We start from the raw sequence: 57,328 nt of genomic DNA on the forward strand, positions 1-57,328 counted from the left end.
AGGCGCTGGCGGCGGAGAAAACCCGCGACGCGGCGCTGGCTTACCCCGGCTATGCCTCCGCCTTTCTGAAAAAGGTGTGGGCGGACGCGGTCGGCTTCTGCGGCAGCGAACTGATCCGCCGCAGCGTCGGACTGTCGCACGTCGCGGATATCGACACTATCCAGGACGACGCCATGCGTCATGAGTGCCTGCGCCACGCCATTACCCTCGGCAGAGCGCTGATCGTGCTGGCCGAGCGTATCGACAGCGTCGACGAGCTGCTGGCGCGGGTGCGCCAGTACAGCTGAGTGCGGCATGTTTTCCCTCACCCCAACCCTCTCCCACAGGGAGAGGGAGCAAGCCCTAAAAAAGTGCAATTTTCTGGGATTGCCCGGCGGCGCTACGCTTGCGCGGGCCTACAGATAACCGCATAACGGTTTGATGTTGCAGTCTTTCGTAGGCCGGGTAAGGCGAAAGCCGCCACCCGGCAGAAATGCGGGCACAATTTTGCGTTGACCTTGCCCTCACCCCAGATACTCAATCACCGACAGCCCGCCGTTGTAATCGGTGCTGTAGATAATTCCCTGGGCATCGACAAACACATCGCAGGACTGAATTACCCGCGGGCGGCCGGGACGGGTATCCATCATTCTCTCAGGAGCAGCCGGCACCAGCGCCCCGGTCTCCACCGGGCGATAAGGATTAGAAATGTCGTACGCCCGCACGCCGGCATTCTGATACGTGGCGAAGATAAGCGTTGAGCTGACAAAGCTCCCCGGCCGGTTCTCATGCAGATTGTGCGGGCCAAAATGCGCCCCTTTCGCCACATAGTCGATTTCATCCGGCTGTGGGAAAGTCGAGATACTCACCGGGTTCGCCGGCTCGCGGATATCAAACAGCCAGATCAGCTTCTCGCCGTCCTCCTGGTTGTCGAGCACCGCTTCATCCAGCACCACCAGCAGATCGCGATCCGGCAGCGGCAGCGCGGTATGCGTTCCGCCGCCGAACGGCGGGCTCCAGTTGCGATGGCTAATCAGCGTCGGCTGGGTTCTGTCTTTGACGTCCAGCAGCGTCAGGCCGCCGTCGCGCCAGCTGCCGTAGGCGGTATCCCCGGCAATAATGGCGTGGTGCAGCGCATAGCGTTTGCCCTGCGGCCAGTCCGGTGTTTCGCCGCCTGCCTGGTGCATCCCCGGCAGCCACCAGCGCCCGGCAACCTGCGGTTTACGCGGATCGGCCAGATCGATGGTCAGGAAGATGTAGTCGGTAAAACCGTCGATCAGCGCGGACACATACGCCCAGCGGCCGCCGACGTACCAGATGCGGTGAATACCGATGCCGTTAAGCGACAGAAAGCCAATTTCACGCGGCTTATCCGGCGTGGAGATATCAAACACGCGCAGCCCGGCGCTCCAGCCTTTGTCCTGCACATCGCTGACTGTGTCACCCACCGATCGGGTGTAGTACACCTTCTCATCGGCAAAACGGGCGTCGGCAAACAGGTCCCGGGCGTTGATCACCAGCAGCAGATCGTCATGCGCCTGGAGGTGCACGTTCCAGGTGCCCGACGGCGCGGCAATATAGTTGACCGTAGTGGGCCGGGTCGGATCGCGAACATCGACCACGGAAAAACCCTGCGACACCATATGGCCGATATAGGCGAATCCGCGGTGCACCATCAGTTGCACGCCGTCCGGACGACCGCCCTGGTCGCTATGGCCAATCAGCCGCATATTGCGGCTGTATTCGGGGGAAGGTAATGCTGACATAGTGAATTCCTTACGCCCGGTGGCGCTACGCTTACCGGGCCTACGGGTGCAGTTGGTGTTCCCCCTCTCCCTGCGGGAGAGGGCCGGGGTGAGGGCACCAGACCGCCCCACCGCCACCCGGCTTCGTTTTATTTGTTTTTCGCTTCCAGCGTCGCGAACCACGGGGCGATAAAGTCTTCCGTCTGGCCCCAGCCCGGAATGATTTTCCCCAGCGAGGCCACGTTCACCGCCCCCGGCTGGGCCGCCAGCAGCGCCTGCGGGATCGCCGCCGCCTTGAAGTCGTAGGTGGCTGGCGTCGGCTCGCCGGCAATCTTATTAGCGATCAGCCGCACGTTGGTCGCGCCGATAAGCTTCGGATCCACCGCCACGCTCACTTTCCACGGGCTGCCAGCTTCGCGCATCAGCTGCAGATCCTGGTTGGAAATATCAATGCTGTAGAGTTTGATCTCGGTGCGGCCGTTCTCTTTCAGCGCTTTATAGGCCCCCTGGCTAAAGGCATCCCAGGTGCCCCAGATAGCGTCGATTTTCCCTTTCGGATACTTGGCGAGGATCGCCCCCACCTTGTTAGCGGTGTCGCCCTGCACATCGGATGAAACGGCGCCGATCGACTCCAGCTCTTTAATTCCCGGATTTTGCTTCAGCAGTGTCTGGTAAGCCGCCTGACGGCGCTCCATCGGCGGGAAGCCCGCCACCCACAGCTTGACGATGTTGGCCTTGCCGTTGAAGTCTTTCACCAGCTGGCCAAAGGAGAGCTCGGTCAGTGAGGCGTCATCCTGCTGGCTGACCGTCACTCCCGGGATCTCACCGCTCACCGCAGTATCGAACACCGCCACTTTGATCCCGGCGTCCACCGCCTTCTTCACCAGGGCCGTCGAATAGGGGTCACGCCCCTGGGAGAGAATAATGCCGTCATATTTCTGGCTGATCGCCTGGTTGACGAAGTCCTGGAACTTGGCGTCATCGCCGTTGCTCAGGAAGGTGCTGATTTTGAAACCGAGCTTTTTGCCTTCCTGCAGCGCCCCGGCGACAAACTGGGTGGTGTTATCGTCAGACCCCAGGTTGCGGATCACGGCAATGCGGATCGGGCCGTTGTGTTCGGCAATGGCCGCCGGCACCGGCGTCGGGGCGGTGGCCAGCGCCGCCGTCGACTGCAGCAGACCCAGCGTAATGAGAGAGAGTGCGATCTTTTTCATGCGGTTTACCCTGTAAAATGTTAAGTACGGCGCTGAAAATAGGTCAGTGCCAGCGCGCCAGCCAGTACCAGCCCTTTAATAATGTCCATCGCGTAATACGGCACCGAGAGCATCACCAGGCCGTTGGAGAGCACGCCGAGGATCACCGCCCCCACCAGCGTCCCCAGGGCGTTCGGTTTCCCGGAACCGGCCAGCGAAAAGCCGATCCAGGCCGCCGCCACCGCGTCCATCAGATAGCCGCCGCCGGCATTAACCTGCGAGGATCCGATGCGCGAGGCCAGCAGAATGCCGCCCAGCCCGGCCAGCAGCGAAGCAATCACATACGCCGCCACTTTATAACGCGTGATCCGCAGGCCGGAGAGCCTCGCCGCCTCCGGGTTGCCGCCGATGGCGTACATCCGCCGGCCGTGGGTGGTGAACGACAGCGCCAGCTGGGCGACCAGCGTTACCACCAGCATGATGATGACGATAGTCGGCACCTGGCCCAGCGCGCCAAACGCCGCCGGGATGGTGCCTTCCGCCATCTCGCCGCTCGGCAGCACCATGTTTTCGGTAATCGACCCGCCGTAGCTGTAGGTCATCGCCACCCCCTGAATCACAAACAGGCTGGCCAGGGTGGCGAGCATGTCGGGGATGCGCAGCACCACGATCAGAAAGGCGTTAAACAGCCCTACCAGAGTGCAGAGCACGAGGGTGATCAGGATTGCTTCGGTGGTCCCCAGGCCATGCCAGACGAACAGGGAGATCACCAGGGCGTTGGCCAGCGACGCCGTCGATCCGACGGACAGATCGAAGCCGCCGATGGTGAGGGAAATCGACACCCCAATGGCAATCACCGTCACGATGGCAATCGAGCGCAGAATGTTGATGATGTTGAACGGGTCAAGGAAATTGTCCGAGGCGAGGCCAAAGACCGCCACCAGTAGCACCACGGTCAGCAACATGCCCCACTTATAGAGAAAATCAAAAAATCGCTGACGGCCCGATACCGTCGCGTTCACTGCCAGGGCCTTGCTCACGCTGCCGCTCCTCCGGTTGAATAATAAAGCAGTGTCTCTTCCCGGGCTTCCGCGCCGGGGATCTCCGCCACGATCCGTCCGTCCCACAGTACGCAGATGCGGTCGCATAAACCGACCAGCTCGGCGAATTCACCCGAGGCATAAATCACCCCTTTGCCTTCCCGCGCCAGACCATCGATCAGCATGAACAGATCGGTTTTCGCTTTCACATCGACCCCTTTGGTCGGTTCGTCAAAAATCAAAACATTGGCATGACTGCGCAGCCATTTGCCAATGGCCACTTTCTGCTGATTGCCGCCGGAAAGACGGCGCAGCGTCTGACCGGGACCGGTGGCGCGCACGCCGAGGCGGGCAATCACCTCCTCCGCCCAGCGCCAGGCCTGCCGATGGCCGAACAGGCTCCAGCGCGAAAAGCTGTTATCGGCGCTGACCGCCAGGTTCATCGCGATCGGCTCTTCGATGAAAATGCCCTCTTTGCGCCGCTCCTCCGGGACCAGCGCCAGGCCGCGCCCTACCGAATCGGCCGGATCGCGCGGCCGCCACGGCTGGCCGTTCAGCTCGCCGCGCTGTACCCGGCTTTTGCTGGCGCCGAACAGCGCTTTGCACAGCTCAGTTTTGCCCGCGCCGGCCAGCCCAGCGATACCAAGAATTTCCCCCTTGCGCAGGCGCAGCGAGATATCCTGCAGCAGCGCCTCATCGTGCAGCCCTTCTACCTGCAGCAGCACTTCTTCACCGTGCGGCGGTCGCGGCGGCGGGAAGATATCGCTCAGCTCGTGGCCCAGCATCTTTTCGACAATCTGTTCCCCGCTCAGCGGCGCCATCGGGCCGCTCTCAATCAACCGCCCGTCACGCAGCACCGTCAGGGTGTCGCAGATCGCCTTCAGCTCGTGAATACGGTGCGAAATAAACACCACCCCGATCCCCTGCTGCTGCAGACGGCGCACCACCGCAAACAGGCGTTCGCTTTCATGCTGATCCAGCGGCGCGGTGGGTTCATCCAGAATCAAAAAGCGGCAATGGTGCGACAGGGCGCGGGCCAGCAGGATCTGCTGTTTTTCAGCAAGGGTGCAGCTATCAATAGAGCGCCTGACGTCCAGCGCCACGTCCAGCTGCGCCAGCGCCTCGCGCGCCAGCTGCCGAACCCGCGCCCAGCGGAAGGTCGTCCCCGGCTCAGCCAGCCTGTCCAGCATGATGTTTTCGGCAATGCTCAGGCCCGGCACCAGCGCCACGTCCACCTCCTGCTGCACCAGGTGGATCCCCAGCTGTTTGGCATCCCGCGGCGAACGAATGGTGACCGGCTGGTTGTTGATCGTCACCTCGCCTTCATAGTGGGCGTGGGTGCCGCACAACACGGCCATCAGCGTCGACTTACCCGCGCCGTTGGCGCCGGTCAGGGCATGCACCGACCCGCCATAAAGGGTGAAGGCCACCTTGTTCAGCGCCTGAAAGCCGGAGAAGGCCAGGCTAATGTTATGCATCTCAAGGCGATTCGCGCTCATCACTGCTCCCGTGCGGCAATTAATCTTCTGATTTAACGAATTTTTCATAGCCGCCGCTGGCTGACAACTGCGTAAAAAGCATAAGATACAACGAAATAATATTAGCCATCTGGATGTCCAGACATAACATCAGGTTAGCCCAACACCAATAAGGACAGCACCCATGAGCAACAGCGATATCCGCGTCGTGCCCGGCCCGGCCAACTATTACTCCCATTCTGGCAGCCTTGAGCGGCTGAGCGATTTTTTTAACGCCGACCAGTTGTCGCGGGCGGTGTGGGTCTATGGCGAGCGCGCCCTGGCCGGCGCCGAGCCTTTTCTGCCGGCGGCCTTCCACCTGCCGGAAGCGAAAAAGATCCGCTTTACCGGCCACTGCAGCGAACGCGACGTGGCGGGGCTGGTACAGGCCTCAGGTGACGATCGGGCGGTAGTGATTGGCGTCGGCGGCGGCGCGCTGCTCGACAGCGCGAAAGTGCTGGCCCGCCGCCTGGGGGTTCCGCTGGTGGCCATCCCGACCATCGCCGCCACCTGCGCGGCGTGGACGCCGCTGTCGGTGTGGTACAGCGACGCCGGACAGGCGCTGAATTTTGAGATGTTCGATGACGCGAATTTCCTGGTGCTGGTCGAGCCGCGCATCATTCTCAACGCCCCGGCGGAGTACCTGCTGGCGGGCATTGGCGACACCTTAGCCAAATGGTATGAGGCCGTGGTACTGGCCCCGCAGCCGGAGGCTCTGCCGCTCACCGTGCGGCTGGGGATTAACGGCGCGCTGGCGATCCGCGACGTGCTGCTGGACAGCAGCGAAACGGCGCTGGCGGACCAGCGCCGCGGCGAGCTGACCCAGGCGTTTCGCGATGTGGTGGATGCAGTTATCGCCGGCGGCGGGATGGTTGGCGGGCTGGGGGAACGCTACACCCGGGTCGCCGCCGCCCATGCGGTGCACAACGGGCTGACGGTGCTGCCGCAGACGGATAAATTCCTCCATGGCACCAAGGTGGCCTACGGCATTCTGGTGCAAAGCGCCCTGCTCGGTCAGGATGAGGTATTGGCGCAGCTGGTGCAGGCCTGGCAGCGCTTTAACCTGCCGGCGACGCTGGCGGCGCTGGAGGTTGATATCAATAACCGCGCAGAGCTTGACCGGGTCATTGCCCATACCCTGCGCCCGGGCGAGTCGATTCATTATTTACCGGTGACCTTAACCCCTGGGGTTCTGCGCGCGGCGTTTGAGAAGGTGGAATACTTCAGCCGTTAATCACCCCGACCGTCTATACCTAATGATGATGCTCACCACTCTCGCAACGAGGTCATCATGCAGATCGATTTAACAGGTAAGAAGGCGCTGGTTACCGGCGCCAGCCGTGGATTGGGGCGCGCTATCGCGCTGTCGCTGGCGCGCGCCGGCGCCGATGTGGTTATAACGTATGAAAAATCGGCCGATAAAGCCTAGGCGGTCGCCGAGGAAATAAAGGCGCTGGGTAGGCACGGTGAAGCGGTGCAGGCCGACAGCGCCAGCGCGCAGGCGATACAGGATGCTGTGACCCATGCGGCGCGGTCCCTCGGCGGGCTGGATATTCTGGTCAACAACGCCGGGATCGCGCGCGGCGGCCCGCTGGAGTCCATGACGCTGGCGGACATTGACGCGCTTATTAACGTCAATATTCGTGGGGTGGTTATCGCTATCCAGGAGGCGCTGGTGCATATGTCCGACGGCGGCCGCATCATCAACATCGGCAGCTGTCTGGCTAACCGCGTGGCGCAGCCGGGCATCGCGGTTTACTCAATGACCAAGTCCGCTCTCAACTCCCTGACCCGCGGCCTGGCGCGCGATTTAGGCCCCCGCGGTATCACCGTTAACCTCGTCCATCCCGGTCCGACCAACAGCGATATGAACCCGGAAGACGGCGAGCAGGCCGATGCTCAGCGTCAACTTATTGCGTTAGGCCACTACGGCCAGCCGGAAGACATCGCCGCGGCGGTCACCTTCCTCGCCAGCCCGGCCGCCGGGCAGATCTCCGGCACCGGTCTCGATGTGGACGGTGGTTTGAACGCCTGATCGCACATTTCCTGCAAGCCTCTGTCGTCCGGCAGAGGCCTTCCCGAGCACCCTCGACGGTTCCCGTTTTGCCGCTTTCTCCCGGTTTTTCTCCGCTCTACAGTAACCCATTAGAAATTCGGAATTTATCTAATAGTCTTATTATTTCCTTATATTCTGTGTGGGCGTACAGTGGAGGTACGGATGAAGATTGTCTGGTCAAAAATAGCAGAGAAGCAATTTTCTAAAATCGATACGCGATATCAGAACCGCATTAAATTCAGGCTGGAGAAGATGGATGATAAAACATCACCTGTCGCGGATATCAAGAAATTATCTTCTCCCGAAAACCACTACAGGTTGCGATTAGGTGATTACAGGGTCATTTACACCTTCGGAGACCCGCCGGGTGATACCTGTTACGTAGTGGCGGTAAAACGCCGGACAACCACCACCTACCTTCATGAGGAGCATACGGAATATGACTATTCAGTTCATAAAGGATGAAGAAGGAAAAAAACAGTATGTTGTCATTCCCTACGGTGAATATTTTCGCATGCGTTTAGCCATGCTTGAGTATGATGACGATGATGAAAACGACTGGGAAGACATCCCTTACGAATCAGATATCTACGATAACGTAGGTTTACCGGGTGAAGTGTGCGACATCATGCATAGCGAGAACGTCAGCCTGCAGGCCGCGTGGCGTATCCTGCGTGGGTTATCCCAGCAGGAGGTGGCCGACAAACTGGGCATCAGCCAGTCCGCCGTGTCACAGCTGGAAGCGCTGGACTCCCGGCCGCAGAAGCGCACCCGCGAAAAGCTGGCGGCGCTCTACGGCTGTAAGCAGGAGCAGATCAGCCTCTATCTGCCGAAAGAGGGTTAACAGCACTTTGCCCCGCCCTTGCCGCCGTAGCGAGCGTCCTGGCGTTCGCGGAAAAATTCTTCCCAGGTCATTGGCGTCTGATCCGGATGGTTGACGCGCATGTGCTCGACGTAGTTGTCGTAATCCGGCACGCCGATCATCATTTTGGCGGCCTGGCCCAGGTACTTACCTGCTTTGGAAAGGGTGTCAAACATAAGTCATTTCTCTTTTGTTTCCCTCACCCCGAGCCTCTGCCAAAGGGAGAGGGAGGATCAGAAAGACAGGCCGGGTAAGGCGAAGCCGCCACCCGGCACACAGGTTAATGCGCCCCTTTCGCCTGGGTCACCATCGCGTCCAGGTTTTCAGGCATTGGCTCATAGGGTGTCTCTTTCGCCGTCGGTTTATTCTCCTTCAGCGCCGCCAGCGCGGTTTTAATCGAGAACAGCGCCAGCACCACCACCACGATCATAAAGAAGATGGTCAGCCCGGCATCGAGACGGTTGTTAAACACCAGCTGCGCCAGCTGCGACTCGGTATACTGCGCCGGGATTTTGCCGCTGTCGATCATCGCCTGGAACTTGTTGGCAATCGCCAGGAAGCCCACTTTATTGTCCGGGCTGAAGGCTTTCTGCCAGCCGGCGGTGAGGGTACAGATCAGCAGCCAGGCCGTCGGCACCAGCGCCACCCACGCATAGCGCTGACGTTTCATCTTGAACAGCACCACTGCGCAGAGCATCAGCGCCATCCCCGCCAGCATCTGGTTGGCGATACCGAACAGCGGCCACAGGGTGTTAATACCGCCCAGCGGATCGACCACCCCCTGATGCAGGAAGTAGCCCCACGCCAGCACGCACAGCGCCGTCGCCAGCAGGTTAGCCGGTAACGAATCAGTACGCTTCAGGTTCGGGGAGATCACACCCAGCAGATCCTGCAGCATAAAGCGCGCCGCACGGGTGCCGGCATCCACCGCCGTCAGGATAAACAGCGCTTCAAACAGAATGGCAAAGTGGTACCAGAACGAGACGTCCATCAGCCCGCCCAGCGCGCCGTGGAGAATGTAGGCCATGCCCACCGCCAGCGTAGGCGCCCCGCCGGCGCGGGAGATGATGGACTGCTCGCCCACCTCATTAGCGATATGCGTCAACGTTTCCGGGGTAATCGCAAAGCCCCAACCGCTCACCACCTGCGCCGCCGACGCCACCACATCGGTGGTTCCCGCCGGCGCCAGCACCGCCATCGGGCTGTTCATCGCGAAGTAGACGCCCGGGTCAATGATACAGGCGGCGACCAGCGCCATAATCGCCACGAAGGATTCCATCAGCATGCCGCCGTAGCCGATAAAGCAGGCCTGATTTTCATTCGCCAGCATCTTCGGCGTGGTACCGGAGGCAATCAGGGCGTGGAAGCCCGACACCGCGCCGCAAGCGATAGTGATAAACAGGAACGGGAACAGGTTGCCAGTCCATACCGGGCCAGTACCGTCAATAAATTTGGTCAGCGCCGGCATGGTCAGGGTCGGACGCATAATCAGAATGCCGATCGCCAGACCGACGATAGTGCCGATTTTGAGGAAGGTGGAGAGGTAGTCGCGCGGGGCCAGCAGCAGCCAGACCGGCAGCACCGCGGCGACAAAGCCGTAGCCCACCAGCATCCAGGTGAGCTGGACGCCGGTAAAGTCAAAGAACGGCGCCCAGGTCGGGCTTTCCGCTACCCAGCCGCCGGAGATAATGGCGAACACCAGGAATATCAGGCCAATCACCGAGACTTCGCCAATGCGCCCCGGGCGCAGATAGCGAATATAGATCCCCATAAACAGCGCCAGCGGAATGGTAAAGGCCACGGTATAGGTTCCCCACGGGCTGTGGGTCAGCGCTTTGACCACGATCATCGCCAGCACCGCGAGGATGATCACCATGATCATAAAGGTCGCCACCAGGGCAATCACCCCGGCGGTCGCCCCCATCTCCTCTTTCACCAGTTCGCCCAGCGAACGGCCGTCGCGACGGGTGGAGACGAACAGCACCATAAAGTCCTGCACCGCCCCGGCCAGCACCACGCCGGCGAGGATCCAGATCATCCCCGGCAGATAGCCCATCTGCGCGGCAAGCACCGGGCCCACCAGCGGCCCCGCGCCGGCGATGGCGGCAAAATGGTGTCCGAACAGCACTTTTTTGTCAGTCGGGACATAGTCGAGGCCATCGTTATGCCGCACCGCGGGCGTCATGCGCGTCGAATCGACGCCGAGCACGGTTTTGGCGATATACAGGCCGTAAAAACGATACGCGATCAGATAAACGCAGACTGCCGCGACGACAATCCACAGCGCGTTGATCTGCTCACCCCGGTTTAAAGCAATGTAGCCGAGGGCAAAGGCTCCGATCACGGAGAGCAGTGCCCAGATAAGGTATTTCCCTGAATTATTCATTGTTGTGGTCCACCGGTAGGGTAATCAGGATGTTACATTTTGTTTCTAGATCACAACGCAGAATTTAACAACATCGAAACAGCGCAGATGCCGTCCACCCACAGAGATTTGTCTCACATTGCTAGCGAGATCACTTAAGGCTGGAAAATGAATGAAAGGATTATGCGGGTTGCCAGTCGATGACCGAATCGGTCCAGTTACGCCGTGATTTTGCCGGGTGGCGCTGCGCTGACCCGGCCTACAACGGCATCGATGCTGACTGAAACTGCCGGTGTTGGCGGTCTCAACATCGCTGAGACATTCCCGGAAGGCCGGGGCAGACCGTAGGCCCGCGCAAGCGCAGCGCCGCCGGGCGTCAAAACCGTAGCCCGGCTAAGCGTAGCGCGAGCCGGGGCAATAGCGGCTCCTTAGCCCAGCACCGCGGTGCCCAGACGACAGGTGCAGCAGCGCCGCCCCTTCTCGTCATACACCACAATCTCCCAGCTTTGGCTCTGCCGGCCAAGATGCAGCGGGCGGCACTCGCCGCGCACTTTCCCGCTGGAGACCGCCCGGTGATGGGTGGCGTTCAGCTCGGTGCCCACCACGCACTGCCCCTCTTCGGTCATCAGCCAGCCGGCCATCGACCCCAGCGTCTCCGCCAGCGCCGCTGAGGCCCCACCGTGCAGCAGGCCAAACGGCTGATGGGTGCGGGCATCCACCGGCATTTCCGCCTCCAGCAGCCCAGCTTCCAGCCGGGTGTAGACGATCCCTAGATGCGCCACCAGGGTGTTTTCGCTACTGGCGTTCAGCGCCGCCAGCGTGAGCGCTCGTTTCCAGGCCATTTACGCCCCCAGCGTCGAGCCGCCGTCTACCACGATATCCTGCAGGGTGATATGGCTGGCGTGAGAAGAGGCGAGGAACAAAATGGTATTGGCGACCTCCTGTGGGCGGGCAATCTTACCCAGCGGGATGCCGAGCTTAAACTGCTCGCCGAAACCGCGGATCCGCTGCTGCTCCGCATCGTCGCTGACCCACAGCGTGCGCTGCATATCGGTATCGGTAGAACCCGGCGACACCAGATTACAGCGCACCCCGCTGCCCGCCAGCTCAAGGCCGACGGTTAGCGCCAGGCTTTTCAGCGCCGCTTTCGAGGCGCCATAGGCGCTCATGCCGATACGCGGCGTATGCGCGGCATCGGAAGCGACGGTGACGATGGCCCCGCCCCGCTGGCGACGGAACTGGGCCATCGTCTGCTGAAACAGATTAAACGCCCCGCCGACGTTGACCGCGAAGGTCTGCCGCCAGTCTTCCGCGCTCAGCTGGTCGGTGGCGCCCATGCGCAGGATCCCGGCGGCGTTCACCAGCACGTCTAATCGCTCGGTGTTCGCCAACAGGCGGCTGCACACTTCGCGTACCCGGTCGGCATCGGCGACGTCCAGCGTTTCGGTGGCAAACGGGTAGCGTTCGCCGTCAAAGGCGAGGTCGAAACCGGTGACGTTGGCCCCGGCCTCCACAAAAGCCAGCGCGGTGGCATAGCCAATGCCTTTACCGGCACCAGTCACCCACACGGTCTGGCCGCGAAAATCCAGCGCCGCCATTATTGCACCTCGCGGGAAAGCAGCGCCCACCAGGCGTCGATGGTCGGGTTTTTCGCCAGCATCACGAAGTCGATATCGCCGTGCACTTTGCGCCAGCGGGCGGCGAGGGCCATCATCCGCACCGAATCCAGACCGTAGTCGATCAGGTTTTCATCATCCAGCGGTTCGTCGGATTCGTCGAGCAGCGGCAAGATCAGCGCGCGCAGCGCCGCTTTGCTGGCCGGCAGCGGCAACAGCTCTTCGGTCATCACCACGCGGCCGGAACGGCCGGCGACGTATTTCAGCGCCATCAGGTGCTCTTCGCGGCTGAAGTCCGCCAGCGCGTCGGCGACAAAGAACGGTTTGATATCGCGCATAAAGGCGTCGGTGGCGGTGGTCATGCAGCCGATATGGGCGTAAACGCCGGTGATGATCAGCTGGTCGCGGCCGCTCTCTTTCAGCATCTCTTCAAGCGGCGAGCGATGAAACGCGCTGTAGCGCCATTTCACCAGCACGGTGTCGTCTTCGTCCGGCGCCAGGGCGGCAATCACTTGCTGCTGCTCCGGCGAACGGGTCAGCCCCGGCCCCCACATATCATTCAGCAGGGCGCGGTCTTCATCGCTCTGCTCTTTCGGCTGGGCGGTGTAGTACACCGGAATGCCGTTCTGTTTGCAGAAGTCGCGCAGGGCGGCGATATTGGCCACCACTGTTTCCATCATCGCGCTGTTTTCGCCCCAGAAATTGAGAAAGTATTCCTGCATATCATGGATCAGCAGCGCGGCGCGGGAAGGTTCAAAGGCCCAGCTGACTTTGTTCGCCGGAATATCGCTGGCTTCCGGCAGCGCGTAAGCCTGTAATTTAGGGATTGCCATTTTCTGTTCTCCTTCAGCCCAGCTTGCCTTCGGCCAGCCACTGACGTAATTGTTTCTTATCGACTTTGCCCACCGGCGTCAGCGGCAGCGCGGCTACGCACTCCACGCGGTCCGGCAGTTTAAATTCAGCCACCCCCTGCTCGCGCAGGAAGCGGCGCACCGCGACGGCGCGCAGCGGCGAGGTCACCACGAGGTAAGCGCAGCTCTTCTCGCCCAGCAGATTGTCTTCAATGCTGACCAGCGCGGCGTGGATCACCGCCTCATGGCGCAGCAGCAGGTTTTCGATCTCTTCGGCGGCGATCTTCTCGCCGCCGCGGTTGATCTGATCTTTTTCCCGGCCCTGAACGGTGATATACCCGTCTTCATCGATCGAAATCAGATCGCCGGAGCAGTAGAAACCCTCGGCGTCGAAGGCTTCCGCGTTATACTGCGGGCTGTTGTAGTAGCCGCGGAAGGTGTAGGGCCCGCGGGTCATCAGGCGGCCCACTTCGCCGCGTGGCAGCGGGTTGCCCTCGGCATCTGCCACCCACACTTCATCGTCCGGGCACATCGGGCAGCCCTGGGTATGGATGATCCGCTCCGGGCTGTCGTTAAGGCGGGTGTAATTCACCAGCCCCTCCGCCATGCCGAACACCTGCTGCAGCTGGCAGCCGATTTCCGCCGGAATGCGCGCGGCGAGGGTCGCCGACAGGCGCGCGCCGCCGACCTGCAATAGCTGCAGCGATTGCAGTTGCGCGTTGCTGCCCCATTCGTGAATGGCCTGCAGCCACAGGCTGACCGCCGGCGGCACCAGCGAGGCAACGTTGATCTGATGTTGTTCAATCAGCGGGAAACAGAGGGTGGCGCTCGGGTCGGCGGCGAGGATCACCCGCCCGCCGGCGAGGAAAACGCCGAGCGAACCCGGGGAACTCATCGCATAGTTATGCGCCGCCGGCAGCGCGTTGAGGTAGCGCGTCTCAGCGTTGATCCCGCAGATCTCGTTGCTGCGGCGGATACTGTAGTCGTAATCGTTATGGGTGCGCGGGATCAGCTTCGGCGTCCCGGTGCTGCCGCCGGAGAGCTGGAAAAAGGCCACTTCGTCGGCAGGTGTTGGGTTGGCGATAAAGTTATCCGCCGGGCGGTTAATCTCCGTCGCCAGATCGCGCTCGCCGCCGTCGTTACGCAGCAGCGCCACGCGCAGGGAAGCATGTTCAGCAATAAACGCATGGAGGAAGCTATCGTCGGCAAACAGCGCGTGCTCGCGGTCGGCGATCAGCAGCGCCGGCTTAATCTGCGCGGCGTAGGCGTTAAGCTCGCTGCGCTGGTGGCTGAACAACGCGTTCACCGGCGCGACGCCGATGCGCAGCAGCGCGAAGAAGGTGATGTAAAACTCGGCGACGTTGCCCAGTTGCACCAGCGCGGTTTCTCCGCGCTTCAGTCCCTGACGCTGCAGAGAGCAGGCAAGGTTGTCCACCCGCTGGTTAAACTGGCGGTAGCTAATGTGTCGATCGCCATCGATAATCGCCACGGCGTCGTTTTCTGCGTGACGGGTGATCAGATTGGTTAACGGCAGATCCTGCCAGTAGCCTTTTTGACGATAGCGGGCCGCGAACTCATCCGGCCAACGGGTAAATGCAATCATCCTTGCCTCTTAATTCAAGCCAAATACGTTAAGCATGGTGGTCAGTTTGACGCCGGTTTCGCGCCATTCGCCCAGCGGCGAGGAGGCCGGAACAATGCCCGCGCCGGCAAACAGGCGCAGCGTACGCTGCTGCAGACGCGCGCAGCGGATGGTCACCACCCATTCGCCGTTGCCTTCATCGTCACACCAGCCGACGATGCCGCCGAACAGCTGACGGTCGAAGGGTTCCAGTTCGGCAATCAGGCGCTTCGCCGCCTGGTGCGGGAAGCCGCTCAGCGCCGGAGTCGGATGCAGCAGGCAGGCCAGCGACATGGCATTTTCTTCCGCCAGCGCCGTGCCTTCGATCGGCGTCGCCAGATGCCAGAGCGTCGGGGTGGTGATCAGCTGCGGCGATGACGGCAGCGACAGCTGGCTGCTGCGCGGGCCCAGCACGCTCTTCATCGCCTGGGTCACCAGCTCGTGCTCATGGCGATCTTTGCCGGACGCCAGCAGCCTGTTGCCCGCTTCGCGGTCCAGCACATCGTCAGGCTGGCGGCGGGCGGAGCCGGCCAGCGGCAGTGAGCTGAAGTGCGCCCCTTCTTTACGCAGCAGTAGCTCCGGGCTGGCGCCCAGCAGCACGCCGCCGTCGGCGAGCGGCACATGGAAGTTAAAGCTGGCGGGGTTCTGAGCGATCAGGCGCTCCATCAGGGCGCCGCTATCGACAGGATCGCGGGTGGTGATATCGATTAGTCGTGATAGCACCACTTTGTCGACTTCCGGGGTGGCGGTCAGCGCGGCGGTGCGTTCCACCATGGCTAGAAACGCGTCCTGCTCCGGGATCTCCCGGCGCTCCACCACCGCCATCGCCTCCAGCGGCGCGGCATAGCGGGCGGAACGCTGTTTTTCCGGTCGCGAGAACGCTTCCCAGCGCTCGGGGATATAAAGCTCGGAAGGCTGACAGGTGTCGAACGGGATGGCCCCGACCATCACCGGCTTGCGGATCCCCGCCGCCCGGGCCTCGGCAAAGGCGGCGGCCATCTGCTGCTGGAACTCGCCGTTCAGCGCATCGCCGCCGACAGCGGGCGCTGAGAGGCGGCGGAAGCAGCCTGAGGTGCTAAAACTGCGGTACGGCGACATAAAGAAGAAGCTGTCCGGCGACAAGGTCCGGGTAGGTTTCTGTACATCCTCAGCCAGTGACGTTTCCATATCATCCTCCAAAAACGATAAATATATTACGAATAATTATCATTTGTATTTTGGTTGGCTAACCTAAAAGGTATTGCCCGCCATGTCAACCGCGTTACGTCATCGCGCCGCCACTTTGGCTTGCATCCTGTCAACGCAAAGTTGAAAATGAGACGCATTTATTACCCTTCGAATCAGGATGCGTTGACGTGAACTTCTCTTCTTTTTGCCGCCGCGGTGCGCTGACCGGCATGCTGTTGTTTTTAGGAATTACCTCAGCCCAGGCGGCGGACTGGCCGCGTCAGGTCACCGACAGCTACGGGACACACACCCTGCCGAGCCAGCCGTTGCGCATTGTCTCCACCAGCGTGACCCTCACCGGCTCGCTGCTGGCGATTGACGCCCCGGTGGTCGCCAGCGGCGCCACCACCCCGAACAACCGCGTGGCCGATAGCCAGGGCTTTCTGCGCCAGTGGAGCGAGGTCGCCAAAGCCCGCAAGCTGGCGCGGTTGTATATCGGCGAACCGAGCGCGGAAGCGGTGGCCGCCCAGATGCCGGATCTGATCCTGGTGAGCGCCACCGGCGGCGACTCCGCCCTGCCGCTGTACGATCAGCTCAAAACGATCGCCCCAACGCTGGTCATCAACTATGACGATAAAAGCTGGCAAACGCTGCTCACCCAGCTGGGGCAGATCACCGGCCATGAGCAGCAGGCCAGCGCGCGCATCGCCGACTTCAATAAACAGCTCGTTTCGTTAAAAGAAAAAATGAAGCTACCGCCGCAGCCGGTCACCGCCCTCGTCTATACCGCGGCCGCGCACAGCGCCAATATCTGGACGCCGGAATCGGCCCAGGGGCAGATGCTCCAGCAGTTGGGCTTTAGTCTGGCGACGCTGCCAGGCGGCCTGCCCGCCAGCCACAGCCAGGGCAAACGCCACGATATCGTGCAGCTGGGCGGGGAGAACCTGGCGGCCGGACTGAACGGCCAGAGCCTGTTCCTGTTCGCTGGCGACCAGAAAGATGTCGATGCCATCTACGCCAACCCGCTGCTGGCGCATCTCCCGGCGGTCGAAGGGAAACGCGTCTACCCGCTGGGCACCGAGACCTTCCGTCTTGACTACTACAGCGCCCTGCTGGTGCTCCAGCGTCTCTCCAGCCTGTTCGGCTAACGCGGGCTGTGCCATCAGGACGGGAACCCAGCCTGAACGCTTTGCCGGGCGGCGCTGCGCTTGCCCGGCCTACAATGCCCCCCCCAGGCCCGGTAAGGCGCAGCCGCCACCGGGCAATCGCCCCCTACTTAACTTTCTTTGACGATTTCCGGGCGCTGGAAGCGGCGCAGCTCGCGTAGCAGCCCCACCAGCAGCACGCCGACGAGGGCCAGCGCCCAGCCGCTGGCGCTGGCGGAAGCGACCGGCGTCATCACCGCCCCTAACCCGCCGAGCAGCGCCGCGCCGATGGCGTCGCCGGTAACGTTCTGGGCGGTCCACAGACCGTTAATCCGCCCGAGCATATGTTCCGGCGTCTGGGTCTGGATCAGGGTGTACTGCAGCAGCGAGCTAATAGCGCTCAGCCAGCCAAACAGCGCCAGGCACAGCGCGCCCAACGCCCAGTGCGGCATCAGGCTGAACAGCGCAATGGCGACAAAGGAGCACACCGTCGTCGCCAGCATCAGCGCGCCCGGCCGCACGGTCTGGGCCAGCTGGCCGCTGGTCAACGCCCCCAGGGCCGCGCCGAGCGGAATCGCGGCGTACAGCAGGCCAATCTGTCCGGCCGACATCTGCCAGCTCCCGGCCAGCGCCGGATAGAGCACCCGCACCGCGCTGGCCATGGTCAGCAGGCCGCCGAGCAGCGCAATCCCGCCGATAAGCGGGCTCTGACAGAGGAAGGTCAGCCCCGCCAGCAGGGCACGCAGCGGATGCTCGCGCGGCTGCGGAGGCGGCGGCAGCTGCGGCAGACGCAGCAGGGTTAAGGTGGTGATAAACGTCCCCGCCGCCGCCAGGCCGAAGTTCCACGCCACGCCGCCGGAGGCCAGCAGCAGGCCGCCGATCATGGGCGAAATCACCGAGCCCAGGCGCACCGTCAGCATAGTGATGGCCCCGGCCTGCATCAGATTTTCCCGCCCCACCAGCGCCGGGGTCGCCGCCAGCAGCGCGGTCACACCTAAAGAGGCGAAGAAACCGTCCCAGATCCCCAGCAGATAAATCGCCGCCAGCGACGGCTCCGGCAGCAGGGCGTTCAGACACAGGCCGACAAAGCCCACGCCGCAGGTGCCGCGCGCCAGCAGGATCAGGCGTTTGCGCTCATAGCGGTCAGCCAGCACGCCCCCCACCATCAGGCCAATAAACATCGACGCGCCGGTCAAGGTCACCGACAACCCGACCTGCCAGGTCGAATGGGTCATCATCTGGATCTGCACCGGGATGGCCACGCCCAGCAGACCAAGCGACAGAATAGAGATAAAGCGAGCGATAAAAACGGCGCGAAACGCCGGGTGAGTTTTCAGCAGGCTGAGGTTAAGCAGCCAGGATTGTCGGTTCATTACAGCGCCTTGTCGTTATTTTTAATACCCTTTTTCCTGTGGGTCATGCTACCATAGCTGAATAAAATCGATAACGATAATTACTATCATTATCATATCAGGGATGTCAGTTATGTCGTTTTCTACGACCGCGGTACGCTCTGTCGCCGTGCCCGGATTGTTGCTACTACTCGCCTTAGCCGCCGCGCTTAGCCTGACCATCGGCGCCAAATCGTTGCCGATCGGCACGGTATTCACCGCCTTTAGCGGAACCTGTCAAAGCGCCGACTGCACCATCGTGCTGGATGCGCGCCTGCCGCGCACCCTGGCCGGTCTGCTGGCGGGCATCGCCCTCGGTCTCGCCGGCGCGCTGATGCAGACGCTCACCCGTAACCCGCTGGCCGACCCCGGCCTGCTGGGGGTCAACTCCGGCGCCAGCTTCGCTATCGTCCTCGGCGCGGCGCTGTTCGGGATCACCTCTCCACAGGAGCAGCTGCTGCTGGCGTTTTGCGGCGCGCTCTGCGCCTCGCTGCTGGTGGCCTTCACCGGCAGCCAGGGCGGCGGCCAGCTGAGCCCGGTGCGCCTCACCCTCGCCGGGGTCGCCCTTGCGGCGGTGCTGGAAGGGCTGTCCAACGGCATCGCCCTGCTCAACCCCGACGTCTACGATCAGCTGCGCTTCTGGCAGGCCGGTTCGCTGGATATCCGCACCCTGCAGACGCTGAAAATTGTCCTGCTGCCGGTGGTGGTGGCGGGGATCGCCGCCCTGCTGCTGAGCCGGGCGCTTAACAGCCTGAGCCTCGGCAACGATACCGCCACCGCCCTCGGCAGCCGCGTCGCCCGCACCCAGCTGATCGGCCTGATCGTTATCACCGTCCTGTGCGGCAGCGCCACCGCCGTCGTCGGCCCTATCGCCTTTATCGGTCTGATGATGCCGCATATGGCGCGCTGGCTGGTGGGGGCCGATCATCGCTGGTCGCTGCCGGTCACCCTGCTCGCCACCCCGGCGCTGCTGCTGTTTGCCGACGTGATTGGCCGCCTGCTGGTGCCCGGCGAACTGCGGGTATCGGTGGTGAGCGCCTTTCTCGGCGCGCCGGTGCTGATCTGGCTGGTGCGCCGCCAGCCGCGGGGAGGTGGCCTGTGATTGCCCCGTCCCGCCGCCTGATAGCCAGCTGTCTGCTGCTGATGGCCGCCAGCCTGCTGATTTCCCTGCTCGGGCTGGCGCAAGGCCCGGTGCCGCTAACGATTGACCAGGTGTTCTCGGCGCTGTTCGGCGACGCGCCGCGCAACGTCACGATGGTGGTAAACGAATGGCGGCTGCCGCGGGTGTTAATGGCGCTGCTCATCGGCGCCGCGCTCGGCGTCAGCGGCGCCATTTTCCAGTCGCTGACCCGTAACCCGCTCGGCAGCCCGGACGTGATGGGCTTTAACACCGGCGCCTGGAGCGGCGTGCTGGTGGCGATGGTGCTCTTCGGCCAGAACCTGACGGCGATCGCCCTGGCGGCGATGGCCGGCGGGGTGCTGACCTCGCTGGTGGTCTGGCTGCTGGCCTGGCGCAACGGGATCGAGACCTTCCGCCTGATCATTATCGGCATCGGCGTGCGCGCCATGCTGGTGGCATTCAACACCTGGCTGCTGCTGCGCGCCTCGCTGGAGACCGCCCTTTCTGCGGGCCTGTGGAACGCCGGATCGCTTAACGGCCTGACGTGGGGTAAAACCTGGCCGTCAGCGCCGCTGATCCTGTTGATGCTGGTGGGCAGCGCCCTGCTGGTTCGCCGGATGCGGCTGCTGGAGATGGGCGACGATACCGCCTGCGCGCTGGGGGTGCAGGTCGAACGCTCGCGCCTGCTGCTGATGCTGGTGGCAGTGGTGCTCACCGCCGCCTCGACGGCGCTGGCCGGGCCAATCTCATTTATCGCGCTGGTGGCGCCGCATATCGCCCGCCGCCTGAGCGGCACGGCCCGCTGGGGATTAACCCAGTCTGCCCTGTGCGGCGCGCTGCTCCTGGCGCTGGCCGATTACGGCGCCCAGCGGCTGTTTATGCCCTGGCAACTGCCGGTGGGCGTGCTAACCGTCAGCCTCGGCGGTATTTACCTTATTGCTTTGTTGATTCAGGAGTCCCGCAAAAAATGAGTGCTGTCCCCTCCCGTTTGCGCGGCGAGCAGTTAACCCTGGCCTACGGGAACAAGACTATCGCCGAGTCGCTGAACGTGACCATCCCTGACGGCCACTTCACCGCCATTATCGGCCCCAACGGCTGCGGCAAATCGACGCTGCTGCGCACCCTCAGCCGCCTGATGACGCCGGCCAGCGGCCATGTCTGGCTCGACGGCGCGCAGATCCAGCAATATGCCACGAAAGAGGTTGCCCGCCGCATCGGACTGCTGGCGCAGAATGCCACCACTCCTGGCGATATCACGGTGCAGGAGCTGGTGGCCCGCGGGCGCTACCCGCACCAGCCGCTGTTCACCCGTTGGCGCAAAGAAGATGAAGCGGCGGTAAACAACGCAATGCGGGCGACCGGAATCAGCGACCTGGCGCTGCAGAGCGTCGATACGCTCTCCGGCGGCCAGCGCCAGCGGGCGTGGATTGCGATGGTGCTGGCCCAGGAGACAGAGATCATGCTGTTGGATGAGCCGACCACCTGGCTGGACATCAGCCATCAGATCGACCTGCTGGAGCTGTTGAGCGAGCTGAATCGCGAGAAGGGCTATACCCTGGCGGCGGTGCTGCACGATCTTAACCAGGCCTGCCGCTACGCCACCCACCTGATCGCCCTGCGCGACGGCAAGATCGTCGCCGAGGGGGCGCCGAAGGAGATCGTCACGGCGGAACTGATTGAACGAATTTACGGCCTGCGCTGCACGATCATTGAGGATCCGGTGGCGCATACGCCGCTGGTGGTGCCGCTGGGCCGCCGGTAATTCTCCCTTTCCCCGGCTTGCGCTACCCTGAGCCGGGCTACCTGCTGTAGCCCGAACTCAACCGTTATCCCAGAATCTCCTTGACCACCGGGCCGATGGCTTCAAAGGCCTGCGGGGAGATAATGTCGACGTGGGCGCAGTTCTGGCTGAACACCTCCAGCTCGCCCACCCATGGGCCCCATACGACCTGCGGATCCATCCCCGCCTGCCGCGTCTTCTCCGCCACGAACAGCGTCGCCTTGCCGTCAAACTTCGCGCTGTGCGCGGTGGTTAACAGCCGTACCGCATCGGCATAGTTGGCTTCGATGGCGCTGAACAGCTCGCCGGAGGCTTGCCCCTGCTGGGCGGCAAGAAACGCTTCGCGCTCGCGGGCAATCTCCGCCAGCACCGCCGGATCCAGCCCGTTAGCCTCTTTCTCCGCCCAGTTTTGCGTCTCCGGCGGCCAGGTATCCAGCAGGCCGAGGAAGGCCACCGCTTCGCCGCGCTGGCGCAAGCGGGCGGCAATGCCCTGGGCTAAGGTGCCGCCCAGCGAATACCCGAACAGGTAATAAGGGCCGTGCGGCTGCTGCGCCAACAGCGTTTGCAGATGATGCTCGCAGACCTCGTCGAGGCTGGCGGCGCTGGCCATCGGCCCCTGCGGGCGCGGCGACTGAATACCGGTAATTGACCAGCGCGGGCTGAGATAGCGCGCCAGCACGCTGAACTGCCAGGCGAAGCCGGAGGCCGGATGGAAGCAGAACAGCGTCGGACCGTCGCTCTCGCGCAGCGGCAGAAGCGTATCCAGCCCCAGTCGCTGAGCCTGCTCATCGCTGAGATCGGCCGCCAGCAGCGCGCTCAGTTTGCCCACCGTCGAGGCCACCATCACCTGCCCCGGGGTCACCTGTCGCGCCAGCTGGCGGCTAAGCTGTGCCGCCAGGCGCATCGCCAGCAGCGAATGGCCGCCGAGGGCAAAGAAATCAGCGTCGATATCATTCACCTCGCAGCCCAGCAGCTGACTGAAGGCGGCGGCGACAAGAGTTTCCATGCCGGGCTCCGGCGGCCGGCCGCTGCGCTCGCCGCCGAGGGTCGGCAGCGGCAGCGCTTTGCGATCCAGTTTGCCATTAGCGCTGAGCGGTAGGTCAGCGAGCTGCATCAGCACCACCGGCACCATATGCGGCGGCAGCTGTTCCGCCAGCCGCGCTTTCAGCGCCGCGGTATCCAGCGGCAGGCCGGAGTCAGAGACCAGATAGCCCACCAGCTGCCGGGCATCGCCGCCGGTCGCCGCCGCCTGGTTGAAGACGCAGGCGTGACTCACCGCCTGCGCCACGTCCGGCAGGGCCGACATCGCCCGGTCAATCTCGCCAAGCTCGATGCGCTGCCCGCGGATCTTCAGCTGATCGTCGCTGCGGCCAAGATACTCCACCGCGCCGTTCGCCAGCCAGCGCGCCACGTCGCCGGTACGATACATCCGCTCGCCGGGGGCAAACGGGTCGGCGATAAAGCGACTGGCGGTGAGGTCCGGACGCCCCAGGTAGCCCTGCGCCAGCTGAATGCCGGTGAGATAAAGATCCCCCGCCACCCCCGGCGGCACCGGGCGCATCGCGGCATCCAGAATGCGCAGCCCGGTGTTCCATACCGGCCAGCCAATCGGCACGCTGCTGCCGGTCACCGCCGCCAGCTCAGGCCCGCAGGCCGGATACCAGCTGACGTCCACCGCCGCTTCCGTCGGGCCGTACAGGTTATGCAGCGGCGCGCCGGTCAAGCGCTCCCACTCGCGGCACAATTCCGTCGGCAGCGCTTCGCCGCTGCAGAATACCCGCCGCAGCGTGCGGCAGGCGGCGACGCTGTCGGCATCCAGCGAGGCGACAAACGCCGCCAGCATCGACGGCACAAAGTGGGTGGTGGTCACGCCGTAGTGGGCGAAGAACTGCTGCATCGCCTGCGGGTCGCGGTGCGCCTCCGGCTCGGCCATCACCAGCCGCGCGCCGGCGATAAACGGCCACCAGAACTCCCACACCGAAACGTCAAAACTGCACGGTGTTTTCTGCGCCACCACGTCGTCGGCAGATAACGGATAGCGATCCTGCATCCACAGCAGGCGGTTGACGATGGCGGTCTGGCCGACCATCACCCCTTTCGGCCGTCCGGTGGAGCCCGAGGTAAAGATGATGTAGGCGGTATGGTCCGGTTTTGACAGCGCCAGCGGCGCGTCATCCGCAACGGCCAGCGGCTGCTGGTAGCAGAGGCTCTCCAGCCCGGGGATATCGCTGAAGCGGGCCAGCTGATCCTCCGAGGCGATCAGCAGCGACGGCCGGGCGTCTTCCAGCATCATCCGCAGACGGTCGTCCGGGTAGCCGGTGTCCAGCGGCAGCCAGGCGGCCCCCGCTTCGACAATGCCGTGCAGCGCCAGGGTCAGGAACACCGAGCGCGGCAGGGCCACCGCCACGCTGTCGCCCGGCTTCACGCCGCGTTGACGCAGCAGCTGCGCGAGCGCCACCACCTGCTGACGCATCTCGCGATAGCTGAACTGCCAGTTTGCATCCGCCAGCGCTGGGGCATCAGGAGTCTTCCGCGCCTGGTCGGCCACCAGCGCGCTGAGGGTGGTGGCAGGCAGCGGCATAGCGGTATCGTTGACCGCCGCCAGCCGGGTCAGCTCGTCGGCGGAGAGCATCTCCGCGTCGCCGCAGCGCAGCGTCGGATCGGCGGCAAACTGTGCCAGCAGCGCGGTCAGTCGCGCCATGTGGCGACGCAGCTCGGCTTCATCATACCGGGCCTTGTTGGCGAGGATCTCCAGCGACAGGCCGCCGGTCTCATCGGGGAACAGCGCCAGCTCAAGATCGTTGACCGGGCCGGTGGCGAGAGTATGGGTCACCGCCTCGACGCCGTCGATATCCAGTTGGTAATCAAAGAGTTTGACGTTCAGCACCGGGCCAAACAGCGGTTCGTCCCCTGCCGCTTTGCCGCTGTCGCGGACGATCTGCTCGGCGTCATAGCGCTGATGGCGGCGCATCTTTTTCAGCTGAGCGGCGAGGCGCATCGCCAGGTCCGCCAGCGTCTCCTGGGCGTCAATATGCACCGCCAGAGGCAGGACATTGAGCACCGGCCCCGTCGAGGTCAGCGCCGCTGAGCCCATCCGGCGCATAAAGATAAAGCCCGCCGCGTAGTCCATCCGGTTGCACAGGCGGCCCAGCCACAGCGTGGTGAGCGCCAGCGCCAGATCAGCGGGCTGACACTGCGGCACATGGCTGGCCAGGCGGCGGAAGGCGTCGGCGTTCATCTCCAGCTTCATCCGCCAGATATCGCTCCCGGCGGCGCGTCCGCCCAGCGGCGCGGCAGAGAGTGAGGCGGGAGCCGGTAACGCCTGACGCTGGGCCTGCCAGAAAGCTTTATCCCGCTGCCAGGCCTCGCTGCCGGCGTAGCGCTGGTACTCGTCCACCACCTCGGCGAAGGAGGTGAAAGGCGACTCAGGAGTGGCTTCCCCGCGCTGCCAGGCGCGGTAGATGGCGGCGATCTGCCGGGTTATCGCCGGGAAGCTAAAGCCATCCACCAGCAAATGGTGATAACGCTGATACCAGTACCAGCGGTCGTCGCCGACGCGCAGCAGCTGATGGCACACCAGCGGGTTACCGCCGTCGACGCGCAGATCCTGCGCCAGATCTGCCTGCATCCGCTCCGTGGCGGCACGATGCGGATCCGGCGTCGTACGCAGGTCAATGATGGGCGGTTCGGCAAAGGTGCGCTCCGCCGCTACCCACTGCCAGACTTCCCCCTCCTGTTCCTCAAAGCGCAGGCTGAGGGTGTCTGCCTGCTGCAGACCGGCGACAATCGCCTTACCCAGCAGCGCCGGGTCGAGCGCGCCCCGCAGTTCAACATAGTGGGCCACGCTCCAGGCGCCTGGCAGAGTGGAGAGGCGCTCGGCCATCCAGATCCCCGGCTGCGCGGCAACCAGCGGTAAACGAGTGGTCATTGTCAGCTCCTTATGCCGCATGATGGGCGGGGGTCAGGGTTGACCAGTTGGCCGCCAGCCAGGCGTTGCAGGCCTCGGCCGACTGCGGGGGGCACACCACCGCCCAGCCGGCAGGCAGGTCGCAGTGCGCCGGCCACAGGCTGTACTGCTGCTGATCATTGCGCAGAATGTAAAACTGCCCTTGCGGATTGTCGAAGGGGTTACTGAATTGCATATCAAACTCCTGTCGTAAAGCGCTGTGCTAAGGGGGCGACAGCAGAGGCTGCCAGAGCTGGATAAGCCCTGCCGTCAGCCCGCCTCGCCAGCAGAGCGCATCATGCCCGCCGTCAACCTGACGCCAGAAAATTGTCTGCTGCGTGGTGGTGAGTTGCGCCAGCAGCGCCTGGTTGGCGCGAAAAATAATCGGTTCACGCTGGCCCGCCTCCAGCCAGATGCGCAGCCCGGCCGCGGACGCCTCGCCCTGGCGCAGACGTTCGCCGATAAAGCCCTCCCCGCGGCCATCGCGATGCGGCCACCAGTAGGAGCCTGACTGGCTGAGCACGCAGCCAAAGCGCTGCGGCCAGTTGAGGGCGGCGAACATCGCCGCCAGGCCGCCGAAGCTTTGCCCGGCCACCACCGTCCGATCCGGGCGGTCGCTGAACAGAGCATGGCCGCGGACCAGGGGCAGGAGCTCCTCCTGCACCGCCAGCCAGAAATCGCGATGACAGGGCAGCTCAACCCCGCGGCGCTGGTTATCGATCGCGTCGATCAGCAGGTAGACCGCCGGCGGCAGTCTCCCCTCGCGGGTCAGCGCGGCCAGTGGCGACCACACCGGCATGCTTTCGGCCCAGAACTGGCCGTCAAGCAGGATCGCCAGCGGCCGTGTTTGCGGATCGACGGCCTCGCCGGGGGTGTAGATCCAGACCCGGCGATGGTTGCCCAGACGCGCGCTGCGCCACTCAAGGCAACGAGCGGGAGAATGCGCTGCATTAAGCTGGTCCCAGCCGGGCTGCGCCGGCGCCTGCGGCATCTCCAGAGCCGAGACCCCATGGCCGCGTCCACCCCGCCAGCTGTGCGGGTTCAGCGGATCGGCTATCGCCCGCGGCAGCAGTTTGCGCCAGCCTTCGCGCAGCAGCGCGCGGTCCGGCTTATCAGCGCTGAACACCTCAGGGGAAAAATCATCGTCACGGTCGGAAGGAATAAAGCAGTAGCTGCCGCGCCAGGTCGGCGACAGCGTGGTTCGCCAGCACCAGGCGTCGGTCCCGGGCAGACGTTGCAGCGATTGCGGCCGCGCATTTTGATGGTGGTCGGTCACGCCGGTGATATAGAGCCATACCCGACGGCGTGGAGAACGCGTTTCATCCCCTGCCGGATCCCGCCACCAGAACGTCACCTCGATGGCGCCATCCACTGCGCGGGACTGCGGCCCCTGCAGGGTTCGCCACCACTCCTCGCTTCCTGTCGTTAACATTCTGTCATTAACCCTATGTATCGCGTGACTTTTTTAATTAATTGTCATTCTTTATTGATAATATTATTGATAACTATTTGCATTTGCAATAGCGTATTAGCGCGCCGTGGGAAGCGCGTCTTTCACAACACATGTCGAAGAGAGCTTATTCAGCTAGCGACGGAGTGCCTTTGCCCTCTTCCGGCAACATTTATGCCGCCTCCCCTCCCGGTGGGAAGGGGCGTTTGGGGAACGTGGCGACAAAAAAGCAGGAATAACAATGAATAACAGGATCAAATCCCTGGCCTTGCTGGTCAATCTGGGAATTTACGGGGTTGCTTTTCCGTTAAGCGCAGCGGAAACCGCCACCGACGATAAAAACAGCGCCGCGGAAGAGACCATGGTGGTCACCGCCGCCGAGCAGAACCTGCAGGCGCCGGGCGTCTCCACCATCACCGCCGATGAGATCCGCAAGCGTCCGCCGGCGCGCGACGTCTCGGAGATCATTCGCACCATGCCGGGGGTCAACCTGACCGGCAACTCCACCAGCGGCCAGCGCGGCAATAACCGCCAGATTGATATCCGCGGCATGGGCCCGGAAAACACCCTGATCCTGATCGACGGCAAGCCGGTCACCAGCCGCAACTCTGTGCGTCTCGGCTGGCGCGGCGAGCGCGACACCCGCGGCGACACCAGCTGGGTGCCGCCGGAGATGATCGAACGCATCGAAGTGATTCGCGGCCCGGCCGCCGCCCGCTACGGTAACGGCGCCGCCGGCGGCGTGGTGAATATCATCACCAAAAAAACCGGCGATGAGTGGCACGGCTCCTGGAACACCTATATGAACGCCCCGGAGCACAAAGACGAAGGCTCCACCAAGCGCACCAACTTCAGCCTCAGCGGCCCGCTGGGCGGCGATTTCAGCTTCCGCCTGTTCGGTAACCTCGACAAAACGCAGGCCGACGCCTGGGACATCAACCAGGGTCATCAGTCCGAACGCACCGGGATCTATGCCGACACCCTGCCGGCCGGGCGCGAAGGGGTAAAAAATAAAAACATCGATGGTCTGGTGCGCTGGGAATTCGCCCCGATGCAGTCGCTGGAGTTTGAGGCCGGCTACAGCCGCCAGGGGAACCTCTATGCCGGCGACACTCAGAACACCAACTCCAACGACCTGGTGAAAGAGAACTACGGCAAAGAGACCAACCGTCTGTACCGCAACACCTACTCGGTCACCTGGAACGGCGCCTGGGACAACGGCGTGACCACCAGCAACTGGGCGCAGTACGAACGCACCCGCAACTCGCGCAAAGGCGAAGGTCTGGCCGGGGGTACCGAGGGGATCTTCAACAGCAACCAGTTCACCGATATCGATCTGGCGGATGTGATGCTGCACAGCGAAGTCAGCATCCCGTTCGACTATCTGGTTAATCAGAACCTGACGCTGGGCAGCGAGTGGAACCAGCAGCGGATGAAGGATAATGCCTCCAATACCCAGGCGCTGTCGGGAGGAGAAATTCCGGGCTACGACAGCACCGGCCGCAGCCCGTACTCGCAGGCGGAGATCTTCTCCCTGTTCGCTGAGAACAACATGGAGCTGACCGACACCACCATGCTGACCCCGGCGCTGCGTTTCGATCACCATAGCATCGTCGGCAACAACTGGAGTCCGTCCCTTAACCTGTCCCAAGGGCTGTGGGACGACTTCACGCTGAAGATGGGCATCGCCCGCGCCTATAAAGCGCCGAGCCTGTATCAGACCAACCCGAACTACATTCTCTACAGCAAAGGCCAGGGCTGCTACGCCAGCAAAGACGGCTGCTATCTGCAGGGGAATGAAGATTTAAAAGCCGAGACCAGCATCAACAAAGAGATTGGCCTTGAGTTTAAACGCGACGGCTGGCTGGCGGGCGTGACCTGGTTCCGCAACGATTACCGCAACAAGATTGAGGCAGGCTATGCTCCGGTCTATCAAAACGGTAAAGGTACCGATCTCTACCAGTGGGAAAACGTGCCGAAAGCGGTAGTGGAGGGCCTGGAGGGCACGCTCAACGTCCCGGTGAGCGAGACCGTCAACTGGACCAACAACATCACCTATATGCTGCAGAGTAAGAACAAAGAGACCGGCGATCGTCTGTCGATTATCCCGGAATACACGCTAAACTCCACGCTGAGCTGGCAGGTACGCGATGATGTTTCGCTGCAATCGACCTTTACCTGGTACGGCAAACAGGAGCCGAAGAAGTACAACTATAAGGGTCAACCGGTTACCGGCAGCGAGAAGAACGAGGTCAGCCCCTACAGCATCCTCGGCCTGAGCGCGACCTGGGACGTCACCAAATACGTTAGTCTGACCGGCGGCGTGGATAACGTCTTCGACAAGCGCCACTGGCGCGCGGGCAACGCCCAGACCACCGGGGGTGCCACCGGCACGATGTACGGCGCCGGCGCCGAGACCTACAACGAATCGGGCCGCACCTGGTACCTGAGCGTCAACACCCACTTCTGATAGCGGGTTCTCCCTGCCCCGCCCTTGCAGGATAAAGGGCGGGGACAACCACGGTATTCTTGCCCTATGCACATCCATCACGCCACCCTGCCGCTGGCCGGCTATACGCTGCAGCAGATCGATTTCGACCCGGCGACTTTCCAGCCTGAAGATCTGTTGTGGCTGCCCTACCACGCCAGCCTGAGCGGCTGGGGCCGCAAGCGGCAGGCGGAGCACCTGGCCGGGCGCATCGCCGCGGTGTACGCCCTGCGCGAGGCCGGGGAAAAACAGCCTCCCGCCATCGGCGATCGGCGCCAGCCGCTGTGGCCCGCGCCCTGGTTCGGCAGCATCAGCCACTGCGGCCAGCGCGCGCTGGCGGTAGTGACTGACCGGCCGGTGGGCGTCGATATCGAGCGCCAGTTTACGCCACCGCTGGCGGCGGAGCTGGAGAGCAGCATTATCAACGAGGTGGAAAAAAAGGTGCTGTTACACAGCGGCCTGCCCTTCCCGCTGGCGCTGACGCTGGCGTTTTCGGCGAAAGAGAGTGGGTTTAAGGCGACGCCGACGGCAAGCCAGCGCGCGCTGGGGTTCGACGACTTTCAGATCGTGGAGGTAACGGCAAGCACCGTAGCGCTGCGGTTTGCGGGGCAACGCTATCCGCTGCACTGGACCGCGTCGGAGGAGCAGGTCATCACGCTTTGCGCATTGCAGCAGTAAACGCCCGCGCGCTTCACGCGACGGGCGTTCAGACCATCAGCCCCTGTTTTGCACCCGGGCGACGATGGCGGCGGCATCAAACCCGTGGTACTGGCGCATCCAGCCGCGATCGGCGGCGGCGGCGTACTCCCCGTCCGGGATCCCCAAGCGCTGTAGAGTCATGCCCACGCCTGCTTCCGCCAGCACCTCCGCCACCAGGCTGCCCAGACCGCCGTTGACGTTATGCTCTTCGACGGTGATCACCGAGCCGCACGGCCGAAGCGCCGCCAGCAGCGCCGCGGTATCGCAGGGGCGGATCGACGGCACGCTGACCACTTTCGCCTGAACACCAAGGTCGGCAAGCTGCTGCGCTGCCTCCACCACCTCATGCACCGTCGAACCGGTGGCCACCAGCGCGACGTCCTCGCCTTCGCGCAGGGTCAGCACGGCGCCGGGAACAAAGCGATACGACTCGTCAAGCAGCTCCGGCAGCGCCTTGCCATCGAGGCGAATATAGACCGGGCCCTGATAAGCAAGGGCATAGTCGATAATCTGCCGACATTCGCGCGGCGTGGAGGGGGCGAAGATCTGGATATTGCCGAAGCCGCGCATCACCGCCAGATCGTCAATCGCATGGTGGGTGCTGGCCAGCGGACCGTAGCTGGCCCCGGCGTTAAGGCCAAACAGCTTCACGTTGGTGTTGTTGTAACAGACATCCACTTTGATTTGCTCATTGGCCCGCGAAATGAGAAACGGCGCGGCGTTACAGGTCACCGCCACTTTGCCGCCCAGCGCCAGACCAGCGGCGGTGCCGACCATACTCTGCTCAGCGATGCCGACGTTCACCAGCCGGCCGGGAAACTGCTTAATAAAGGGGGCGATTTTGGCCGTCGACGTGGAGTCGGCCACCACCGGCACCAGATCGACACCGCTTTCCACGGCGGCGATAAAGGCCTCGACCATGACGTTAGCCAGGTGTTCTGCATTACTCATCTTTCAGTTCCTCCAGCGCCAGAGCGATCTCTTCACCTTTCGGCACCCGGTGGTGCCACTCCGGGCGCCCCTGGATAAAGGAGATCCCCGCGCCTTTCGTGGTGTTGGCAATAATGACGTTTGGTTTACCCTTCTGCTGCAGCCCCTCGATGGCTGCGACCACCGAGGCCATGTCGTTCCCCTGGCATTCGCTGACCGCCATGCCGAAGGCGCGCCATTTGTCGGCCAGCGGATCGGTATTCATGATTTCGCGCGTCGGCCCGGCCAGCTGGAGATTGTTCTTATCATTAATAATGACCAGGTTATCCAGACCGTAATGCGCCGCTGCCAGGGCGGCTTCCCAGTTGCTGCCTTCCGCCAGTTCGCCGTCGCCAGTGATCAAAAAAATGCGGCGGGTGCTGTTGCTTTTCTTCGCGGCCAGCGCCAGCCCCACCGCAACAGGCAAACCGTGGCCCAGCGCGCCGGTGTTCAGCTCAATACCCGGCGTTTTCTGCCGCACCGGGTGGCCCGGGAGATGAGAATTAGCATGCTGGTAGGTCTCCAGCCACTCGACCGGGAAGAAGCCGGCCTCCGCGAGGACGCAGTAGTAGCAGCCCACCGCGTGGCCTTTCGACTGGATATAGATATCGCGCTGCGGGTCGTCGAGCCGATCCGGCGCGACGTTGAGAACGCGGAAATAGAGTGCGGTTAACAATTCGACCTGCGAGAGGTCGGCCCCGGTGTGGCCGCCGGCCGGACTATTGGCGTTTAAGCGCACAATGTGGCGCCGCACCGCGCGGGCTTTACACTCCAGCGTCTGAATATCAAATCTGTAGGGATTCATTTCACACCTCTGAATTTATTTTCAGCATGGAATATTTATTCCAGCAAGGACTAAAAAAACCAGATATCCCTATGCCGGGTGGTAAGCCTTCTGCCACAGCGCCCTACTCAGGAACATTCTGCCTCCCGCTCCGGACTTAGCCCGGAGAAACACGTTGACTTGGAATCGCCTTGAATATATATTCAATGATGATTCTTTATTCGATTATGACCTGGCTGTTTTGTTTTTGTCCATAGTCGATTTTGAGGATTGGCAAAAGTTAGATGCCTGTCACACTTAAGTGTGATTTTTTTTCGCGTATGATAGAAGCCTCTATACCCTAAATAAAATGGCTGTCGCTAAGCGTCTGAACACAGGCGATAAATGATTTTCGAGGATTAATATGGCTAAGCAGGATGAACAACGGCTATTGGTTAAGATTGCCACGCTTTACTACCTGGAAGGACGAAAGCAGTCTGATATCGCCCAACTTCTCTCGCTCTCACAGTCATTTGTCTCCCGCGCCATTACCCGCTGCCAGAAAGAGGGCGTCGTCAAAATCAGCGTCGTACAGCCGTCAAACATTTTTCTGAAGCTCGAAAAAGGGCTTGAGGATCGCTACGGTCTTAAGCAGGCGGTGGTGGTGGATACCGAGGAAGAGGCCAGCGATCACACCATTAAGCGGGCGATTGGCTCCGCCGCCGCCCACTACCTGGAAACCCGTCTGCGGCCAAAAGATCTGATTGGCGTCTCCTCCTGGAGCTCAACCATTCGCGCGATGGTCGATGAAGTTCATGCGCAGAACCTGAAGGCCAGCGGCGTGATCCAGCTGCTCGGCGGCGTCGGGCCCAACGGTAACGTGCAGGCGACGATTCTTACCCAGACCCTCGCCCAGCGCCTGAACTGCGACGCCTGGCTGCTGCCGTCGCAGAGCATTGAGGGATCCATGGAGGAGCGCAACCGGCTGCTGGCCAGCAAGGACGTCGCGGACGTAGTGTCGCGCTTTGACGAGGTGGATATCGCCATCGTCGGCATCGGCATTCTCGAACCCTCCCAGCTGCTGAAAACCTCCGGGAACTACTATCACGAAGATATGCTGCAGGTGCTGGCGGCGCGCGGAGCGGTGGGCGATATCTGCCTGCACTACTACGACAAAAACGGCCATCCGGTGTTACGCGATGATGAAGATCCGGTGATCGGCATGGCGCTGGAGAAGGTCAAAAAATGCCCGAACGTGGTCGCGCTGGCCGGCGGCACTGACAAAGTCGCGGCCATCAAAGGCGCCCTCACCGGCGGCTACATTGACGTTTTAATCACCGATTATCCTACCGCCCGCATGCTGGTCAGCGACTAACCTGCCGCGCTGTTTTTCCTCTCTGCCGCCCTGACGCGCTTTTTTAGCCTCAGGGCTGGCCCTGTTAATGCATTGAAATTAAATGATTTAATCTACCACTCCAGCCGCCTGCCGCCGCTTTCGCCGATCGGCGAAATGTGATTGCCAGCACAATTGATGATTTTTCCGGTAGCCCGTCACCGGGTTTGTGGCTTAAGGTATCAAATAAATAATCACTATCGAATATATATTCAGTGATTAAGAAGATGATAACGAAATGTCACATCATGGCCTGCGTAAACGCATGAGACGGTGGAAGATATCCCGTCTCCGCTGTTCCAGGACACCGGGTGACCGAGGAGAGCACGATGCAGGCGACAGCAAAAGAGTTCATCATCGCCCTGGATGAAGGCACCACCAACGCCAAAGCGGTGGTGCTGGATAGCCGGGGCAAGGTTATCGTCAAATTCTCGCAGCCGCTGGCGCTCCAAACGCCGCGCGACGGCTGGGTGGAGCAGTCGGGCGAGGCGCTGGTGGCCGCCTCGCTGGCGGTGATCGCCAGCGCGGTGGCCCACGTCGGCGCGGAAAACGTCGCCGCGCTGGCCATCAGCAACCAGCGGGAAACCGCCATCGGCTGGTATCGCGACAGCGGCGAACCGATTAACGCAGCCATTACCTGGCAATGCACCCGCAGCGCCGCGTTCTGCGACACGCTGCGTCACGATCGCCAGGAACAGCGTATTAAACAGGCCACCGGCCTGCCGATCGCCCCGCTATTCTCGGCCTCCAAAATGCGCTGGCTGCTGGATGCGACTGCCGATGGCCGCCTGCGCGCCGAACGCGGCGAGATTTGCCTCGGCACCATCGACAGCTGGCTGCTGTGGAATCTGACCGCCGGAGAAGCCTTCTGCTGCGACTACTCCAATGCCGCCCGCACCCAGTTGTTGAATCTGCACCGCGGCGAGTGGGACGACGAGATGCTAGCGCTGTTCGGTATTCCGCGCGCGGCGTTGCCGGACATTAAACCGTCGAGCGGCCTCTTCGGCCATACCAAAGGGCTGGCCGCTATTCCAGACGGTATTCCCATTATGGCGATGATCGGCGACTCCCACGCGGCGCTGTTCGGCCACGCGCTCGGCGAAGCGGGCTGCGTGAAAGCCACCTACGGCACCGGCTCATCGGTGATGGCGCCGGTCAAATCGGCGCAGTGCGATATCGAGGCGCTGGCGACCACTGTCGCCTGGCACGATGGCGATCAGCTGGTGTGGGGGCTGGAAGGTAATATTCCCCACACCGGCGATGCCGTCGCCTGGATGGCGGACAGCACCGGTCTGAGCGAGCTCTCTGCCGCCGAGCTGGCCCATGAGCTGAACACCCTTCCCGCCTCCGTCGACTCGACCCTCGGGGTGTACTTCGTGCCGGCGCTGACCGGTCTCGGCGCCCCCTGGTGGGACGATAGCGCCCGCGGCGTGATCTGCGGCCTGAGTCGCGGGGTGAAACGCGCGCATCTGATCCGCGCGGCGCTGGAGTCCATCACCTATCAGATTGCCGACGTGGTGGTGGCGATGCGTCAGCATGAGGAGTTCACCCTGACGGCGCTGATGGTGGACGGCGGGCCGACCAACAATGACTGGCTGATGCAATACCAGGCCGATCTGCTCGGCTGCCCGGTGATGCGCAGCGACGTGCCGGAGCTGTCCGCCATCGGCGCGGCGTTGCTGGCGCGTAAAGCGCTCCATCCCGGGTCGACCGCCGACCTGCAGGCCTTCTTAACCGAACACAGCGCCTTTCAGCCCGACATGGCCCGCCACCAGCGCTTGCAAACGCGCTGGCAGGAGTGGCGCCATGCGGTCGACCGAACATTATGGAAACCGGACTCGCCAGCCTGAACGCCAGACTGCGCGACGACACGCATTCACTTATCACAGGAGAAACCCGGCCCATAACGATATCGCTATCCCCGAATGTATTCAGGGGAAATTTCAGACCGTAAAAGCCTGCCCGTTCAGGGGCTCATTTGTTCGAATATAAAAATACAGGAACAGAGTCATGAAATTACGTATAACCCTTTTAACCGCTGCTACCCTGACCGCCTTCTCCTTTGCCGCGCACGCCGCGGAGAAAGGCACCATTATGATCATGGTCAACTCGCTGGATAACCCGTATTACGCCTCGGAAGCCAAAGGCGCCAGCGAAAAAGCCCAGGCGCTCGGCTATAAAACCACCGTGCTGTCCCATGGCGAAGATGTCAAAAAGCAGAATGAGCTTATCGACACCGCCATTGGTAAAAAGGTGCAGGGCATTATTCTTGATAACGCCGACTCCACCGCCAGCGTCGCCGCCATTGAAAAGGCCAAAAAAGCCGGCATTCCGGTGGTCTTAATTAACCGTGAAATTCCGGTTGATGATGTGGCGCTGGAACAAATTACCCACAATAACTTCCAGGCCGGCTCCGAGGTCGCCAACGTCTTCGTCGAGAAGATGGCGGAGAAAGGCAAATACGCCGAGCTGACCTGCAACCTCGCCGATAATAACTGCGTCACCCGTTCTAAATCTTTCCATCAGGTCATTGACCAGTATCCGGATATGGTCAGCGTGGCGAAACAGGATGCCAAAGGCACCCTGATCGACGGCAAGCGCATCATGGACAGCATTCTGCAGGCTCACCCGGACGTGAAAGGCGTGATCTGCGGCAACGGGCCGGTCGCCCTCGGCGCGATTGCAGCGCTGAAAGCGGCCAACCGTAGCGATGTGATCGTCGTCGGCATCGACGGCAGCAACGATGAGCGCGACGCCGTGAAAGCCGGCACCCTGCAGGCGACCGTGATGCTGCAAGCGCAGGCCATCGCCGCTCAGGGCGTCACCGATCTGGATAATTACCTGCAAAAAGGCGAAAAGCCGGCCAAACAGCGCGTGATGTTCCGCGGCATTCTGATTACCCAGGATAACGCCGATAAAGTCCAGGATTTCAACATTAAGTCCTGAGTTCGGGTGGTTGCGCCCCCGCGGGGGCGCAGAGGAGAGCATTATGTTTAAGAAAACCTGTCTGACGCTAGCCGTACTGGCGCTTGGGGGCTGTCGCATCGTCTCGCAGCAGGAGCTGGCAGATCTGAAATCGCCGCCTAACCCGCATATGGCGAACATGGATAAAACCTGGCAGCAGAGCATCGTACCCCAGGTGGTGGCGAAAGCGCGCCCGGCGGCGGAACTGATGAGCGCGCTCAAGGCGGCAAAAGATATCGATAGCGCCTGCAAAGCCCTTGGCTACCGCGCGCAGGACGAAAACCCCTGCATCTTCTACGTCAAGGTTTCAGGTACTGTCAGCAAGCTCGATACCGCCTCGCGCAGCGGCAAGATGACCCTGTCCGACGCCAGCGTCGGCAATGTGACGGTGCAAATTGGCCCCACCCTGCGCGGCACCCAGCTGCGCGACGGCTACAGCGGCGCCAGCTATCAGGACTTTAACGACCAGGTGCTGTTCGGTGAGTACAGCAAGAATATCAACAGCCAGGCGGTCAAAATGATTCAGACAGCCAACGTCAAAACCGGCGACAGCGTGGATGTGTACGGCGTCTTCTCGGCGTGGGATATTCCGCCAACCCTCCCGGAAATTACCCCGGCGAAAATCGTTCACGCGGGGGGGCAATAATATGGCGCCGCACGATCTCGTCGCTCCCCAGCCCGTTGAGTCTGAAGTGATTATCGAAACTCGCGGCCTGTCGCGCGTCTATCCCGGCGTGACCGCCCTGGATAATGTCAATTACCGGGTCTATCGAAATAAGGTCAACGTGCTGATCGGAGAAAATGGTGCGGGTAAATCCACCATGATGAAAATGCTTGCCGGTGTGGAAACACCCTCCTCCGGGCAAATTATTCTCGATGGCGAGGCGGTGACTTTAAACTCTACCCATCAGGCAGAGAAATTCGGCATCAGCATTATTTTCCAGGAACTGAATTTATTTCCCAATATGAATGTGATGGAAAACATCTTCATGGCAAATGAATTCTTTCAGAAAGGACGCATCAACGAAAAATATCAGTACGCGCTGGCCAAATCGCTGCTGGAACGGCTGGAGCTGGATGTCGATCCCTACACCCCGCTGGGCGAACTCGGTATCGGCCACCAGCAATTAGTCGAGATTGCCCGCGCGCTGTCGAAAGACACCCGGGTGCTGATCATGGACGAGCCCACCTCGGCGCTGAGCCAGTCTGAGGTGAAAGTGCTGTTCAAGGTGATCGCGCAGCTTAAGCGCCGCGGCGTGACCATTATCTATATCTCGCATCGCCTCGAAGAGCTGATGGAGATCGGCGACCACATCACCATTTTCCGCGACGGCCGCTTTATCAGCGAGCGTCACGTCAGCGACGCCAGCGTGCCGTGGATCATCGAGCAGATGGTCGGCGATAAGAAAAAACATTTCGATTATCAACCGGCGCCAAAAGGCAACGCGGTGCTTGACGTCAAGGGACTGACCGCGCTGCATCCCAGCGGCGGCTACAAGCTCAATGACGTCACCTTCACCCTCAGAAAAGGCGAAGTGATCGGTATTTACGGCCTGCTGGGGGCCGGACGCACCGAGCTGTTCAAAGGCCTGGTGGGCCTGATGCCCTGCCAGCGCGGCGAGGTACACCTCAATGGCGAAAGCATCGGCAAAGCACGCTTTCAGCAGCGTCTGAAAAAAGGGCTGGCTCTGGTGCCGGAGGACCGCCAGGGCGAAGGCGTGGTGCAGATGATGTCGATTCAGGCCAACATGACGCTCTCTGATTTCAGCCTGCAGGGTTTTCGCCGCGCCTGGCGCTGGTTGAATCCGCAAAAAGAAGAGACCTGCGTGAAAGCGATGATCCAGCAGCTGGCGATCAAGGTCAGCGACGCCAATTTGCCCATCACCTCGCTGAGCGGCGGCAATCAACAAAAAGTGGTGCTGGGTAAAGCGCTGATGACCCAGCCGCAGGTGGTGTTCCTCGACGAACCGACGCGCGGCATCGACGTCGGTGCGAAAACCGACGTCTACCACCTGATCGGCAAAATGGCCCAGCAGGGGCTGGCGGTGATGTTTTCATCTTCTGAACTGGATGAGGTGATGGCCCTGGCCGACCGCATCCTGGTGATGGCCGATGGCCGCATTACCGCCGATCTACCGCGCCATGCGGTGACCCGCGAACAGTTAATCGCGGCTTCAACACCTCAAGATTAATCAGGCTGGAATCCATCATGAACCAGAAATATATGATTTATATGTACCTGCTGAAGGCCCGCACCTTTATCGCCCTGCTGCTGGTGATCGCATTCTTCAGCGTGATGGTACCCAACTTCCTGACCGCCTCTAACCTGCTGATCATGACCCAGCACGTGGCGATCACCGGTCTGCTGGCCATCGGCATGACGCTGGTCATTCTCACCGGCGGCATTGATTTGTCCGTCGGCGCGGTGGCGGGGATCTGCGGCATGGTGGCAGGCGCGCTGCTGACCAACGGCCTGCCGCTGTGGAACGGCGACATCCTCTTCTTTAACGTCCCGGAAGTGATCCTCTGCGTGGCGATCTTCGGCGTGCTGGTCGGTCTGGTCAACGGCGCGGTGATCACCCGCTTCGGCGTGGCGCCGTTTATCTGCACCTTAGGCATGATGTACGTCGCCCGCGGCTCCGCGCTGCTGTTTAACGACGGGAGCACCTACCCGAATCTCAACGGCATGGAAGCGCTGGGCAACACCGGTTTCGCCACCCTCGGCTCCGGCACCCTGCTCGGCGTCTATCTGCCCATCTGGCTGATGATCGGCTTCCTGGTGCTGGGCTACTGGCTGACCACCAAAACGCCGCTTGGCCGCTACATCTACGCCATCGGCGGCAACGAGTCCGCCGCCCGCCTCGCCGGCGTGCCGATTGTGAAAGCGAAAATATTCGTCTATGCCTTCTCCGGCCTGTGCGCGGCCTTTGTCGGCCTGATCGTCGCATCACAGCTGCAAACCGCGCACCCGATGACCGGCAACATGTTTGAGATGGACGCCATCGGCGCCACCGTGCTCGGCGGCACTGCGCTGGCCGGCGGCCGTGGTCGGGTAACCGGCTCGATTATCGGCGCCTTCGTCATCGTCTTCCTTGCCGACGGCATGGTGATGATGGGCGTCAGCGATTTCTGGCAAATGGTGATTAAAGGCGTGGTGATCGTCACCGCCGTGGTCGTCGACCAGTTCCAGCAGAAGCTGCAGAGCAAGGTCATCCTGATGCGTCGCCATGAGGAGAAACTGGCCGCCATCCCCCCCAACGGCGCCACCTCCAGCTAACCGGCAACGATTCATATCTTCCGCCGGGCCTGGTGCCCGGCTCAGCGAAAGGGAACAACATATGCAACGAGATTTCCAGAACAAAACGGTGGTGATCACCGGCGCCTGCCGCGGCATCGGCGCGGGTATTGCCGAGCGCTTCGCCCGCGACGGCGCGAACCTGGTAATGGTTTCCAACGCCGAACGGGTTCATGAGACCGCCGAAACCCTGCGTCAGCGCTATCAGGCGGACATTTTATCGCTGCAGGTCGATGTGACCGACGAAGCGCAGGTGCAGGGGCTGTATGAGCAGGCCGCCACCCGCTTCGGCACCATTGACGTCTCGATTCAGAACGCCGGGGTGATCACCATCGATTACTACGACCGGATGCCAAAAGCCGATTTCGAAAAAGTGCTGGCGGTCAACACCACCGGCGTCTGGCTGTGCTGCCGCGAGGCGGCCAAATATATGGTGAAACAGAATCACGGCAGCCTGATCAACACCTCATCCGGTCAGGGGCGCCAGGGCTTCATCTATACCCCGCACTATGCCGCCAGCAAGATGGGCGTGATCGGCATTACCCAAAGCCTGGCTCATGAGCTGGCGCCGTGGAATATCACCGTCAACGCCTTCTGCCCGGGCATTATTGAAAGCGAAATGTGGGATTACAACGACCGCGTGTGGGGCGAAATTCTCAGCACCGAGCAGAAGCGCTACGGCAAAGGCGAGCTGATGGCGGAGTGGGTCGAGGGCATTCCGATGAAGCGCGCCGGCAAGCCGGAAGACGTCGCCGGGCTGGTGGCGTTTCTCGCCTCCGACGACGCCCGCTATCTCACCGGACAGACCATTAACATCGATGGCGGTTTGATTATGTCCTGAGCACGGTAGCCCGGTTAAGGCGCGGCGCGCCGCCAACCGGGAAGCCTGGCTCCCGATGTTCGACACTATATTGAAGAGAATAATCATTATGATCGGTAAAGACTTTGCACAACAGCTGTTTAGCCTGCGGGATCGCGTCGCCTTTGTCACCGGCGCCGGCAGCGGCATTGGCCAGACCATCGCCTGCAGTCTCGCCAGCGCCGGCGCGCGGGTGGTCTGTTTTGATCTTCGCGACGACGGCGGGCTGGCGGAAACGGTCAGTCATATTGAATCCATTGGTGGCCAGGCCTGCGCCTACACCGGCGATGTCCGCCAGCTGGCCGACCTGCGCGCCGCCGTCGCGCTGGCCAAAAGCCGCTTTGGCCGCCTCGACATCGCCGTTAACGCCGCCGGGATCGCCAACGCCAATCCGGCGCTGGAGATGGAGAGCGAGCAATGGCAGCGGGTGATCGATATCAATCTCACCGGGGTGTGGAATTCCTGCAAAGCGGAAGCGGAGCTGATGCTGGAATCCGGCGGCGGGTCGATTATCAACATCGCCTCGATGTCGGGGATCATCGTTAACCGCGGCCTCGACCAGGCGCATTACAACTGCTCCAAAGCCGGCGTGATCCATCTGTCGAAAAGCCTGGCGATGGAGTGGGTGGGCAAAGGGATCCGCGTCAATTCCATCAGCCCGGGATATACCGCCACGCCGATGAATACCCGTCCGGAGATGGTGCACCAAACCCGCGAGTTTGAAAGCCAGACGCCGATGCAGCGGATGGCAAAGGTGGAAGAGATGGCCGGCCCGGCGCTGTTCCTCGCCAGCGACGCCGCCTCGTTCTGCACCGGCGTAGACCTGGTGGTCGACGGCGGGTTTGTCTGCTGGTGATCCTTTCCTGCTTCAGGGCGCCACGCTGCGGCGCCCCTCTCCATCCCCGCCGTTAAGCCAGAGGATACTGTTGAAACGCCGGCAGCGCCTCCCCCTTCTGCGCCAGCGCGCGAATATGCGCAAACTCCGCTGCCGGCACCACCGCCGGGATCATCAACTGGATAAAGGACCAGACCACCGTGCTGGTGACCATCACCTGGTCCGGATGCGCGGCGACAGCGCGGTCTGCCAGCCGGGCGTCCCATTCCCGACAGGCGGCGAGCAGCTGGCCGGTCACCCGGGCTATCCACGGCTGATGCTGCTTCTCTTCCGGCCGCAGACGGTGCTCATAAACATGCTGGACCGCTTTTTCACTGGCGGCGAGGATCACCCCCAGCAGGTGCAGGTCGTGGGCCAGCGCCTCGGGATGAGCGGGAAGCAGCCGACGCCCGGCGGGGTTGGCCGTTTCGAAATAATGGAGGATCAGCGTGGAGTCCATCAGCTGCGTCCCGTTATCAAGAATCACCGTCGGTGCCTTGACCACCGGATTAATACGGGAGAATTCGTCAAAGCCGCTAAAGACCGATAGCGGCAGGCTCTCGAATTCCACGCCATAGAGCGCCAGAGAAACCGCCACGCGTCTTACATAAGGTGAATCCATCATACCAATGAGTTTCATCGTCACTCCTGCCTGCGATAAAGGGGTTGCTGGCTTACCTTACTGGAAAACCCGCCCCGCGAATATCAGGGGATGCTTACCGCAATGGTTAGGAAAACTAACAAACTGGCGCCACGGGGTAGTCCGCCGGTCTCCCCTGTGCTATACCGACTGAGACAGCCTGCATCCCCTCGACAGCCTGTTCACGGCGGCTATAAAACCCGCTAACCCGGTAGTAACGTTAACGTATCGACTCACTGACTGAGAGATCACCATGGCAGATTTTCCCCCCGTCGCCAGCCTGCGCAGCTTTGAGGCGGTGGCGCGCCTCGGCAGCGTGACGCAGGCCGCCCACGAAATGAGCGTGACCCATTCGGCGGTCAGCCAGCACATCAAACAGCTGGAAGCCCTGGTCGGCGTCTCACTGTTTGTCCGCCACGGGCGCGGGGTGCGCATCACGGAAGAGGGGCGGCTCTATGCCCTGCAAATCCGCGAGGCGTTACAGCACATCGCCGACGCCACGCGGATGGTGCAGATCAAACCCCGCACCATGGAACTGACCCTGGCGACCCTCCCCTCCTTTGGCTGCCACTGGCTGCTGCCGCGGCTGGCGCGCTTTCAGGCGCGACATCCGCAGATCGCGGTGCGCCTGCTGACCAGCCTGGCGGTAGTCAACCTGCAGCAGGAGGGTATCGATCTGGCCATTCGCATGGGGCAAGGCGACTGGGAGGGGATGGAAAGCCGGCATCTGTTTGCCGATGAACAGCTGGTGGTGGCCGCGCCGCACTATCGCGGCGGCGACCTGCCGACCACCCCGCAGGCGATCGCCGCCAGCGATATCGTTTTTTCCATGGAGTCGTGGCACGCCTGGTGCAGCCAGGCGGGGCTGGAAAAGACCATCGTCCCCGCGGGCCTGCGCCTGAACGACTCCAACCTGGTGCTGGAGGCGGTTCGCCTGGGGGCCGGCGTGGCGCTGGAGCGGCGCTCGCTGGTGGCGGGAGCCATAGCCCGCGGCGAGCTGGTGCAGCTCACCGCCGTCACCGTCCCCTACCCCTGGCACTACTGGCTGACCGTCTCCCCGCAGGCGGAGAACCGGCCGGAAATCGCCCGGTTCATCGCCTGGCTGGAAGAGGAGATCGCCCTCTGGCGCCAGCAGATCAGCGCTTAGCCTTCGGCCGACGGCGGCAGGCCAGCCCGGGCGGCGTGCTCCTGGGAGAGACGCCAGAAATCGTGCCCGGCGGGATACTGATAGAGGCGCAGGGAGAACTGCCCGGCCACCGCGGTAATGTACTCAAATATCGCCGACTGGGTGTTTTCGTAGTCTTTCCACAGCGTCGAGGAGGTGAAGCAGTAAATCTCCAGTGGGATACCCGACGGCGACGGTTTCAGCGTTCTCGCCACAATGTACATCTCCTTAATAATATCCGGCCGCTCGGCAAGATAGTGCATCAGGTAGTGGCGAAACAGAGTCAGGTTGGTCAGGCCGTTATCGACAAACCAGCGGTCCGCCACGCCGCCGGGATCCCGGCCGTCAAGCAACGTGGTCAAAGGCTCATTCACCCCGCGGATGGCCAGCATCGAGGAGAGCATCTCCTGGTCGAGAAAACGCACCGAGTGCTGATCGATGGCGATACTGCGCATGATCCGCCGCGCCCCGGAGGAGAACATCGCCTGCCAGTTGGTATAGGTCTCGGTGAGGAAATTCTTGGTGGGAATACGGGAGATGGTATTGTCCCAGTTGCGGATGGTAATGGTGTGCAGCGCGATATCCGTCACCTCGCCGCTGAGGTTCTTGTCAGGCATTTCAATCCAGTCCCCCAGCTGGAGCACGTCGTTGGACGACAGCTGAACGTTCGCCACCAGCGACAGCAGGGTATGCTGGAACACGATCATCAGCACCGCCGCCACCGCCCCCAAACTGGAGATAATAATAATCGGCGATTTATTCGACATCACGGCGAGGATCATAATCGCCGCCAGGATGTGAACTAAGATTTTGCCTATCTGGATATAGCCCTTAATGGAATGATTTTTACGTTTGGTTTTTCGCAGATAAGAGCTGTTGACAATATCCAGCATCTCGTTGAAAAACACCGACATAAAAATAAAAAACAAGATCCCGCAGACGGTATTAATCGCCGTCACCAGCGATGCCGGCATCGCCGGCATAAACTGCAGAACGTAATAGACGATAATAACCGGAATGAAATTGGACAGCTTTTCGGCGATGCGTCGATCCTTCTCCAGCGGCACGTCCTGTTTATGGCTACTAAAGAAGACCTTACGCACCACTTTAATCAGCAAGAACTTGCATAAAAGGTGGGCAAATATGCCGGAGAGCAGCAGCAGAATAAGGTTAAATCCCACCGCCAGCGCCGGATTACTCTCAATAAACGTCAGTAGATGATTCACATACGCCATGCTTTATCGCCTGAATAACTATGCCATTTCGCTAACTGCTTTATCACAAGGGCATATATTGGAAAAAGTTAATCAATCCGCATCATGGCATATCGCTTAGCGTAACGTCCATGCGCGCACCGCCGCTAATCATTCACGGGATATATGTCAAAGTTTGCATTAATCATTATCTACGCTCACTATAAAGAGGCTTGTTATCAGGACGGAATAAGTCCAGGAGGAAACATGTTTAAAACGCTTACCGCTATTATCGCCTTAGCCGCCTCCGCCAGCGTTATGGCGCAAGGCGACGTCACGCTGAACAGTCTGGCCCACGATAGCGCCACCCGGGCGTCGTTTAACCAGATGGTCAAAGGCCATCAGCTGCCCGCCTGGGTGACCACCGGCGGCACCGGTTCGCCGGCGCAGACGGTGAAGCTGGGCAGCGAATCCTGGCAGGTGTTAAGCGCCTGCAAACCCCACGACTGCGGCCACGAGCGTATCGCGGTGATCTGGTCGGAGAAAAGCAAACAGATGTCAGGCGTTTACTCGGTGGTCGATGAAAAAACCGACCAGGAGAAGCTGACCTGGCTTAACGTCAGCGACGCCCTGTCCATCGATGGCAAAACCGTGCTGTTTGCCGCCCTCAGCGGTAGCCTCGACAACCATCCGGACGCCTTTAACTACCAGTAACCGCCCGTCGCCCCCGTCAGCCTTTCGCCGACGGGGGCTCCCTGGCTAGCCATCCGGGAACATCACGCTGTTCCCCGGCGCTTCCCTGTGCAAATGGATAAAGTTCAGGTGCCGCTCGTACTGGTCGAGAATATCGGTGATCACCTGCTCTTTGCTGTAGTCCATCAGGTCGTTACCCTGGCTGCCCTCCAGCAGGAAGGTCTCCAGCCGGTAATAGGTGGATTTCCCGCTGCGCGCCCGATAGGTAAAGCCCGGCACCGAGTACTGCTGCGGCCAGATCTTGTAGATAAAGTTCTGCTCGTCGCCCATGTGCACCAGCAGGTCGAGGTGGCCAAGGTTCTCGCCCTCTTCCGGCGGCAGGCTCTTCAGTTCCACCGCGGCGCCGCGCAGCCGCAGCTCCTGGGCCACTTCCTCCATCGCCGGGTAGCACACCGTCTCCATCATCTGTTTGGTATAGCGTGTGCCCGGGTAATTCATCAGCCGCGACAGGCGCTTCTTCCAGCTCAGCCGGTCCTGCAGGCCCATCGGGCGCGGGGCGGTGTCGCGGCTGGCGCTGACCCGACGGTAATCTTCCACTTTCAGGGATTTATACAGTCCGGCCATCACGAAGAAAATCACAAAGCTGAACGGCAGCCCCATGATCACCGTGGTGTTCTGCAGCGCCGAGATGCCGTTGGTCATCAGCATCCCGAGGGTTAGCAGGCCGATAGCTACCGACCAGAAGATGCGCAGCCAGTTCGGGGCGTCGCTGTTAATGTCCTTCAGCTTCGAGGTGAAATTCCCCAGCACCAGCGCGCCGGAGTCGGCGGAGGTGACGTAGAACAGCAGGCCGGTAATGGTCGCCACCGAGGCGCTAAAGGTAAACGCCGGATACTGCGCCAGCAGGCTGTAGAAGCCGCGCTCCGGGTGGAGCATCGCCTCCTCGGCAAAGGCCGCGTCGCCGTGGATGATCTCATACAGCGCGCTGTTGCCGAACACCGACAGCCACAGCAGGGTAAAGGTGAACGGAATGATCAGGGTGCCCATCACAAACTGGCGGATGGTGCGCCCGCGCGAAATGCGCGCCAGGAACAGGCCAACGAACGGCGACCAGGCCACCCACCACGCCCAGAAAAAGAGCGTCCAGTTGTTCATCCACTCTACCGGGCGGTCGAAGGCGAAGCTGTTCAACGTCATGCCCATAAAGCGGTTGACGTAGTCGCCGACGTTGAGCACTAACGCATTGAGCAGGAAGGAGGTATCGCCCATGAACAGCACGAACAGGATCAGCCCCAGCGCGAGGGCGACGTTCAGTTCAGAGAGCACGCGGATGCCCTTGTCCACCCCGGAGGTGACCGAGATGGTGGCGATGATCACCGACAGCGCAATCAGGGCCGCTTTCGCCGCCAGCGAGTCCGGAATATCGAACAGCACGCTCAGACCGTAGTTGAGCTGCACCACGCCAATGCCGAGGGTAGTGGCGATGCCGAAGATGGTGCCGATCACCGCCGCGATATCGACGCTGTGGCCGATGGGCCCATTGATCCGTTTGCCGAAAATCGGGTACAGCGCCGAGCGGATGGTCAGCGGCAAATTATAACGATAGCTAAAGTATCCCAGCGCCATGCCCATCAGGGCATACATCGACCAGCCGGTTAAGCCATAGTGAAACAGGGTCCAGACCATCGCCTGGCGCGCCGCCTCGATGGTCTGCCCCGCCCCTTCCGGCGGCTGCATGTATTGCGTCACCGGCTCGGCCACGGAGAAGAACATCAGGTCGATGCCGATCCCGGCGGCGAACAGCATCGCCGCCCAGCTCAGCAAGCTGAACTCGGGCTTGGACTGCTCCGGCCCAAGCTTCACCGATCCGAAGCGCGAGCAGGCAATGCAGACGACGAAGACGATATACAGCGTCGCCGCCAGCAGATAGTACCAGCCGAAGGTTTTCGACACCCATCCCAGGGTGCGTCCAATCCACTCGGCAGAAAAATCGCGAAAAAAGATCGTCATCAGGGAAAACAACAAAATCAGTCCGGCAGAAGTGTAAAAAACCACCGGATTGATTTTGTCCTTTTCTCTGTTTTGCGAAAGATCTGTCATCCAGTATCCCCACTGTTTTTGTAACTATTAAAATTCAATCACGTAACAATTAAGACACATTTTATATTGAACGTCCAATCAAAAACCGCTTTAATAGTTAACCAACGCTGATGAATGGAGTGGCAAAAATGCCCAAACTGGGGATGCAGCCAATCCGGCGCAGGCAACTGATCGACGCCACGCTGGACGCAATAAATGAAGTCGGTATGCACGACGCGACCATCGCGCAGATCGCCCGACGGGCGGGCGTGTCGACGGGGATCATCAGTCACTATTTCAAAGACAAAAATGGTCTGCTGGAGGCGACCATGCGCGACATCACCAGCCAGCTACGCGACGCGGTGCTCAACCGTCTGCACGCTCTGCCGGACGGCAGCGCCGGAGAGCGCCTGCAGGCGATAGTGGGCGGCAACTTTGATGAGACGCAGATCAGCAGCGCGGCGATGAAGGCCTGGCTGGCCTTCTGGGCCAGCAGCATGCACCAGCCGATGCTCTACCGCCTGCAGCAGGTGAGCAGCCGCCGCCTGCTGTCGAACCTGGTGTACGAGTTCCGCCGCGAGCTGCCGCGCCAGCAGGCCCAGGAGGCCGGCTACGGGCTGGCGGCGCTGATAGACGGCCTGTGGCTGCGCGCCGCCCTGAGCGGCAAACCGCTGGATAAGACGCTGGCGCAGTCGCTGACCAGCCACTTCATCAGCCAGCATTTACCGACCGAATAACCGAGGAGAATTTATGTCCCGAATGGCAGAACAGCAGCTTTATATCCATGGTGGTTATACATCCGCCACCAGCGGTCGCACCTTCGAGACCATTAACCCGGCCAACGGTGAAGTCCTGGCAAGCGTACAGGCTGCCGGACGCGAGGATGTCGACCGCGCCGTCGAGAGCGCGCGGCGTGGGCAAAAAATCTGGGCGGCGATGACCGCCATGGAACGCTCGCGCATCCTGCGTCGCGCCGTCGATATCCTGCGCGAACGGAACGACGAGCTGGCAAAGCTGGAAACCCTCGACACCGGTAAAGCGTATTCCGAAACCTCAACCGTGGATATCGTCACCGGCGCGGACGTGCTGGAGTATTACGCGGGGCTGATCCCGGCGCTGGAAGGCAGTCAGATCCCCCTGCGCGAGACGTCGTTCGTCTACACCCGCCGCGAACCGCTGGGTGTGGTGGCCGGGATTGGCGCATGGAACTACCCGATCCAGATCGCTCTGTGGAAATCCGCCCCGGCGCTGGCCGCCGGCAATGCGATGATCTTCAAGCCGAGCGAAGTGACCCCGCTCACCGCCCTGAAACTTGCCGAAATCTATACCGAAGCGGGTCTGCCGGACGGCGTGTTTAACGTCCTGCCGGGTGTGGGCGCGGAGACCGGCCAGTACCTGACCGAGCATCCGGGTATCGCTAAGGTCTCCTTTACCGGCGGCGTCGCCAGCGGCAAAAAGGTGATGGCCAACGCGGCGGGCTCGTCCCTGAAAGAGGTGACGATGGAGCTGGGCGGCAAATCGCCGCTGATTATTTTCGACGATGCGGATCTCGATCTCGCCGCCGACATCGCCATGATGGCCAACTTCTTCAGCTCCGGACAGGTGTGCACCAACGGCACCCGGGTGTTCGTCCCCGCGAAGGTTAAGGCGGCGTTTGAGCAGAAAATCGTTGAGCGCGTGGGCCGCATCCGTGCGGGCGATCTGTTCGATGAACGCACCAACTTTGGCCCGCTGGTCAGCTTCCCGCACCGTGACAATGTGCTGCGCTACATCGCCAAAGGCAAAGCAGAAGGCGCGAACCTGCTGTGCGGCGGCGACGTGCTGAAGGGCGAAGGCTTTGACAACGGCGCGTGGGTGGCCCCGACCGTGTTTACCGACTGCAGCGATGAGATGACCATCGTGCGCGAGGAGATCTTCGGCCCGGTGATGTCCATCCTCACCTATGACACCGATGAAGAAGCGATCCGCCGCGCCAACGATACCGACTACGGTCTGGCGGCGGGTATCGTCACGGCCGACCTGAACCGCGCCCACAGCGCCATTCATCAGCTCGAAGCGGGTATCTGCTGGATCAACACCTGGGGGGAATCCCCGGCGGAGATGCCGGTCGGCGGCTATAAGCACTCCGGCATTGGCCGCGAGAACGGCGTGATGACCCTGCAGAGTTACACCCAGGTGAAGTCCATCCAGGTTGAGATGGGTAAATTCCAGTCCATATTTTAACCGGGAGGTTTTTTTGCAATTTGACTACATCATTATTGGCGCCGGCTCCGCCGGCAACGTTCTGGCGACACGACTGACTGAAGATCCAAACACCACCGTCCTGCTGCTGGAAGCCGGCGGCCCGGACTACCGGTTCGATTTCCGCACCCAGATGCCCGCCGCGCTGGCTTATCCGCTGCAGGGCAAGCGCTACAACTGGGCCTACGAGACCGAACCTGAGCCGTACATGAACAATCGCCGCATGGAGTGCGGACGCGGCAAAGGGCTCGGCGGATCCTCGCTGATCAACGGCATGTGCTACATTCGCGGTAACGCGATGGATCTGGATAACTGGGCCAAAGAGCCAGGGCTGGAACACTGGAGCTATCTCGACTGCCTGCCCTACTACCGGAAAGCGGAAACCCGTGATATCGGGCCCAACGACTACCACGGTGGCGATGGCCCGGTGAGCGTCACCACGCCGAAGCCGGGCAATAATCCGCTCTTCGAGGCGATGGTTGAAGCCGGGGTGCAGGCGGGTTATCCGCGCACCGACGATCTTAACGGTTACCAACAGGAAGGCTTTGGTCCGATGGACCGCACCGTGACGCCGCAGGGCCGTCGCGCCAGCACCGCCCGCGGCTATCTCGACCAGGCGCGCGGTCGCCCCAACCTGACCATCCGCACCCATGCGCTGACCGATCATATTATTTTTGCCGGCAAGCGCGCGGTGGGCGTCGAGTGGCTGGAGGGGGAAAGCACTATCCCGTCAAAAGCGACGGCCAACAAAGAGGTACTGCTGTGCGCCGGGGCGATTGCCTCGCCGCAGATCCTGCAGCGCTCCGGCGTCGGCAATCCCGAGTTGCTCAGGCAGTTCGATATCCCGGTGGTGCACGATCTGCCCGGCGTGGGTGAGAACCTGCAGGACCATCTGGAGATGTATCTGCAATATGAATGCAAAGAGCCGGTGTCGCTCTACCCGGCGCTGCAGTGGTGGAACCAGCCGAAGATCGGCGCCGAGTGGCTGTTCGGCGGCACCGGGATCGGCGCCAGTAACCAGTTCGAAGCGGGCGGTTTTATCCGCAGCCGCGCCGAGTTCGCCTGGCCGAACATTCAGTACCACTTCCTGCCGGTGGCGATTAACTACAATGGCTCCAACGCGGTGAAAGAGCATGGCTTCCAGTGCCACGTCGGTTCGATGCGTTCTCCCAGCCGCGGCCACGTGCGCCTGAAGTCGCGCGACCCGCACGCCCACCCGGCGATCCTGTTTAACTATATGTCCCATGAGCAGGACTGGCAGGAGTTCCGCGACGCCATTCGCATTACCCGGGAGATCATGAACCAGCCGGCGCTGGATAAGTATCGCGGCCGCGAAATCAGCCCGGGTATTGACTGCCAGAGCGATGCCGAGCTGGATGAGTTTGTGCGCAACCACGCCGAGACCGCATTCCACCCATGCGGGACCTGTAAGATGGGTTACGACGAGATGGCGGTGGTCGACGGCGAAGGCCGGGTCCACGGTCTGGAAGGCGTGCGGGTGATCGATGCGTCGATTATGCCGCAGATCATCACCGGCAACCTGAACGCCACCACCATTATGATCGGCGAGAAGATGGCTGACGCCATTCGCGGCCGCCAGCCGCTGCCGCGCAGCACCGCGGCGTATTATGTCGCTGGCGACGCGCCGGTTCGCCGCTAACCGTTTAGGCCACGCTTGTCCTTTCCCGTGCGGAAAGGACACTCCTCACCTTTCCTGCATCCCTTAGCGATCAAGACACGGCTGAATAATACTATCAACAGCAGCATTCACCTGTTTTGCACCGGATATCAGGGTGATACTTATCGTCCTCGCCCCAGCCACCTGATACATATCGATCTGGGCGACTCGTGTGCCATGCTGCGAAATATCAAAGAAGTTTGGCGCATTCTGCTCGGGGATGATGCGCTCAACCTCATAGCCATGCGGCTTCAGGGCGCTGCGTATGCAGTCATAGCGCCAGTGCAGCCCCAGCCGATCGGATACCGAATAAGTCTGATAGATGGTTTTGTCGCCGAAGGGGTGAATGACTCCGCAGGCCACCAGCAGAACGGCAATGACTATCAAGCCAAAAATTCTCATTATATTTCCATAACATAAAGACGCACCCGACATGAGCGCTGACGCTTTGCGCAGCGGAATTTACGCTGCCAGCACTAAAAATTCAACTTTTTGTTGATAATTAAACATTGTGCGTATAACTTAATCCTGTCAGCGAATCTCCCATGGTAAAATAGCGTTCCGGGGTCGCTTCCTGACCACGATTCCAGCAGAGGATCATCCATGACATCAGAGTACACACAGCAGGTTGCACAGATCGCCGGGCCGCTTGAAGCAGCCATGGACGCCATGGCGGGAACGTTATCAGCGAATCAGGAGGTGGTGTTGCATAATCTCACTACCCCTGAACATTCCATTATCAAAATTATTAACGGTCATGTTAGCGGCAGGGGTAATGGCGATCATTTATTAGCCGGTCCGGAAAAAGATACCGGTTTTGCCCTGCTTCTGCAGAAGACGAATAACAACAAGCCGAGAACCATAAGCGATTATAAAACCGTCACCGCTTCAGGGAAAACGCTCAATAGCGCATCGACAATTTATTACAGCGAAGAGGGATATCCGCTTATAGCCTTCTGTATTAATGTCGACCCCTCGCCTTTTGAGCAAATACGCAAGAGCCTTGACGCGCTGCTGCCATCGCCGGCGGAGGCCGCAGAGGCGGTCGATCTTAATTTAGGCGGATTGATCGATCAGTCAATCCAGGAAATCATTGATAAATATTCAGTGCCGGGTAAAAAAATACAAAAAGCGCAGCGTTTGAAAATTGTCGCTGAAATGCATACGAAAGGTATTTTTAAAATGCGCGGGGGCGTGCAGCAGGCGGCTCAGGCCCTGGGGGTAACACGATATACGGTTTATAATGACCTTGAGGTGATGAATGAAAAATAATTCACAGCAGCGCATTCGCTTTTATCAGGTCGATGCTTTCTCAAAAGGCCCCTTTACCGGCAATCCCGCCGCGGTTTGTTTGCTGGAGGCGTGGCCTGAAGATAGCGTGCTGCAGCGCATTGCGACGGAAAACAACCTGTCGGAAACGGCCTTTGTTGTCAGGCAGCCTGACGGTTTCGGATTGCGATGGTTTACCCCAGCCGTCGAGGTCGATCTCTGCGGTCATGCCACGCTGGCTGCGGCCAGCGTGCTGCTCAATCAACAAGCGCGCGATCGGGTGCGTTTTTTCACCCGCAGCGGCGCGCTGGACGTCACGATGCATGACGGAAAATATACCCTGGATTTTCCGCTGGTTGTTCCGTCACCCATCGCCGCGCCGCAAGGATTGTTCAAGGCGCTGGGACTGGCTGAAGACGCAGGTGAAACCTGGCAAGCCTCCGATATTATTGTCGTCATTGATGACGAAGCGCTGTTGGACGCGCTTAAACCCGACTTTAACGCCTTGAATGCCTTCAACACCCGTGGCGTGGTGGTCACCGCCGCATCACGGACCTTCGATTTTCGTTCTCGCTGGTTCGGTCCGCAGGTGGGAGTCAACGAAGATCCGGTCACCGGTTCGGCACATACTTTTCTGGCGCCGCTGTGGAGTGAGAAACTGGCGAAAAAAACGCTTCATGCCCAGCAAGGTGGCAACCGTAAGGGAGAACTCTTCTGCCACATCAAAGATAACGGACGTGTTGAACTCTCAGGCGAAGCCTGTCTGGTTATTGAAGGTACCTTTATTTTGTAAACCGACGAATCTATAGCTTATTTGCAAAATTATATTAGCTTAATGGCGAATTGTGATTCTCATCATCTTAAATAGGCCTCATTAATATTTTGGTGAGAATCATTTAATAACGTCATCCGGGGTTTGCCGTTTCCAGCCCCGGAGCATTGATAATAACAGGCATTTCTTATCCGTTACGTGCGAAAAGATAATAAGCGTGCTGCCTGCGCAACAGAGTCTGCGGCAGGCATAGCCAGCTTCAGCCATAAAAATGAGATTTTTAATGTTGTGTTAGCCAAAAATGCCTGAACGGGTCTTTGAATGGTTATCACTGGAATCGTTACTTTAACTCTGGGTATTAAATAACAACTAGCAAGTCGTTCATCCCGACAATATTGCCGAGAACTCACCTCTGCCGGTGTCGGAATCGGGAGCACTGACAGGGCTAACAGAGAGAATATTATGTTAACAAAACCAGATGATGAATCTAAGAAAAAGGCCACGCCCCTTGAGCGTCGTATTGTGGTTATTACGTTAGTCGCCATGTTAATACTTTATTCGGTGTTAATTATGACCCACTTTCGATAACTGGTTAGTCTGTCATATTCTGCGGCCCACCGTGGCTTTCTTACAACAGGTAGCACAATGAAAAAGTTCGTTGCAGTATTCGGTTTGGCATTATTAACGTTCACCGTTGCGGGGTGTTCCAGCGATTATGTATTAGAGAAAAAAAATGGTGAGATGATTATCACCCACGGAAAACCGGAGGTCGATGACGATACTGGGTTAATCACCTATGAGGATATCGCGGGAAATGAACATGCCATTAACCGGGATCAAATTATTCAGATGATCGAGAAATAGCCTTTGTATGGGCAGAGCTGGCGTGATGCGCTCTGCCCATTCACTTTGCAGAGTTAGCGAAACGCCTCCAGGCGTTTGATCTGCTGCCCGTCGGCAGTAAAGTTTTCCGCCGCCAGCCACGCCCGCAGCGCCGCATCGCGCGCAGGCCACTCGCCGTCGATGATGGACAGCATATCGCTGTCGCGCGTCCGCCCTTTACGCACCAGCCTCTGCCGCAGACGTCCTTCCCAGCTAAAGCCCAGCCGTTCGGCGGCGCGGCGCGAGGCGACATTCATCGAATCGCATTTCCACTCCAGCCGACGATAGCCATGGTCAAAGCCGTTCTTCAGCAGCAGCCAGACCGCTTCGGTACCCAGCGGGGTGTTTTTCATCCGTCGCGACCAGGTGACATGGCCGATCTCAACCGTGCCCATTTCCCGTTCGATCGCCATATAGCTGACGATGCCTACCGCCTGCTCGCTGCGCAGGTCAATCACCGCATACGGCACCAGGGCATCATCATTCACCTTGCCCGCGATCCAGTGGGCGGTCGCTGCCACGCTCTCCGGCCGCGTAGACGCCAGCCACGTCCAGTCGCTGTTGTCACCGAGCGCATAGGCGGCAAACAGATCCGCCGCATGACGGTCAACGTCCAGCGGCTCCAGTCGACAAAAACGGCCATTTAACGCCGTCCGTCGCAGGACTCGCGCCCCCTGCCAGCCTGGGACAAGGTCGTTCACCTGCTGGCCAAACTCATTGATTTCCGGCACACCCACCTCCTCGCAATAGACAATGCGTTATAGCAAGAAGCCCGCAGCGGAGAAAGGCGCTTCTGCGCGACCGGCAATAACCTGTCGTTCTTGATTATGCGTTTTTAGCATAAGAATATCCTTATTTTGACTTTACGCCTTTTGGCAAGCGGCCTAACGTAGCGAGGCATAAAAAATTAAAATAACCATTTTTCAGGGATTGCACATGACCAAAAAACTGTTGCCTTTACTGGTACTGACGGCGCTCTCCACCGCCGCGCATGCCGCCACGCCGCCCAACACGCTGGTGGTCGCCCAGGGTCTCGACGATATCGTCAGCCTCGACCCGGCGGAAGCAAACGAACTCTCCAGCATTCAGACGGTCCCCAGCCTCTACCAGCGTCTGGTGCAGCCGGACCGCAACAACCCTGAAAAAATCGTACCGATTCTCGCCGAAAGCTGGCAGGCCGATCCGGCGGCGAAAACCCTGACCATTAAACTGAAGCCGGATGCCAAATTCGCCTCCGGTAATCCGCTGCGCCCGGAAGATGTGATTTTCTCATACACCCGCGCGGTGACGCTGAATAAATCGCCAGCGTTTATTCTCAACGTGCTCGGCTGGCAGCCGGACAACATCGCCAGCCAGCTGAAAAAAGTTGACGATCATACCCTGACGCTGCACTGGACCGCCGACGTCAGCCCGGCGGTGGCGCTGAATATTCTCTCCACTCCCATCGCCTCCATCGTTGATGAAAAACAGGTGGCGCCGAACGCGAAAAATAACGACTTCGGCAACGACTGGCTGAAGATGCACTCGGCGGGCAGCGGGGCCTATAAAATGCGCGTCTACCAGCCGCATCAGGCCATCGTGCTGGAGGCCAACGCCAGCTCCCCCACCGGCGCGCCAAAGATCAAAAGCATTATTATTAAAAACGTCCCCGACCCGGCTTCCCGCCGCCTGCTGATCCAGCAGGGGGATGCCGACGTGGCCCGCGACCTCGGCGCTGACCAGATAGCCGCCCTGCAGGATAAACCCGGCGTGAAGGTGCTGAGCATCCCGTCCGCCGAGCAAAACTACCTGGTGTTTAATACCGCCAACAGCGCCAACCCGCTGCTGAATAATCCGGCCTTCTGGGAGGCGGCGCGCTGGCTGGTCGATTATGAAGGCATCACCAAAAATCTGCTGAAAGGACAGTACTTTATTCATCAAAGCTTCCTGCCGGCCGGCCTGCCGGGGGCGCTGGAGACCAATCCATTCACCTTCAACCCGCAAAAAGCTAAGGCTATCCTCGATAAAGCGGGCATTAAGGATGCCCACTTCACCCTCGACGTGGAGAACAAACCGCCGTTCATCACCATCGCCCAGTCGCTGCAGGCCAGCTTTGCCCAGGGCGGGGTGAAGGTGGATCTGCTGCCGGCCGCCGGCAGCCAGGTCTATGCCCGGGTGCGCGCGAAGCAGCATCAGGCGGCGATCCGCCTGTGGATCCCGGACTACTTTGATGCCCATTCCAACGCCAGCGCCTTTGCATGGAACGATGGTAAATCCAGCACCGTGGCCGGGCTCAACGGCTGGCAGATCCCTGAGCTGAATAAAGCCACCCTCGCCGCGGTGGCGGAGCCGGACCCGGCGAAACGCCTCGACCTGTACAAAACGATGCAGGAAACCCTGCTGCAGCATTCGCCATACGTCTTTATTGACCAGGGGAAAACCCAGATCGTGGTGCGCGACAACGTGAAGGGCTATCAGCAGGGGCTGAACGCCGATATGGTCTGGTACGATAACGTCACCAAGTAAGCGGGTTATGTCACCGGGCATGGCGGCCTCGCCCTGCCCGGATGACCGTTTCGCCACCCGGGTCCGGTGGGCGTCGCGCCGCCGGGAACCATGTTGATATACCAGGAATTTCCATTTTCCATGCCATCGTTTTCCACTCATTTTACCCGCCTGCTGCAGGGGCTGTTTACCCTGCTGCTGACGCTGTTCGGGCTGCTGCTGGTCACCTTCGCGCTCTCCGCGCTGTCGCCGGTCGACCGCGTGCTGCAGATCGTCGGCGACCATGCCAGTCAGTCGACTTACGACCAGGTTCGCCATCAGTTGGGTCTCGACCAACCGCTGCCGGTCCAGTTCTGGCACTACCTGGTCAACCTGTCCCATGGCGATCTTGGCATCGCCAGCGCCACCGGCCAGCCGGTGCTTCACGACCTGCTGGCGGTCTTTCCGGCAACCCTTGAGCTGGCGACCCTGGCGCTGATCGTCGGCGCGGTACTGGGCATCGTCGCCGGGGTGCTGTGCGCCCGTTACGCCGGTTCGCCGTGGGATTTGGCGGTGCGCACCTTTACCCTGTTGGGCAACTCGGTGCCCATTTTCTGGCTCGGCCTGCTGATGCTGGCCCTGTTTTACGCCCGGCTACAGTGGGCGCCGGGCCCAGGTCGCCTCGACGATATTTATCAGTACACCGTCGAGCCGCGCAGCGGTTTTGCGCTGATCGACACCTGGCTCTCCGGCGATATGGCGGCGTTTAAAAATGCCATCGGCCATCTGCTGCTGCCGGTGCTGGTGCTGGCCTATTACTCGCTGGCCAGCATCACCCGCCTGACCCGCTCCGCCTGCCTGAGCGAGATGAACAAAGAGTACATTCTGCTGGCGCGGGCCAAAGGGGCTGGTGAGATGACAATTCTGCTGCGCCACGTCCTGCCCAATATCCGCGGCACTCTGCTGACGGTGACCGCCCTCGCCTGGACCTCGATGCTCGAAGGGGCGGTGCTCACCGAAACCGTCTTCTCGTGGCCGGGGATCGGCCGCTACCTCACTACGGCGCTATTCGCGGGGGATACCACGGCGATCATGGGCGGCACGC

50 protein-coding genes and 2 pseudogenes (2 of these 52 cut by a window edge) are annotated in these 57,328 nt (G+C 61.0%); 29 read left to right on the forward strand and 23 right to left on the reverse strand.

Annotated elements, in window-relative coordinates; all coding sequences use genetic code 11:
* Positions 1–287, forward strand: partial view of an S-methyl-5-thioribose kinase gene (gene mtnK, locus GT756_RS05335; RefSeq protein WP_004151657.1) — the end only. Its footprint begins 913 nt before the window's first position; the window shows 287 of its 1,200 coding nt (coding positions 914–1,200); its start codon lies beyond the left edge, outside the window; its stop codon occupies positions 285–287.
* A gap of 216 nt (positions 288–503) precedes the next feature.
* On the opposite strand, the gene GT756_RS05340 is transcribed toward mtnK, so the two are convergent.
* The 4 genes from GT756_RS05340 to GT756_RS05355 form a co-directional block, all read right to left on the reverse strand.
* Positions 504–1,745 carry an LVIVD repeat-containing protein gene (locus GT756_RS05340; RefSeq protein ID WP_017899065.1) on the reverse strand — a complete coding sequence of 414 codons (1,242 nt, stop codon included), beginning with the start codon at positions 1,743–1,745 and terminating at the stop codon, positions 504–506.
* A gap of 128 nt (positions 1,746–1,873) precedes the next feature.
* Positions 1,874–2,938 carry a sugar ABC transporter substrate-binding protein gene (locus tag GT756_RS05345; RefSeq protein WP_004885784.1) on the reverse strand — a complete coding sequence of 355 codons (1,065 nt, stop codon included), beginning with the start codon at positions 2,936–2,938 and terminating at the stop codon, positions 1,874–1,876.
* 20 nt (positions 2,939–2,958) lie between these two features.
* A complete protein-coding gene (locus GT756_RS05350) occupies positions 2,959–3,957 on the reverse strand; it encodes an ABC transporter permease (RefSeq protein ID WP_004885781.1) in 999 nt (332 codons plus the stop codon).
* Positions 3,954–5,456, reverse strand: a complete 1,503-nt coding sequence (locus GT756_RS05355; protein ID WP_004885779.1) for a sugar ABC transporter ATP-binding protein — start codon at positions 5,454–5,456, stop codon at positions 3,954–3,956. Before GT756_RS05355 ends, GT756_RS05350 begins: the two co-directional genes overlap by 4 nt.
* A gap of 163 nt (positions 5,457–5,619) precedes the next feature.
* Here GT756_RS05355 and GT756_RS05360 point away from each other — a divergent pair, with 163 nt between their 5' ends.
* The 4 genes and pseudogenes from GT756_RS05360 (at position 5,620) to GT756_RS05375 (ending at position 8,374) form a co-directional block, all read left to right on the forward strand.
* Positions 5,620–6,708 (forward strand): oxidoreductase, encoded by a 1,089-nt coding sequence (locus GT756_RS05360; RefSeq protein ID WP_043521687.1) that lies wholly within the window; start codon positions 5,620–5,622, stop codon positions 6,706–6,708.
* A gap of 57 nt (positions 6,709–6,765) precedes the next feature.
* A pseudogene (locus GT756_RS05365) lies at positions 6,766–7,509 on the forward strand (SDR family NAD(P)-dependent oxidoreductase).
* A 183-nt stretch (positions 7,510–7,692) separates the two neighbouring features.
* Complete coding sequence (locus GT756_RS05370; RefSeq protein ID WP_080841219.1) at positions 7,693–7,995, forward strand: type II toxin-antitoxin system RelE/ParE family toxin; 303 nt, start codon at positions 7,693–7,695, stop codon at positions 7,993–7,995.
* Positions 7,970–8,374 (forward strand): helix-turn-helix transcriptional regulator, encoded by a 405-nt coding sequence (locus GT756_RS05375; RefSeq protein ID WP_004885761.1) that lies wholly within the window; start codon positions 7,970–7,972, stop codon positions 8,372–8,374. The genes GT756_RS05370 and GT756_RS05375 overlap by 26 nt, the downstream gene beginning before the upstream one ends.
* On the opposite strand, the gene GT756_RS05380 is transcribed toward GT756_RS05375, so the two are convergent.
* The 7 genes from GT756_RS05380 to entC form a co-directional block, all read right to left on the reverse strand.
* Positions 8,371–8,568: a YbdD/YjiX family protein gene (locus GT756_RS05380; protein ID WP_004885759.1), complete on the reverse strand. Its 198-nt coding sequence runs from the start codon at positions 8,566–8,568 to the stop codon at positions 8,371–8,373. The genes GT756_RS05375 and GT756_RS05380 overlap by 4 nt on opposite strands.
* 104 nt (positions 8,569–8,672) lie before the next feature.
* Positions 8,673–10,778 carry a pyruvate/proton symporter CstA gene (gene cstA / locus GT756_RS05385; protein ID WP_043521693.1) on the reverse strand — a complete coding sequence of 702 codons (2,106 nt, stop codon included), beginning with the start codon at positions 10,776–10,778 and terminating at the stop codon, positions 8,673–8,675.
* A 407-nt stretch (positions 10,779–11,185) separates the two neighbouring features.
* Entirely contained in the window at positions 11,186–11,599 is a 414-nt protein-coding gene (gene entH, locus GT756_RS05390; RefSeq protein ID WP_023319943.1) for a proofreading thioesterase EntH, read from the reverse strand.
* Positions 11,600–12,346, reverse strand: coding sequence for a 2,3-dihydro-2,3-dihydroxybenzoate dehydrogenase EntA (entA, locus tag GT756_RS05395; protein WP_094333914.1), 747 nt, complete (start codon positions 12,344–12,346; stop codon positions 11,600–11,602).
* A gap of 8 nt (positions 12,347–12,354) precedes the next feature.
* A complete protein-coding gene (gene entB, locus GT756_RS05400; RefSeq protein WP_017899057.1) occupies positions 12,355–13,206 on the reverse strand; it encodes an enterobactin biosynthesis bifunctional isochorismatase/aryl carrier protein EntB in 852 nt (283 codons plus the stop codon).
* A 13-nt stretch (positions 13,207–13,219) separates the two neighbouring features.
* Positions 13,220–14,827 carry a (2,3-dihydroxybenzoyl)adenylate synthase EntE gene (entE, locus tag GT756_RS05405; protein ID WP_153245276.1) on the reverse strand — a complete coding sequence of 536 codons (1,608 nt, stop codon included), beginning with the start codon at positions 14,825–14,827 and terminating at the stop codon, positions 13,220–13,222.
* Positions 14,828–14,836: 9 nt separating this feature from the next.
* A complete protein-coding gene (gene entC / locus GT756_RS05410; protein WP_160124582.1) occupies positions 14,837–16,012 on the reverse strand; it encodes an isochorismate synthase EntC in 1,176 nt (391 codons plus the stop codon).
* 230 nt (positions 16,013–16,242) lie between these two features.
* Here entC and fepB point away from each other — a divergent pair, with 230 nt between their 5' ends.
* Complete coding sequence (gene fepB / locus GT756_RS05415; RefSeq protein WP_153650209.1) at positions 16,243–17,160, forward strand: Fe2+-enterobactin ABC transporter substrate-binding protein; 918 nt, start codon at positions 16,243–16,245, stop codon at positions 17,158–17,160.
* Between the two features lie 128 nt (positions 17,161–17,288).
* Here the strand turns inward: fepB and entS are convergent, their stop codons facing one another.
* Positions 17,289–18,530 (reverse strand): enterobactin transporter EntS, encoded by a 1,242-nt coding sequence (gene entS, locus GT756_RS05420; RefSeq protein WP_017899055.1) that lies wholly within the window; start codon positions 18,528–18,530, stop codon positions 17,289–17,291.
* Between the two features lie 112 nt (positions 18,531–18,642).
* Here entS and fepD point away from each other — a divergent pair, with 112 nt between their 5' ends.
* The 3 genes from fepD to fepC are packed head-to-tail and all read left to right on the forward strand — an operon-like array spanning position 18,643 to position 21,430.
* Positions 18,643–19,650, forward strand: a complete 1,008-nt coding sequence (gene fepD / locus GT756_RS05425) for a Fe(3+)-siderophore ABC transporter permease (RefSeq protein ID WP_004885733.1) — start codon at positions 18,643–18,645, stop codon at positions 19,648–19,650.
* Positions 19,647–20,639, forward strand: a complete 993-nt coding sequence (gene fepG, locus GT756_RS05430) for an iron-enterobactin ABC transporter permease (protein WP_049004480.1) — start codon at positions 19,647–19,649, stop codon at positions 20,637–20,639. Before fepD ends, fepG begins: the two co-directional genes overlap by 4 nt.
* On the forward strand, positions 20,636–21,430 hold the full coding sequence (fepC, locus tag GT756_RS05435; RefSeq protein WP_004885728.1) for an iron-enterobactin ABC transporter ATP-binding protein: 795 nt from the start codon (positions 20,636–20,638) through the stop codon (positions 21,428–21,430). Before fepG ends, fepC begins: the two co-directional genes overlap by 4 nt.
* 64 nt (positions 21,431–21,494) lie before the next feature.
* Here the strand turns inward: fepC and entF are convergent, their stop codons facing one another.
* From entF to fes, 3 genes are read right to left on the reverse strand one after another with little or no spacing between them, the layout of a single operon-like run.
* On the reverse strand, positions 21,495–25,376 hold the full coding sequence (gene entF / locus GT756_RS05440; RefSeq protein ID WP_135682956.1) for an enterobactin non-ribosomal peptide synthetase EntF: 3,882 nt from the start codon (positions 25,374–25,376) through the stop codon (positions 21,495–21,497).
* Positions 25,377–25,386: 10 nt separating this feature from the next.
* Positions 25,387–25,590 (reverse strand): MbtH family NRPS accessory protein, encoded by a 204-nt coding sequence (locus tag GT756_RS05445; RefSeq protein ID WP_135682954.1) that lies wholly within the window; start codon positions 25,588–25,590, stop codon positions 25,387–25,389.
* A gap of 27 nt (positions 25,591–25,617) precedes the next feature.
* Positions 25,618–26,826 (reverse strand): enterochelin esterase, encoded by a 1,209-nt coding sequence (fes, locus tag GT756_RS05450; protein ID WP_160124583.1) that lies wholly within the window; start codon positions 26,824–26,826, stop codon positions 25,618–25,620.
* A 259-nt stretch (positions 26,827–27,085) separates the two neighbouring features.
* Here fes and fepA point away from each other — a divergent pair, with 259 nt between their 5' ends.
* Together fepA and entD are read left to right on the forward strand one after the other, a co-directional pair.
* Positions 27,086–29,314, forward strand: a complete 2,229-nt coding sequence (gene fepA / locus GT756_RS05455) for a siderophore enterobactin receptor FepA (protein WP_017899050.1) — start codon at positions 27,086–27,088, stop codon at positions 29,312–29,314.
* A gap of 66 nt (positions 29,315–29,380) precedes the next feature.
* Positions 29,381–30,010, forward strand: a complete 630-nt coding sequence (gene entD, locus GT756_RS05460) for an enterobactin synthase subunit EntD (protein ID WP_160124584.1) — start codon at positions 29,381–29,383, stop codon at positions 30,008–30,010.
* Between the two features lie 36 nt (positions 30,011–30,046).
* Here entD and GT756_RS05465 read toward each other — a convergent pair whose 3' ends face one another.
* Together GT756_RS05465 and GT756_RS05470 are read right to left on the reverse strand one after the other, a co-directional pair.
* Entirely contained in the window at positions 30,047–30,982 is a 936-nt protein-coding gene (locus GT756_RS05465) for a transketolase family protein (protein ID WP_023319935.1), read from the reverse strand.
* Entirely contained in the window at positions 30,975–31,805 is an 831-nt protein-coding gene (locus tag GT756_RS05470; RefSeq protein WP_049092511.1) for a transketolase, read from the reverse strand. Before GT756_RS05470 ends, GT756_RS05465 begins: the two co-directional genes overlap by 8 nt.
* A 382-nt stretch (positions 31,806–32,187) precedes the next feature.
* Here GT756_RS05470 and GT756_RS05475 point away from each other — a divergent pair, with 382 nt between their 5' ends.
* The 8 genes from GT756_RS05475 to GT756_RS05510 all read left to right on the forward strand — a co-directional run bounded on the left by GT756_RS05475 (position 32,188) and on the right by GT756_RS05510 (position 41,130).
* Positions 32,188–33,138, forward strand: coding sequence for a sugar-binding transcriptional regulator (locus GT756_RS05475; protein ID WP_002893602.1), 951 nt, complete (start codon positions 32,188–32,190; stop codon positions 33,136–33,138).
* 347 nt (positions 33,139–33,485) lie between these two features.
* On the forward strand, positions 33,486–35,006 hold the full coding sequence (locus tag GT756_RS05480) for an FGGY family carbohydrate kinase (protein WP_023319934.1): 1,521 nt from the start codon (positions 33,486–33,488) through the stop codon (positions 35,004–35,006).
* A gap of 160 nt (positions 35,007–35,166) precedes the next feature.
* Entirely contained in the window at positions 35,167–36,102 is a 936-nt protein-coding gene (locus tag GT756_RS05485; RefSeq protein WP_004176926.1) for a D-ribose ABC transporter substrate-binding protein, read from the forward strand.
* Between the two features lie 43 nt (positions 36,103–36,145).
* On the forward strand, positions 36,146–36,766 hold the full coding sequence (locus GT756_RS05490) for a DUF2291 family protein (protein ID WP_017899045.1): 621 nt from the start codon (positions 36,146–36,148) through the stop codon (positions 36,764–36,766).
* A gap of 1 nt (position 36,767) precedes the next feature.
* Positions 36,768–38,312: a sugar ABC transporter ATP-binding protein gene (locus GT756_RS05495; RefSeq protein WP_114465042.1), complete on the forward strand. Its 1,545-nt coding sequence runs from the start codon at positions 36,768–36,770 to the stop codon at positions 38,310–38,312.
* Between the two features lie 17 nt (positions 38,313–38,329).
* The gene (locus GT756_RS05500) at positions 38,330–39,397 is read left to right on the forward strand and encodes an ABC transporter permease (RefSeq protein ID WP_002893591.1); all 1,068 of its coding nucleotides are present in this window, start codon (positions 38,330–38,332) and stop codon (positions 39,395–39,397) included.
* 61 nt (positions 39,398–39,458) lie between these two features.
* Entirely contained in the window at positions 39,459–40,256 is a 798-nt protein-coding gene (locus tag GT756_RS05505) for an SDR family oxidoreductase (protein WP_160124585.1), read from the forward strand.
* Positions 40,257–40,344: 88 nt separating this feature from the next.
* Entirely contained in the window at positions 40,345–41,130 is a 786-nt protein-coding gene (locus GT756_RS05510) for an SDR family oxidoreductase (protein WP_023319932.1), read from the forward strand.
* A 52-nt stretch (positions 41,131–41,182) separates the two neighbouring features.
* Here the strand turns inward: GT756_RS05510 and GT756_RS05515 are convergent, their stop codons facing one another.
* The gene (locus GT756_RS05515) at positions 41,183–41,788 is read right to left on the reverse strand and encodes a glutathione S-transferase family protein (protein ID WP_023319931.1); all 606 of its coding nucleotides are present in this window, start codon (positions 41,786–41,788) and stop codon (positions 41,183–41,185) included.
* A gap of 253 nt (positions 41,789–42,041) precedes the next feature.
* Between GT756_RS05515 and GT756_RS05520 the strand changes: the two genes are divergently transcribed.
* Complete coding sequence (locus GT756_RS05520) at positions 42,042–42,935, forward strand: LysR substrate-binding domain-containing protein (RefSeq protein ID WP_004885684.1); 894 nt, start codon at positions 42,042–42,044, stop codon at positions 42,933–42,935.
* Here GT756_RS05520 and GT756_RS26125 read toward each other — a convergent pair.
* Together GT756_RS26125 and GT756_RS26130 are read right to left on the reverse strand one after the other, a co-directional pair.
* Positions 42,932–43,867 (reverse strand): mechanosensitive ion channel family protein, encoded by a 936-nt coding sequence (locus GT756_RS26125; RefSeq protein WP_276418254.1) that lies wholly within the window; start codon positions 43,865–43,867, stop codon positions 42,932–42,934. The two genes, GT756_RS05520 and GT756_RS26125, sit on opposite strands and share 4 nt — an antisense overlap.
* A pseudogene (locus GT756_RS26130) lies at positions 43,768–44,188 on the reverse strand (hypothetical protein). Before GT756_RS26130 ends, GT756_RS26125 begins: the two are co-directional and overlap by 100 nt.
* A 225-nt stretch (positions 44,189–44,413) precedes the next feature.
* Here GT756_RS26130 and ivy point away from each other — a divergent pair.
* Positions 44,414–44,860, forward strand: coding sequence for an Ivy family C-type lysozyme inhibitor (gene ivy / locus GT756_RS05530; protein ID WP_017899040.1), 447 nt, complete (start codon positions 44,414–44,416; stop codon positions 44,858–44,860).
* A gap of 45 nt (positions 44,861–44,905) precedes the next feature.
* On the opposite strand, the gene betT is transcribed toward ivy, so the two are convergent.
* Entirely contained in the window at positions 44,906–46,939 is a 2,034-nt protein-coding gene (gene betT / locus GT756_RS05535) for a choline BCCT transporter BetT (protein WP_004885674.1), read from the reverse strand.
* Positions 46,940–47,067: 128 nt separating this feature from the next.
* Between betT and betI the strand changes: the two genes are divergently transcribed.
* From betI to betA, 3 genes are read left to right on the forward strand one after another with little or no spacing between them, the layout of a single operon-like run.
* Positions 47,068–47,655: a transcriptional regulator BetI gene (gene betI / locus GT756_RS05540; RefSeq protein WP_017899038.1), complete on the forward strand. Its 588-nt coding sequence runs from the start codon at positions 47,068–47,070 to the stop codon at positions 47,653–47,655.
* 13 nt (positions 47,656–47,668) lie between these two features.
* Positions 47,669–49,141 (forward strand): betaine-aldehyde dehydrogenase, encoded by a 1,473-nt coding sequence (betB, locus tag GT756_RS05545; RefSeq protein ID WP_004885669.1) that lies wholly within the window; start codon positions 47,669–47,671, stop codon positions 49,139–49,141.
* 13 nt (positions 49,142–49,154) lie between these two features.
* Complete coding sequence (gene betA, locus GT756_RS05550) at positions 49,155–50,819, forward strand: choline dehydrogenase (protein ID WP_160124586.1); 1,665 nt, start codon at positions 49,155–49,157, stop codon at positions 50,817–50,819.
* 63 nt (positions 50,820–50,882) lie between these two features.
* Here the strand turns inward: betA and GT756_RS05555 are convergent, their stop codons facing one another.
* Positions 50,883–51,239, reverse strand: a complete 357-nt coding sequence (locus GT756_RS05555; protein ID WP_160124587.1) for a hypothetical protein — start codon at positions 51,237–51,239, stop codon at positions 50,883–50,885.
* Between the two features lie 201 nt (positions 51,240–51,440).
* On the opposite strand from GT756_RS05555, the gene GT756_RS05560 reads away from it, so the two are divergent.
* From GT756_RS05560 to GT756_RS05570, 3 genes are all read left to right on the forward strand, one after another.
* Positions 51,441–52,109 (forward strand): transcriptional regulator, encoded by a 669-nt coding sequence (locus GT756_RS05560; RefSeq protein WP_004885662.1) that lies wholly within the window; start codon positions 51,441–51,443, stop codon positions 52,107–52,109.
* Positions 52,099–52,899 (forward strand): PhzF family phenazine biosynthesis protein, encoded by an 801-nt coding sequence (locus tag GT756_RS05565; protein ID WP_017899034.1) that lies wholly within the window; start codon positions 52,099–52,101, stop codon positions 52,897–52,899. Before GT756_RS05560 ends, GT756_RS05565 begins: the two co-directional genes overlap by 11 nt.
* A gap of 624 nt (positions 52,900–53,523) precedes the next feature.
* Complete coding sequence (locus GT756_RS05570; RefSeq protein ID WP_004885657.1) at positions 53,524–53,742, forward strand: YgdI/YgdR family lipoprotein; 219 nt, start codon at positions 53,524–53,526, stop codon at positions 53,740–53,742.
* A 53-nt stretch (positions 53,743–53,795) separates the two neighbouring features.
* On the opposite strand, the gene GT756_RS05575 is transcribed toward GT756_RS05570, so the two are convergent.
* Positions 53,796–54,491, reverse strand: coding sequence for a GNAT family N-acetyltransferase (locus tag GT756_RS05575; protein ID WP_049004473.1), 696 nt, complete (start codon positions 54,489–54,491; stop codon positions 53,796–53,798).
* A 205-nt stretch (positions 54,492–54,696) separates the two neighbouring features.
* Here GT756_RS05575 and GT756_RS05580 point away from each other — a divergent pair, with 205 nt between their 5' ends.
* Both GT756_RS05580 and GT756_RS05585 read left to right on the forward strand, forming a co-directional pair.
* Positions 54,697–56,265, forward strand: coding sequence for an ABC transporter substrate-binding protein (locus GT756_RS05580; protein WP_004885652.1), 1,569 nt, complete (start codon positions 54,697–54,699; stop codon positions 56,263–56,265).
* Positions 56,266–56,385: 120 nt separating this feature from the next.
* A protein-coding gene (locus GT756_RS05585; protein WP_064178052.1) for an ABC transporter permease crosses the window boundary here: on the forward strand, positions 56,386–57,328 show its 5' portion. The gene runs 80 nt beyond the window's last position; only the first 943 of its 1,023 coding nucleotides appear in the window; its start codon is at positions 56,386–56,388; its stop codon lies off the right edge, out of view.

The sequence above is a fragment of the Klebsiella sp. Q2 genome, assembly GCF_009900705.1.
GTDB lineage: Bacteria > Pseudomonadota > Gammaproteobacteria > Enterobacterales > Enterobacteriaceae > Klebsiella > Klebsiella quasipneumoniae.

What these genes read in the sequence shown, in the direction of transcription:
- fepB (WP_153650209.1), top strand. Translation starts at nt 16,243, where the DNA reads ATGCTGTTGTTTTTAGGAATTACCTCAGCCCAGGCGGCGGACTGGCCG.
- GT756_RS05445 (WP_135682954.1), bottom strand. Translation starts at nt 25,590, where the DNA reads ATGCAATTCAGTAACCCCTTCGACAATCCGCAAGGGCAGTTTTACATT.
- GT756_RS05495 (WP_114465042.1), top strand. Translation starts at nt 36,768, where the DNA reads ATGGCGCCGCACGATCTCGTCGCTCCCCAGCCCGTTGAGTCTGAAGTG.
- entH (WP_023319943.1), bottom strand. Translation starts at nt 11,599, where the DNA reads ATGGCCTGGAAACGAGCGCTCACGCTGGCGGCGCTGAACGCCAGTAGC.
- fes (WP_160124583.1), bottom strand. Translation starts at nt 26,826, where the DNA reads ATGTTAACGACAGGAAGCGAGGAGTGGTGGCGAACCCTGCAGGGGCCG.
- GT756_RS05465 (WP_023319935.1), bottom strand. Translation starts at nt 30,982, where the DNA reads ATGAGTAATGCAGAACACCTGGCTAACGTCATGGTCGAGGCCTTTATC.
- GT756_RS05375 (WP_004885761.1), top strand. Translation starts at nt 7,970, where the DNA reads ATGACTATTCAGTTCATAAAGGATGAAGAAGGAAAAAAACAGTATGTT.
- GT756_RS05470 (WP_049092511.1), bottom strand. Translation starts at nt 31,805, where the DNA reads ATGAATCCCTACAGATTTGATATTCAGACGCTGGAGTGTAAAGCCCGC.
- GT756_RS05565 (WP_017899034.1), top strand. Translation starts at nt 52,099, where the DNA reads ATGAAAAATAATTCACAGCAGCGCATTCGCTTTTATCAGGTCGATGCT.
- betI (WP_017899038.1), top strand. Translation starts at nt 47,068, where the DNA reads ATGCCCAAACTGGGGATGCAGCCAATCCGGCGCAGGCAACTGATCGAC.
- GT756_RS05485 (WP_004176926.1), top strand. Translation starts at nt 35,167, where the DNA reads ATGAAATTACGTATAACCCTTTTAACCGCTGCTACCCTGACCGCCTTC.
- GT756_RS05480 (WP_023319934.1), top strand. Translation starts at nt 33,486, where the DNA reads ATGCAGGCGACAGCAAAAGAGTTCATCATCGCCCTGGATGAAGGCACC.
- GT756_RS05520 (WP_004885684.1), top strand. Translation starts at nt 42,042, where the DNA reads ATGGCAGATTTTCCCCCCGTCGCCAGCCTGCGCAGCTTTGAGGCGGTG.
- GT756_RS05380 (WP_004885759.1), bottom strand. Translation starts at nt 8,568, where the DNA reads ATGTTTGACACCCTTTCCAAAGCAGGTAAGTACCTGGGCCAGGCCGCC.
- betB (WP_004885669.1), top strand. Translation starts at nt 47,669, where the DNA reads ATGTCCCGAATGGCAGAACAGCAGCTTTATATCCATGGTGGTTATACA.
- fepA (WP_017899050.1), top strand. Translation starts at nt 27,086, where the DNA reads ATGAATAACAGGATCAAATCCCTGGCCTTGCTGGTCAATCTGGGAATT.
- GT756_RS05475 (WP_002893602.1), top strand. Translation starts at nt 32,188, where the DNA reads ATGGCTAAGCAGGATGAACAACGGCTATTGGTTAAGATTGCCACGCTT.
- GT756_RS05490 (WP_017899045.1), top strand. Translation starts at nt 36,146, where the DNA reads ATGTTTAAGAAAACCTGTCTGACGCTAGCCGTACTGGCGCTTGGGGGC.
- GT756_RS05355 (WP_004885779.1), bottom strand. Translation starts at nt 5,456, where the DNA reads ATGAGCGCGAATCGCCTTGAGATGCATAACATTAGCCTGGCCTTCTCC.
- betT (WP_004885674.1), bottom strand. Translation starts at nt 46,939, where the DNA reads ATGACAGATCTTTCGCAAAACAGAGAAAAGGACAAAATCAATCCGGTG.
- entS (WP_017899055.1), bottom strand. Translation starts at nt 18,530, where the DNA reads ATGAACCGACAATCCTGGCTGCTTAACCTCAGCCTGCTGAAAACTCAC.
- entD (WP_160124584.1), top strand. Translation starts at nt 29,381, where the DNA reads ATGCACATCCATCACGCCACCCTGCCGCTGGCCGGCTATACGCTGCAG.
- entE (WP_153245276.1), bottom strand. Translation starts at nt 14,827, where the DNA reads ATGATTGCATTTACCCGTTGGCCGGATGAGTTCGCGGCCCGCTATCGT.
- GT756_RS05555 (WP_160124587.1), bottom strand. Translation starts at nt 51,239, where the DNA reads ATGAGAATTTTTGGCTTGATAGTCATTGCCGTTCTGCTGGTGGCCTGC.
- GT756_RS05345 (WP_004885784.1), bottom strand. Translation starts at nt 2,938, where the DNA reads ATGAAAAAGATCGCACTCTCTCTCATTACGCTGGGTCTGCTGCAGTCG.
- GT756_RS05560 (WP_004885662.1), top strand. Translation starts at nt 51,441, where the DNA reads ATGACATCAGAGTACACACAGCAGGTTGCACAGATCGCCGGGCCGCTT.
- GT756_RS05370 (WP_080841219.1), top strand. Translation starts at nt 7,693, where the DNA reads ATGAAGATTGTCTGGTCAAAAATAGCAGAGAAGCAATTTTCTAAAATC.
- entB (WP_017899057.1), bottom strand. Translation starts at nt 13,206, where the DNA reads ATGGCAATCCCTAAATTACAGGCTTACGCGCTGCCGGAAGCCAGCGAT.
- entF (WP_135682956.1), bottom strand. Translation starts at nt 25,376, where the DNA reads ATGACCACTCGTTTACCGCTGGTTGCCGCGCAGCCGGGGATCTGGATG.
- GT756_RS05515 (WP_023319931.1), bottom strand. Translation starts at nt 41,788, where the DNA reads ATGAAACTCATTGGTATGATGGATTCACCTTATGTAAGACGCGTGGCG.
- GT756_RS05340 (WP_017899065.1), bottom strand. Translation starts at nt 1,745, where the DNA reads ATGTCAGCATTACCTTCCCCCGAATACAGCCGCAATATGCGGCTGATT.
- ivy (WP_017899040.1), top strand. Translation starts at nt 44,414, where the DNA reads ATGTTTAAAACGCTTACCGCTATTATCGCCTTAGCCGCCTCCGCCAGC.
- entC (WP_160124582.1), bottom strand. Translation starts at nt 16,012, where the DNA reads ATGGAAACGTCACTGGCTGAGGATGTACAGAAACCTACCCGGACCTTG.
- cstA (WP_043521693.1), bottom strand. Translation starts at nt 10,778, where the DNA reads ATGAATAATTCAGGGAAATACCTTATCTGGGCACTGCTCTCCGTGATC.
- GT756_RS05580 (WP_004885652.1), top strand. Translation starts at nt 54,697, where the DNA reads ATGACCAAAAAACTGTTGCCTTTACTGGTACTGACGGCGCTCTCCACC.
- fepC (WP_004885728.1), top strand. Translation starts at nt 20,636, where the DNA reads ATGAGTGCTGTCCCCTCCCGTTTGCGCGGCGAGCAGTTAACCCTGGCC.
- GT756_RS05570 (WP_004885657.1), top strand. Translation starts at nt 53,524, where the DNA reads ATGAAAAAGTTCGTTGCAGTATTCGGTTTGGCATTATTAACGTTCACC.
- GT756_RS05360 (WP_043521687.1), top strand. Translation starts at nt 5,620, where the DNA reads ATGAGCAACAGCGATATCCGCGTCGTGCCCGGCCCGGCCAACTATTAC.
- GT756_RS26125 (WP_276418254.1), bottom strand. Translation starts at nt 43,867, where the DNA reads ATGTCGGTGTTTTTCAACGAGATGCTGGATATTGTCAACAGCTCTTAT.
- fepD (WP_004885733.1), top strand. Translation starts at nt 18,643, where the DNA reads ATGTCGTTTTCTACGACCGCGGTACGCTCTGTCGCCGTGCCCGGATTG.
- GT756_RS05505 (WP_160124585.1), top strand. Translation starts at nt 39,459, where the DNA reads ATGCAACGAGATTTCCAGAACAAAACGGTGGTGATCACCGGCGCCTGC.
- GT756_RS05510 (WP_023319932.1), top strand. Translation starts at nt 40,345, where the DNA reads ATGATCGGTAAAGACTTTGCACAACAGCTGTTTAGCCTGCGGGATCGC.
- GT756_RS05500 (WP_002893591.1), top strand. Translation starts at nt 38,330, where the DNA reads ATGAACCAGAAATATATGATTTATATGTACCTGCTGAAGGCCCGCACC.